The following is a 43,878-nucleotide window of genomic DNA, read 5'->3' as shown; positions in this document are numbered from 1 at the left end:
GCTTCGCCGGAGTGATGTCCGGACCGCTCGTGCGCTCCAGCTACCGCGCCGGCCGCCTCTACCAGCAGGCCATCACCGCCCGCCAGGCCGACTAGGGCCGAACGTCGTTCCAAGAGAAACGCCCCGGCACCGGGCCGGGGCGTTCCCCTCTTCCGGGTTCCGGGGGGACAGAAGTCTCAGGGGCGCGAGGTCACCAGTTCTTGTCGAGTCCGGGGACGTTCGGCGGGAGACGGTGGCCGGGCGGGTACATGATGTAGGCGATGCCTCCGCTGGAGGAGCTGCGCAGCCAGACGTTCTCGAAGTTGGCGCGCGGGTAGACGTGGCGCACGGCCGCGTCCGAGGGTGACGCCGGGTCGTTGATGATCGGGTCCCCGCTCTTGGTGAACCCGACGACCACGAACAGGTGGCCGTTCGTGCTGTACCCGGCGCCCGGCATCTCGGAGGCCTTGAACGACTGCGAGGTCGCGACGGGGATGCCCGCCTTGATGAACTGCTCGAGTTCGGCGACCGTGCGCAGCCGTGTCACGAAGCCGTTGAGGCCGAACCGTCCGGCGTACGCGGGGTTGAACGGCCAGTTTCCGGCGCCCTGGTAGTTGTAGTCGTAGGTGTTGCGGGCGGCGTGGTCGACCTGAGGGTCGGCGTACGACGGGTCGACCCAGGACAGGTCGCGCTTCGACGGCCCGCGCTTCCAGTACGCGACGATCATGGACGTCGAGGTCGGGCTGCACCACGCCTCGCCGCCGTTGTCGTACTCGGGGTACTGCCCCTTGTGGATCTCCTGGGAGTAGGCCGGGACCTTCAGCTCGATGCCCTCCGCGCCGCCGAGCGGGCTGACCGGCACCGTCGTACGGGCCGGCAGCAGCGAGGCCATCGCGCCGACCGAGCGCAGCACGGGCCGTACGTGCTTTCCGGGCAGCCGGTAGAGCGTCACGCGCAGCTGGTAGGACGTCAGGGAGTTCTTGGCGACGAAGGTGTCGATGTCGACGTTGCCGTCGTCGTCCTTCTGCCCCGGCACCGACGTGCGGTGGATGTCACCGCCCGCCTTCGGGTCGTCGGCGCCCCAGCGGCCCATGACGTACCACTTGGTCTCGGTGCCCGTGCCGGTGTGCCCGCGCATCTCTACCTGCAGCCAGCTGCCGTGCGGAGTGCTCGCGGTCCACGATGCGACCAGTTGGCTCGCGCCGAAGCCGACCGGCACGGTCGGGGAGGTCCAGCGGGCGTAGTCCCAGGTCCTGGTGCCGCCGCCGAACGGGTCGGCGTAGGTGGTGCTGCCGACCGGGTGCGCGATCGTCAGGGCGCCGGCCCCGTACGGGCGGACGCCTTCCGAGGAGCCGGCCGCGAAGTCACGGGCCGACGTCCACTGGTGGTAGGCGACGCGCGGCTGATCAGCGGCGCTCACCGCGGCCGAACCGGTCGCCGGGGTCGCCGCCACCGTGGCGAGACCGACGGACACGAGGAGCGGAACCTTCCATGCCGAGGCACGGACATCGGACCAGGCCATGACGACTCCAAGGTCAGCGGAAACCTGCATCGGGACGCTAGGACGGCGCACTCGATCATGTCAACGCTTTACGGGGCCTGTGGCTGGATCGAAATTTGTTAACGGCCGGCATGGCCCGCTTTCGACTCGGTACCCGAACCCTCGTATCCTTCCATCCATGGCAAAGAAGCCCCAGGACGGCGCGCAGGACGAGCGCCCCGGTCGCCTCAAGCAGATCCGCATGGTCGCCTCGTTGGTCCACCAAGCCAACCCGAAGGCGATGCCGATCGTCTTCGCGGCGGCGATCGGCACCCTCGTCCTCTTCGTGGTCCTCGGGCTGGCCCTCGGCCAGGCGCTCTTCATGATCCCGCTGGGCGTCCTGGTCGCGATCGCCGTCGGCATGATCATCTTCGGTCAGATGGCGCAGCGCACCCAGTACTCCATGATCGAGGGGCAGCCGGGCGCCGCCGCGTCCCTCGTGGAGAACATGCGCGGCCGCTGGGTCGTCACCCCGGCCGTCCAGGCCAACCGCAACATGGACGTCGTGCACCGCGTCATTGGGCAGCCGGGTGTGATCCTGCTCGCCGAGGGACCGCCCTCGCGCGTCGGCAAGCTCATCGGCGCCGAGAAGAAGCGCATCTCCCGGGCCGCCTCCGAGGTGCCGATCTACGACATCCAGGTCGGCTCGGAAGAGGGCCAGATCCCGATCAGCAAGCTGCAGCGTCACCTGACCAGGCTCCCGCGCAACCTCAAGAAGGATCAGGTCAGCGAGCTGATCGACCGGCTCAACGCGCTGCCGCAGGCGATGCAGATGCCCAAGGGCCCCATCCCGAAGGGCGCCCGCATGCCGAAGGGCCCCAAGCCCCGCACCCGCTAGAGCGCCGGTCCAGGGCCTGTCTCGAAGCCCCGCTGTCCTACTGCGCGACGGGCCCTAGGTCAGCGGCGCACGACGACACCGCCGGCCGCACGGTCGTGCAGGCCGCGGTAGTCCCGGTCCCAGATCAGCGCGGGCACGACCAGCACCAGCAGCAGCGCGCGCACGAACGCCCAGAGCGGGCCCAGCGGGCGGCCGTCCGTACGGACCACGCGCAGCCCGCACAGCGCCTTGCCCGCCGTCGTGCCGATGAGGCCGGTGAGCAGCCACGTCAGCACGCCGAACACCCCGAGCGTGAGGAGACTGCGGGCCTGCGCGCTCCAGTGCAACGCGCCCGACAGGACGGCGGCGACGAGCAGCGCGATCAGCCAGTCGATCACCAGGGCCCCCAGCCGGCGGCCGTACCCCGCGACGGAGCCCGCCCCCTCCCGGGGAAGGCCGAGGCGCTCGCCCGGGTACCCGAGGTCCACGCCCGCCGCGCGGGCCCCTTCGATCCATGATCCGGCCGAGCGCCGACGTTCACTCATACCCTCAAAGTTATCCGGGCAACCCCGGCGGGCCGGTTCCAGGTCCGCCGTAACACACGTGAAACACATGGGACACGGCTCGGAAACGGCGAGCACCTAGCGTTCTAAACGCAAAAAAGCGCCCCAAGGAGGTTGGATGTTCAACAGCGCCGAAGAGGTCCTGTCCTACATCAGGAACGAAGGGGTGCAGTTCGTCGATGTCAGGTTCACGGACCTGCCCGGCACGACCCAGCACTTCACGTTCCCGGTGGAGAACTTCGGAGAGAACGTCTTCACCGACGGGCTGATGTTCGACGGTTCCTCCATCCGTGGGTTCCAGGAGATCCACGAGTCGGACATGCTGCTGTTGCCGGACCCGTCGACGGCTGTGGTCGACCCGTTCCGCCAGCACAAGACGCTGAACATCACGTTCTTCGTCCACGACCCGCTGACCGGCGAGGCGTACACCCGTGACCCGCGCAACGTCGCTCGCAAGGCCCAGGACTACCTGCGCGGCACCGGCATCGCGGACACGGCGTTCTTCGGCCCGGAGGCGGAGTTCTACATCTTCGACGACGTGCGCTTCGAGACGAAGCAGCACGAGTCGTACTTCCACATCGACTCCATCGAGGGCGCGTGGAACACCGGCCGCAAGGAAGAGGGCGGCAACCTCGGCTACAAGCCGCGGTACAAGGGCGGCTACTTCCCGGTGCCGCCGATGGACCACTTCACCGACCTGCGCTCGGAGATGGTCCGCCAGCTGATCGAGTGCGGCATCGAGACCGAGATGCAGCACCACGAGGTCGGCACGGCCGGTCAGGCGGAGATCGACATCCGCTTCGACACGCTGCTGACCATGGCCGACAAGATGATGCTCTACAAGTACATCGTGAAGAGCGTCGCCCGTTCGGCCGGCAAGACGGTCACCTTCATGCCCAAGCCGATCTTCGGTGACAACGGCTCCGGCATGCACTGCCACCAGTCTCTGTGGAAGGACGGCTCGCCGCTCTTCTACGACGAGGTCGGCTACGCGGGCCTGTCGGACATCGGCCGCTACTACATCGGCGGCCTGCTCAAGCACGCCCCGTCGCTGCTGGCCTTCACCAACCCGACGGTGAACTCCTACCACCGCCTGGTCCCGGGCTACGAGGCGCCGGTCAACCTCGTCTACTCCCAGCGCAACCGCTCGGCCTGCGTCCGCATCCCGATCACCGGGTCGAACCCGAAGGCCAAGCGCCTGGAGTTCCGGGTGCCGGACCCGTCCGCCAACCCGTACCTCGCGTTCTCGGCCATGCTGATGGCCGGCCTCGACGGAATCAAGAACAAGGTCGAGCCGCCGGAGCCGGTGGACAAGGACCTGTACGAGCTGCCGCCGGAGGAGGCGCGCAACATCCCGCAGGTGCCGGGCTCGCTCGAGGCCGTCCTGAACGCGCTCGAGGCCGACCACGACTACCTCCTCGAGGGCGGCGTGTTCACGCCCGACCTCATCGAGACGTGGATCGCCTACAAGCGCGAGAACGAGCTGGACCCGATCCGGCTCCGCCCGCACCCGCACGAGTTCGAGCTCTACTACGACGTCTGATCGGCCCTCAGGCGATCGCCTAGGGCACTGACGTCCGCGCGAGGCCGTCGACCGTCCGTCCGTTCAGGACGCGGTCGGCGGCCTTTCGCCGTCCGGTGGGTAGGGGCTCGGGCGGTTCTCCCTCACCCAGTGCCGCTCGGCCTCGCTCCCCGACGGGGGCGGCGCGATTCCGTCCGTCATCCAGAGGTCCCGCGGCGTTTCGTCGACGTGGAACTCGTAGTACAGGCCGCGGTCCTTGGTGTGGGGGGCGAGCAGCCGGGCGAGGGCTTCGCCGGTCCGCTTGCGCCCGGCCGGGTCTTTGGCGTGCCGGGCGATGTGCTCGATCACGAAGCGCACGGCGTTCTGCGAGGGCTCGCCGCCGACGTAGAAGGAGGACGCGTCGATCTCGTGGAAGAGCGTGACGACGTAGAACTTCGGCAGTCCGCGGTCGGTGTAGAACCCGGTGATGTCGTCGGCGAGTCGCTGCTTCTGTTGCGGGCTGTAGGTGCCGGGCGGGTGGTAGACGTGCCAGAGCGGCATGGTTTTCTCCCAGGTCGGGTCGGGTGGAGCGCCGAGGGCGCTGCGGGTCAGCGGCCGATGCCGAGGGCGAGGCCCTCCACGGGGCCGGAGAGCGCGGACTTGATCTTGCGGGTGACGTCGTCGACGAGCACTTCTCTGTCGCCGCGTTCGACGCCGTCCAGGACGATGCGGGCGACGTCGGCGGCGGAGATCTTCTCGACGGGGATGGCCGAGACCATATCGGTGTCCGCGAAGCCCAGGTGGACGCCGACGACCTGCGTGTTCTGCGCGGCGAGCTCGATGCGCAGGGAGTTCGTCAAGGACCACAGGGCGGCCTTGGAGGCTCCGTAGCCGCCGCCTCCGGCCGACCAGGACAGCAGCGAGTGCATGTCGACCAGGACGCCGCCGCCGTTGTTCGCCAGCACCGGGGCGAACGCCTGGGCGATGCGCAGCGGGCCGAAGACGTTGGTGTCGAACATCTCCTTGACCTGTGTGATGTCCGACGTGAGCAGGGGGGCGCGGTACAGGACACCGGCGTTGTTGAAGACCGTGTCGACATCCCGGGCGCGTTCGGCCAGGGCGGCGACCGAGGCGTCGTCGGTGACGTCCAGGGCGAGGACCTCTACCCGCTCATCGTGGCTTGGGCCGGGCTTGCGCGCGGTGGCGTAGACCTTCTTCGCCTTCCGGGCCAGCAGCTCTTCGACGAACGCCTTGCCGATGCCGCGCTGACCTCCGGTGACCAGGGCGACAGAACCTTCGATCGCAGTCATGTGCGTTCTCCTCGACATGTTCGGGCGGCCCGCACGGCCACCTGGCTAATGCATACGAAAGCCAGCTACTACGCTACAACTCTGGCTTATATCCACACAAGTCAGGTTAAGATCAAGACATGAGTGACCTGTTGGAGGACCGCGACGCCTGGTCCATGGCCAACTGCTCGATCGCCCGTACGCTGGCGGTCGTCGGCACCAAGTCGGCGCTGCTGATCATGCGGGAGGCGTTCTTCGGCACGCGCAGATTCGACGACTTCGCGCGACGGGTGGGCATCGGCGAGCCCGCCACCGCGGCCCGCCTGAAGGAACTGACCGCCGCGGGACTGCTGGAGCGCTTCCCCTACCGCGAGCCCGGCCAGCGAACCCGCTCCGCCTACCGGCTGACCGCGAAGGGCCGCGACCTGTATCCCGTGATCATGGCGCTGCGGCAATGGGGCGACACCTGGGCCACCGACGAGCAGGGACCGCCAGTGATCGTCCGCCACCGGGACTGCGGCGCCCCCGTACACGCCGTTCTACGCTGCGAGAACGGCCACGACATCGCCCCCGGGGACTCGGTCGTCGACGCGGGCCCAGGCCTGATCCGCACCGACGCCGAGAGCGCCTGACCACGCAGCGATCAGACCGCGGCATCCCGCCCCGCACCCTGCGGCCGGAGTCGTGAGAGCGCAGACCCGGGGCTGCCGACCATCGTCCGGCAGCGCATTCCCGCGAGCTTTGGCCGAGGATCTTCGTGGCTCCAGCAACGGTGATCCACGGCGCAACGACGCCGCCCGCTCCGCGAGGCGCTCCAGGTATGACCCTGCTCACACCGGCTTGCCGCCCCTGGCCGAAGAGGCACGGTAGGTATCGCCAGTGAGCCATCTGGCGAAAACCTCAAACGAGAGGGGTAACCCGAATGCCCTGCGGGCAGTGTGGAGAGCCGATGGAGAAGCGCGGAGACTCGTGGATCTGCACGAGCGGCAAGCACGCCTAGCCAACAGCTAGAAATGGCCGGCCTGTCGCCCTCTGGGCGGCGGGTCGGTTTCTTATGGATCCGTTGGTCCTGACCCCAGTGATCGGCGTGGGCGTACGCGGCACACCAGGCCGTGAACACCAGGCCGGCGCGGGCGCAACGCCCCGGGACGATGAGGAGGTGGTGCTGGTCGACTCGGACGTCAAGAGGTGGGCAGAGGTCTTCGCCGATGTCGATCCCGCGGTCACCACGATCGTGTGCGGCCACACCCACATGCCGTTCACCCGGCTCGCCGCGGGTCGGCTCGTGGTGAACCCGGGAAGCGTCGGCATGCCGTACGGCAGGGCCGGCGCGCACTGGGCGCTGCTCGGGCCGGGCGTCGAGTTGCGCCGTACCCTGCTGGACGTGGAGGCGGCCGCCGCTCGCATCGCCACGGACTCGACCTTCGAGCAGGCCGCGGCGTGGGCCGACTACTGCCTCAACGCACGCTGCACCGAGGAGGACGCCTTCGCGATCTTCGTGCCGCACGAGGGCCGCGATAAGCCCGCACGACCCGCGCGAGGCGGTGGAACCGCTCGATGAGGAAGGGCCTGCCTTACCGGCGCCCGGCCTCGCGGGGGAATTGATCAATTGTTCTTTCGGCGGGCACTGGTCCAGACCGGGGGGACTGGCATAGCGTCCGAAGTCATGGACACGCCGCTGGTGCTTCTCGACGTGGACGGTGTTCTCAACCCTCTACAACGCTCCCCCGGTTATCAGCGGTACCGTGCATCGCCCAACGGCGCCGTCTACCGGCTGCTGCTCAACCCCGCGCACGGGCCGCTGCTCACCGGGCTCGCGACGGACACGGGCGCGGAGATCGTGTGGGCGAGCTACTGGACGGATGCGGCCAACGACTGGATCGGCCCGCGGGTCGGGCTTCCCCAACTGCGGTGGGTTCCGATCCCGCCACATGACCCGGAGTTCTCGCTCGGGGCGTGGAAGGCCCGGCACGTGGCCTCCTGGGTCGGCGAGCGGCCGTTCGTGTGGCTGGAGGACGAGCCCGACGTCCCCGAGGTGCTCGCCAAGGACTCCGGGCTGGGGCCGTACCTCATCGTCCCGGTGGATCCGCTCCACGGTCTCACCGAGACGCACATCGCCCAGGCGCGTACGTGGCTGGAACAACTGACCGGGGACCATGGTTAGTGACCAGCGACTGCAGAGGAGGGGCCATGGCTTCGGTTCGGGTGGAGCGCACGGATGACGGGGGCTTCGTAGCCCGCAACGACCGCGGCGCGGAGGTCGCCTTCGGCGACGCAGGTCAGGACGGCGTCTTCACTCCGGTGGAGCTGCTGCTCGCCGCGCTCGGCGGCTGCGAGATCGTGACGGTGGAGCCCCTGACCGCCAAGCGTGGTCACCGGCTGGTCAGGCTCGCCGCGACCGTGGCGGCGGAGAAGGTCGCGCCCACCAAGCTCGGCACGATCACCGTCACGTACGACGTGGAGCTCCCGGAGGGGGACGAGAAGGCCGCGCAGGTCTTCGCCGACGTGGCGCACCGCGTGCACGAGAACCACTGCACGGTCGGCCGCGCGCTGCGCGAGGAGACCCCCTCCGTGCAGGTGCTGCCCGACCCGTCCTGAGCCGGTCCCCGAGACGCTGGGGGCGCGCGCCCCTGCCGGGCACGACGAAGCGGCCCCGGCGCGCCGTGCGGGCCATGGCGCCGTGCGGGCCGAGGCATCGTGCTGGTCACGACGCGGCGGCCCCGGCTCGGTCATGGCGCCGTCCTGACCCACCAGGGCCGTATCGTGTGGGCGTGGACGGCCTCGAGCGGTGGCGGCGCGCCGTCGTCGCGTGGAACGCCTCCGGCGGACCGCGCGTGCGCCGGGAGGCGCGGCCGGCGGCCGCGGAGACCACCGTGCCGTCAGGCAGCCGGTCGTTCGCCCGGGAGCGCGAGGCGCTGCCCGATCACGGCACCGTGCTGGACGTCGGCTGTGGCTCCGGCGGCGCCTCTCTTCCGCTCGCCGGGCGCGCCGGTCTGATCGTCGGCGTCGACCACGAGGAGCACCTGCTGGCCGCGTTGCGCCGCAACGCCGAGAGCGTGGGGGTGCCGGTCCGGACCGTACGCGGCTCGTGGCCGGAGGTCGAGGCGCCACCGGCGGACGTGGTCGTCTGCCACCACGTGCTGTACGGAGCGGCGGACCTGGCGCCGTTCGCCGCGGCGCTCACCGGGCACGCCCGCCGCCGGGTCGTCATCGAGATCCCCGAGCGGCATCCGCAGCACGCGCTGAGCCCGCTGTGGGAGAGGTTCCACGGCGTCGCGCGGCCCGCGCCGCCGACGGCGGACGACGCGGTGGAGGCGCTCCGCGCCGCCGGTGTGCGCCCCGCGCGCGAGATGTGGGTGGACGAACAGGGATGGGGCGGCTACCCCGACCTGGCCGCCCTCGCGGAGCGCGTACGCCGTCGCCTCGGCCTGCCGCCCGAGCGGACGGACGACGTGACGGCCGCGTTGCTCGAGCTCGGCGTGGATCCGTGCCCGCCGGGCGGGCGCGTGGCGTTTCCCGGCACGATCGGCCGTACCCTGGTCACGATCTGGTGGGACCGATAGCGGCCGGTATCCCCCCTGAGGACTAGGCCCGTACTCTCCTGGGCCGAGTCACAGACCATTCCTGGAGATGATCACAGAATGGTGTGGCTCGTCCAAGATTGACATCATGGCCCAGCTCGCCGCCCCCCACCCTCATCCCACGCGCCGACCGCCGAGCGCCCCGTCCTCGGCGCCGTCGGCGCTGCGGCTGTGGCGGGAGATCGCTCTGGCCGCCGCGTTCTACTGCGCGTACACGCTCGTCCGGCTGCTGATCCCGCACGACGAGCCGGCGGCGTACGCGCACGCGGGGCAGATCCTGCGGCTGGAGCACGCGCTGGGCATCGACGTCGAGCTGAACCTCAACCACACACTGATGCGGGAGCCGTCGCTGGCCCGGCTCGCGAACTACTTCTACGCCACCGCGCACTTCGCGGTCACGCTCACGGTGCTCGTGTGGCTCTACCGGCGACGGCCGCAGCACTTCCGCCGGCTGCGCACCTCCCTCATGGTGGCCACGGGGATCGCGCTGATCGGCTTCTGGGTGTACCCGCTGGCGCCGCCGCGCTTCCTCAGCGATCGCGGTTTCACCGACCCGGTGACGGCGCTGCACACGTTCGGCCTGTATTCGTCGCCGCAGGCGGGTTCGCTGACCAATCAGTTCGCGGCAATGCCCTCAATGCACGCGGGCTGGGCATTGTGGTGCGCGGTCGCGGTGGTGACGCTTTCGCGCCGTCCATGGGTACGAGCGATCGCAACCCTTTACCCAATCGTGACAATTTTGGTGATCTTCTCGACCGCCAATCATTACCTCCTGGACGCAGCGGTCGGCATCGTGATCACGGCCGGTGCGCTGGCCACCTGCATGTTCCCGCATCTCAAGATGACCGTGACCGCACGACTGAAAGATCACAAAGTGACAAACAAGACAATGAATAGTGACGGCTCACCCGATTCGATCTGAGACCATGGGGATCATGTCGAGGTCGGCCGTTGCGCCAGTCGCCACGGGCGACACGACGGGGGCGCGCGCGGAAGGGCAGACCGCGAAACGCCCCCGGTTCTACCGCGAGATTCTGCTCATCGCGCTGTGTTACAGCGCCTACTCCCTGGTCCGCAATCTCGTGCCGCCCAACCACACGGCGGCGCTCCAGCGCGGGCACGACATCCTCCACCTCGAGGGGCTGCTGCACCTCAACGTGGAGCTGTCGATCAACCGGCTCTTCACCGATGTGCGGTGGCTCGGGGTCAGCGCCAACTACTACTACGCCAGCCTGCACTTCGTCCTCACCATCGGCGTGCTCGTCTGGCTCTATATACGCCACCCGGAACGCTATGTGTTCTACCGGCGACTGATCTTCGCGGCGACGGTGCTGGCCCTCATCGGATTCTGGCTGTATCCGCTCGCGCCGCCGCGCATGGTGCCCGGCTTCGTCGACACGGTGCTGACGTTCCACACCGGCGGCCTGTACGAGTCCGGCGCCTCGCCGATCGCCTCGGTGTCGAACCAGTACGCCGCCATGCCGTCGCTGCACACGGGGTGGTCGCTGTGGTGCGCGATCGCCATCGCCGACGTCACGCGGCCGAACAGGTTCCGGTGGCTGGCCTACTGCTACCCGGTCGCGACCGTCCTCGTGATCCTGGGCACCGCGAACCACTACATGCTCGACGCCATCGGCGGTGTCGTCACCCTCGGCGCCGGCTACGCGGCCACGCGCACGGTACGGATGATCATCCCCCGGCTCGGCCCGGCCGCCCGCATCTTCTCCACCGACACGGGCGGCACGTCGACGGCCGTCTGAAGACGCCCGGCTTCAGATCGTTCCTCAAAGCCGCACCGGACCGGCACCTTCAAGCCGTCCACCGGCGCCGTTGCACCGTGGCTAGAATCGGCGTGATCTTGACCCGCCCTCCGATACCGCACCGAAGGCTCTGACGACGTGTCGCTGACCAGCGCTACCGACCACACGTTCCAGGTAGACCTGCGAGGCCTCGTCGAGGTGCTCTCGCAACATCTGTACGCCAGCCCCGACGTTTACGTGCGGGAACTGCTCCAGAACGCCGTCGACGCCATTTCCGCTCGCCGCCTTCTGGAGCCCGCGCACGCCGGCACGGTCGAGCTGGAGGTGCGCGAGTCCCACCGCGAACCACCGACACTCATCGTCACCGACAACGGTATCGGGCTCACCGAGGCCGAGCTGCACAGCCTGCTCGCCACCATCGGCCGCAGCTCCAAACGCGTCGGACCCGATGGCCTGGAACCACCGGCCGACTTCATCGGCCGCTTCGGCATCGGCCTGCTCGCCTGTTTCCTCGTCGCCGACGAGATCACCGTGATCACCCGCTCGGCGGCAACTCCGGACTCCCCGGTGTTGCGCTGGCGAGGACGGGCGGACGGCACCTACGACACCTCCGTCCTCGACGCCGACCTCACTCCAGGCACCCGTGTGCACGTGCGTGCCCGGCCGGGCTGTGAGCATCAGGTCGCGCGCGACCACGTGCTCGGCCTTGCCCGGCACTATGGCGAGCTGCTGCCGGTGCCCGTTCGCCTCCACGACGGCACCGGCCACGTGCACGAGATCGCCGGGGAGGAAACGCCGCCGTGGGAGCCCGAGGGAGCTTCCCTGGAGCAGCAGCGCACCATCGCACGCGGCTATGCCCGGCGGGTCTTCGAGCTCGACCCGCTCGAGGTGATCCACCTGCACGCCGACGGCGTGCGGGGAGTGGCCTTCGTACTGCCGTACACCGCCATCCCGGCGCACCGGCAGACCCACCGCGTGTACCTCAGGCGCATGCTGCTGACCGAGTCCGCCGATCGGCTCCTCCCCGATTGGGCGTTCTTCGTGCGCTGCGTGGTCGATGCCGACGACCTGCAACCCACTGCCGCCCGTGACGGCTTTCGCGACGACGAACGGCTCGATGCCGTACGCGAGCAGTTGGGGCGTTGCGTGCGCGACCATCTCGTCGAGCTGGCTCGCATCCGGCCCGATCGGCTGGAAGCCATCCTGAGGACGCACCACGAGAGCATCGCGGCACTCGCCGTGCACGACACCGAATGCCTCCGCCTGTTCGCTGACTGGCTGCCGCTGGAGACGTCGCTCGGGCAGATGACCGTTGGCGAACACGCTCGCCGGTTCGGCGAACTGCGCTTCCTCCGCCGGGTCGACGACTTCCGGCAGATCGCCCCGATCGCGGCTGCTCAGGGGCGCTGCGTGGTCAACGCCGGCTACGTCCACCTCGCCGACCTCCTGGAGCGCCTCGCGTCGGTGCGGCCCGAACTCGGCATCGCCGAGCTCGACCCGACCGACGTCGCCGACACGTTCGCCGGCCTCACCCTTGAGGAGCGCGCGCAGGTACACGACCTGGTGCGCACCGCGGACCTGACTCTGCAACCGCTCGGCTGTGCCGTGGAAGCGCGTGCGTTCGCGCCGGACAACCTTCCCGCCATGTACATCACCACGAGCGATGGTCGCTTCCACCGGGAGCTCGACCTCACCCGGGAGATGTTCACACCGGGCGAAAGCCCCTGGGGCGGTGTGCTCGACGCGATGTCCGGCGGGCTTCCCCGCGTTCCCGCGACGCGGCTGCTCCTCAACCTGAACAACCCGGTCGTGCGTACCCTCGCCGCCCAGGCCCAGACCGCCGCCGAGCCGAAGGTCGGCGCGGCCGGCGGCGCACGTGTCCGCCGCGCGGTTCAGCTGTTGTACCTGCAGGCACTGCTGCTGGGGCACCACACACTGCGGGAGCTCGAGCTCGGGCTACTCAACGACGTCGTCATCGGGCTCGTGGAACAACCCGAGGAGCCGAGGCCGTGACCGCGCAGGAGCGGATCCAGAACCTGTGGCAGGCGCATCGCGACCTGCCATGGAACGGGCAATCATTGCCGCGCCATGTTCCACTGCTGGAGGAAGGCATATCCCTGGCCGACAGCATCGGCGACCTGCGGCACAGCTTCCGTTTCCGGATCCAGCTCGCCGCGGTGTTGGGCAATCTGCATCTCGTCGAGCGGGCGTTGGTACCACTCTCCTGGTGCTTGGCCACCTTCGACAGCAAGGGGTCGGAGCTGCCCGCCCATTACGGAGACCGTCTGCTGGAGGTCGCCATGACCATTCTCCAGAAGATGCCTCACCTTCCTGAGATCTCCCGGATCGACATCGACCGGCTCCTCGACGATCTGACGCAGCGCCATCGCCGCGCCGGGTATCCGCCCCGCGGCATGCTGGAACGGGGCCAGTACGTTCTCATGTGCGTCGGCGACCTCGACCGGGCGGCGGGCATGTTCGCCGCCTGGCGGTCACTGCCCCGCGACAAGGAGGTGATGAACTCCAACAGGTCTTGCCTGTACGACTGCGACACCTGCGAAGCCGCAGGCGTCATGGAATGGCTCCTGGCCATCGGCAACGACGAGGAGGCGCTCGCCGCGGCCCAACCGGTGCTCGATGGCACCGCGTCGGCATTCGACAGCAGCTGCGACGGGATGAAGGAGTGGATACTCGCCCACGCGCTGGCCCCACTGCTCCGGCAGGGAAGGGCGGAAGAGGCCGGCGTTCAGCACCGACGTGGTCTTCGCCTGGTCACCGGAGATCCCAGTGCACTTGACGAGCTCGCGCCCCACCTGACCTTCCTGGCCGCCACCGGTCAAGCCGTTCAGGCGCTGCCGCTGCTCGAACGGCATCTGGCACTGGCCGGTGAACGCACCGATCACCTCCGGTACGAGCTGGACACCGCGGTGTGGCTGGTGGTGGAGGCGCTCGCCGGACAGGGGACGGCGAAGATCACGCTACGGCTGCCTGAGTGGCATCACGCGCACGAGCCGTCGGGCCGGTACGAGGCCATCGCACTGGCCGATCGGTTGGCGGTACCGCTGCGAACGCTGGCCGCTCGATACGACACTCGCAACGGCAACACCTTCGTTTCCGCGCAGCTCGAACGCCAGCGAGCGCTGCTGGACCTGGATCGCGCCTAATCGAGATCCGCGCCCTGAGCCGTTCCGGTCCCGGCCGGCTTGATCTTTTTGACGTTGTCCCGTGCCGGATGGGCCCGGCCGGCGGGGCCGGCGGCGAAGGCGCGCAGGACGTTCTCGGTGACCTTGGAGACGAAGGTCGCCGCCTTCCCGGTGACGCCGTGGCCGCAGGCGCTGCCGCGCATCGAGCAGACCCAGCGCATCGTTCCCGTGGCGAACACCCCGGCCCCGCTCTTGGCGGTGTAGTACGTCGCGTCGGAGGTCGTCGTGGACGTGCCGCACCCGACGGTGGAGTGGGCCAGCACCTCGATCGGCCGCGGCGTCGGACCGCCCCTCGTGACCGCGTCGGACTCCGGGCCGATCACGCCGGGGAACTCCTCGCCCTCGCGCGCGCCGGTGCCCGCGAACACCCAGTTGTCCGGCTGGTACACCTTCCACGCCCCGTCGGCGGGGAAGCAGGTGTACATGATGCCGATCAGGGCGCTCTCGGGGCGGGGCTTCGGCGACAGGCGCCAGTCCTGGGTCTTCTCGGCCGGGTCCTTGATCGGATCCTCGTCGGCGCTCTTGTAGCAGACGACGAGGCGGTCGGCGCCGAGGGAGGTCGCCTCGAAGCGGATGTGCCGGTTCACGGCGTTGGCGCCCAGGAACGCGATGTTCATCCCGGCGTCGCGGGCCTTCGTCGCCTCGTCGCGCATCGCGGTCGACCAGTACTCGTCGTGGCCCAGGGTCACCAGCGCCCGGGCGCCGTCGAGCAGCCGCGGGTCGTGGTGGAGGTCGTTGTCGGTCTCGTACGCGAGGGGCAGCCCGGTCTTCTCGGCGAGCGCGATGGCGGGCTGTTCGAAGGCGAGGAACTTGACCGCGCCGTTCCCGTCGTAGGGGCGGTCGAAGCTGACCGCCCGGGACCGGCCGTCGAAGCCGCCCGGCCCCTTGTACAGGTCCCGGCCGCCCCACATGTTGTACGCCTGCCAGGTGGTCGTGCCGTTGAGGATGACGACCTTGCCGGCGGTGGCGGCCGACCGCACCGTGACCGGCACGAACCGCTGGGCTCCGGAGTCGGCGTCCAGCCGCAGCAGGTAGGAGCCCTCCGGCCAGTCCCGGGTCGAGACCGTGAGGGAGGGCTGCCACGGCGCGGTGACGGTGTGGGTGCCGCCGGCCGTCTTCGCGCCCGCCTGCTTCTGCCCGGCCTGGTGCGGCGAGGCCCACACCTTCCGCGCCTGGGCGCCGGCGTACCAGCCCATGCGGAAGGCGCTGACGGTGTAGCCCTTGGCGGTCGTCGACACGAACAGCCGGAAGGACTCGCCCGGAAGCACGCTCACGCGGTCCGCGAAGCCCTCGATGGCGTGTTCGGCGCCGGCCTTGCCGACCTTCCAGTCCTTGGTGCCCGGCCGGGCGTTCTCCGCGACGGCGGGCGTGGGCGCGGTCGTGGCGGCCCGGTGGCGGGTCGGCGCCTTCCCGCCTCCCCCGCCGCATCCGGTCAGCAGCGCGAGAACGGCGAGTACGGCGACGGCCCGGTTAACGATCACGCGCCGGATTCTCCCGCATGACAGGCTCCGCGCGGCCTGGGATTGACCGGGCGTTAACTCTTCATGAACCTCCGCTGTCCCCGTAGAAGACGCGCTCGACGACGGACCGGGCGTGGCGGGCGTGGCGCCGGTAGTCCTCCAGCATGTCGCCGGAGGCGGGGTAGCCGAGGATGCCGGCCACGGCGGAGCGCGCGCGGTGGTGCTCGGTCGGCAGCGTGTCCGAGGCCCGCCCGCGTACGAGCATGACGGCGTTGCGGATGCGCGTGGCCAGCCGCCAGGCGTCGCAGAGCCGGACGGCGTCCTCGCGGTCCAGCAGACCGGCCGCCGCCGCCGCGTCGAGCGCTTTGAGGGTGCGCGTAGTGCGCAGCTGCGGGATCTCGTGCGCGTGCTGGAGCTGGAGCAGCTGCGCGACCCATTCGACGTCGGACAGGCCACCGGGCCCCAGCTTGGTGTGCAGGCGGCGGTCGACGCCGCGGGGCAGCCGCTCGGCCTCCATGCGGGCCTTCAGCCGACGGATCTCCCGCAGCGCGCGGTCGTCGATGCCGCCCTGCGGCCACCGGAGCGGGTCGATCAGCTCCCGGAAGCGCGCGCCGAGCTCCTCGTCGCCGATGACCGGGGCCGCGCGCAGCAGCGCCTGGCTCTCCCAGGGCGAGGACCAGCGCCGGTAGTAGGAGGCGTAGGAGTCGAAGGTGCGCACGAGCGGGCCCTGCCGCCCCTCCGGCCGCAGTCCCGGGTCGATCACCAGCGGTGGGTCCGGCGCGGGCAGTGCGAGCAGCCTGCGCAGCTCCTCCGCGACCGCGTGCGCGGCGGCCGGCGCCTCCTGCTCGGCGCCGGGCAGCGGGTCGTGAACGAACATGACGTCCGCGTCGCTGCCGTAGCCGAGCTCGTACCCGCCGAGGCGGCCCATCGCGACGACCGCGAACCGCGTCGGCAGCGGCGAGCGCCGCTCCATCTCGATCTTGGCGATGGCGGCCGACAGCGCCGCCTCGAGCGTGACCATCGCGATGGCGGTCAGCGCCTCGCCGGTCGCGCGGACGTCGAGGCGGCCGAGCAGGTCCGCCACCGCCACGCGCAACAGCTCGCGGCGGCGGATGCCGCGCACCGCGGTGACCGCGTCCGCCGCCGGATCGAGTTGCAGGCGGGTGGCGGCCGCGCCCATGTGCCGGCCCACCGCGGCCAGCGCCTCGGTGCGCAGCGCCTCCTGCGACCGTGGCGTCAGCTCGGCGTCGCCGGCCAGCAGGGTGACGGCCTCGGGCGCGCGGAGCAGCAGGTCGGTGGCGTAGCGGCTGGAGGACAGCACGTGCGCCATCCGCTCGGCCACGGTGACGTCGTCGCGCAGCAGCCGCAGGTACCACGGGGTGGTGCCGAGCGCGTCGCTGACCTGCCGGAAGCCGAGCAGCCCGGCGTCGGGGTCCGGGCCGTCGGCGAACCAGCCCAGCATGACGGGCAGCAGCGTCCGCTGGATCGCCGCGCGCCGGGAGACCCCGGACGTCAGGGACTCCAGGTGCCGCAGCGCGCCGTCCGGGTCGGCGTAGCCGAGCGCCTCCAGCCGCGTACGGGCCGCCTGCCGGGTCAGACGCGCCTCGTCGCCCGGCAGCCGGGCCACGGCCAGCAGCAGTGGCCGGTAGAAGAGCTTCTCGTGCAGGCGCCGGACCTCGCGGGCGTGCCGCCGCCACTCGGCCGTGAACTCCCCCACCGGGTCGGTGCGGAAGCCCAGCGCCCGGCCCAGGCGCCGCAGGTCGGCCGGGTCCTCGGGCACCAGGTGGGTACGCCGCAGCCGGTGGAGCTGGATGAGGTGCTCGACGCGCCGCAGGAACCGGTAGGCGTTCGCGAGCGCGGCGGCGTCGGCCCGGCCGACGTACCCGCCCCAGGACAGCTTCTTGAGGGCGATCAGCGTGTTCGGCCCGCGCAGTCCCTCGTCCGTACGCCCGTGCACGAGCTGGAGCAACTGGACCGCGAACTCCACGTCCCGCAGCCCGCCGGGGCCGAGCTTGAGCTGGCGTCCTGCCTTGTCCGGGTCGATGTGCTCCTCGACCCGGCGGCGCATCGCCTGGACGTCCTCGACGAAGTTCTCCCGTTCGGCGGCCCGCCAGACGAGCGGGGCGAGGGTCGCGGCGTATTCCTCGCCCAGCTCCCGGTCCCCCGCGACCGGCCGGGCCTTCAGCAGCGCCTGGAACTCCCAGGTCTTGGCCCAGCGTTCGTAGTAGGCGCGGTGGCTGGCGAGCGTCCGTACGAGCGGTCCCGCCTTGCCCTCCGGGCGCAGCGCGGCGTCGACCTCCCACAGCGCGCCCTCGGCGGTGCTCGCCGAGCAGGCCCGGATCATCCCGGAGGCCAGCCGTGTCGCGGCGCGCAGCGCGGCCGTCTCGTCCTGACCGGGCGCGGGCTCGGCGACGAAGATGACGTCGACGTCGCTGACGTAGTTCAGCTCGCGCCCGCCGCACTTGCCCATGCCGATCACGGCGAGCCGGCAGGTGTCGGCCTGCTCGCCGAGCTCAGCGCGGGCGATGGCCAGGCCGGCCTCGAGTGCGGCGGCCGCGAGGTCGGCGAGTTCGGCGGCGACCTCCTCGACGTCCGCGGCGCCGGTCAGGTCGCGGCCCGCCAGGTGCAGCAGTGCCCGCCGGTACGCGGCCCGGAGCGCGATCATCGCGTCCGGCCCTGCGGCGCGTGGCGCGGGGTCGGCCGGATCGGCGCCGATGGCGTCCAGCAGCGCGGTCCGCAGTTCGTCGGCGGTCGGGCGCTGGAGCGCCGCCGGGCCGGTGAGGACCCGCCAGTGGCCGGGATGCCGCACGAGGTGGTCGGCGAGCGCGGCGCTGACGCCGAGAACGGCGATCAGCCGGCCGAGGGCGTCCGGGTCGGCGGTCAGCTCGTCCCGGATGTCGGTGCGTTCCAGCAGCCGGAGCAGGCCTGCGAGGGCCAGGTCCGGGTCGGCGGCGGCACCGAGGGCGTCGAGGAGGCCGTCGCCGAGCCCGTGGCCCGTCAGGCGGCGCTCGGCCTCGGCGACGTCGGTGATCCCGAGCCGGGCCAGCCGGGCGGTGGTGGTCTCCGTACGGCGTTCGCTCACCAAGTTCTCCGAAGGATGCCTCGGCCTTCAGGCCGAGGAGAAATTAGGGCTCCGCCAGGAACGGCCCGGCGTAGCCGTGACGTTCCAAGAACGAAGTCCGCCGACATTCGGCCATTCGACTTACATATCCGCGTGACAGTTGTAAGGTGTCGGTCATGCGGACGGCGTACAAGTGCCGGGCCTACCCGGACCCCGAGCAAGCGGCGGTGTTCAGCCGCACGTTCGGGTGTGTGCGCCTGGTGTGGAACATGACCCTCGCCGAACGCCACGCGGCGTATCACGAGCGGGGCGAGAAGACCTCTTACAGGCAGACCGATGCGGCGTTGACCGGGTGGAAGAAGACCGAGGATCTGGCGTTCTTGTCCGAGGTGTCCTCGGTTCCGTTGCAGCAGACGCTGCGGCATCAGCACGCGGCGTTCGCGAACTTCTTCGCCGGCCGCGCCAAGTATCCGCGTTTTAAGAACCGCAACTCCCGGCAGTCCGCGCATTACACACGCTCGGCGTTCCGCATGAAGAACGGCGAGCTGTACATGGCCAAGACCACCACGCCGCTGAGGTTCGTGTGGTCCTTCGACGAAGTTGAGGCGTCCACGCTCAACCCCACCATGGTCGTCATCTCGCGTGAGGCGGATGGCCGCTGGTACGTGACGTTCGCCATCGACACCGATGCGCCCGACCCCATAGACCAGGCCGAGCACGCCATCGGCGTCGATCTCGGGGTGAAGGACTTCGCGGTCACCTCGGACGGGGAGCGCATCGCCAATCCCCGGCATCTGGAGCGTAAGGCCCGCAATCTCGCCCGCTATCAGCGGCGGATGGCCCGCTGCGAGCGCGGGAGCATGAACCGGCGTAAGGCCAAGGCGAAGGTCGCCCGCGCCCACCGCAAGGTCCGTAACGCCCGCGCCGACTTCCTGCACCGCGTTAGTACCAGCCTTGTCCGCAGGGCGGACACCATCGTGATCGAAGACCTCGCGGTCACCAACATGGTCAAGAACCATGCGCTGGCGCGCGTCATCAGCGACGCGGGCTGGGGTGAGTTCCGCAGGCAACTGGAGTACAAGGCCGAACGCGCCGGGCGCACCCTCGTGGTCATCGACCGCTGGTACCCCTCCACCAAGACCTGCTCGGCTTGCGGACACCTGCTCGCGGAGCTGAGTCTTTCCACCCGGCGCTGGACGTGTCCGGGCTGCCGTACCCGGCACGACCGGGACATCAACGCGGCCAAGAACATCCTTGCGGCTGGTCGAGCCGTAGCCAGGGGTGACCCTGGTGATGCCTGTGGAGCTGGTGTCAGACGGCAAGGGCCCTCCCTTCCGCAGCCGGCGCTGAAACAGGAAACCCACGCCGCGAGGCGCCCGGCCTAGCCGGATCGGCCACAAGGCCGACGGGATCCCCCTCCTTCAGGAGGGGCAGCAGTCAAGAAGAAAGGTAATCATTTTCCGCAGGCAGTGCGTCCCCGGCCCCGGCCGTGACGCCCGGCACCGGCACCGGCACCGGCACCGGAACGAAGCTGATCAAGGCGAGCGTCTTCGGCCTCGGCGCCAAATCGCGTTTCGGCACGCTCCCCCGCTGACGGGGTCCCGAAGTAGCGAAAGGGGGCTCCCGGCGGGAACCCCCTTTTGTCGTGGACGAGATCAGATCGCCGGTTCGGCGATGGTCTCGGCGGCCTGCTCCTTCGAGCCCTTGGGCGCGGAGCCGCGCAGCGGCACCTCGCGGACGAACCAGGCGACGATGAACGCGGCGAAGGCGACGACCGCTCCGCCGATGACCGTCCCGTGCAGGCCGCTGGTGACACCGGCCTCGAACGCCTCCCGTACCGGCGCGGGCAGCGTGTGCAGCATCGCCGGCGTCAGGTGGGCGCCGCCAGAGGAGATCTTGTGGGCGGCCTCGGCGCCGAGCCGGTCACCGACGGTGTGCTCGAGGCGGTTGGTGTAGATCGACCCGAACAGGGCCACGCCGAGCGAGCCCCCGACCGTACGGAACAGGGTGACCGAGCCGCTCGCCGCGCCCATGTCCCGCAGCTCGGCGCTGTTCTGGGTGATGAGCGTGGTGTTCTGCATGATGAAGCCCATGCCGAGACCGACGCCGAGCGTCAGCGCGGAGCTCATCGCCGTGCTGGTGTCCACCTTGAGCATGAGCAGGACGAGCATGCCCACGGTCATGATCGCGCCGCCTATGATCGGGTACAGCTTGTAGCGGCCGTTGCGGGCGATGAGCTGGCCGGTGGTCAGCATGACGACGAGCATGCCGAACATCAGCGGCAGGAGCAGCAGGCCGCTCGTCGTCGCCGAGGCGCCCTGGACGTCCTGCATGTAGTACGGGAGGAAGTTGACCGCGCCGAACATCGCCGCGCCCACGAAGAAGCTGAGGATCTGCGCGACCGTGAAGTTGCGGTTGCGGAACAGGCGCGGCGGCAGGATCGGCTCGGCGGCGCGTGCCTCGGCGAAGACGAACAGGACCAGGGCGACGACCGATGTGACCGCCAGGCCGATGATCTGCGCGGACCCCCAGTCGTACTGGGTGCCGCCCCAGCTCGCGACGAGGGTGAGGGCGACGACGCCGACCGTCAGCAGGAACGCGCCGATGAAGTCGATCTTCGCCTTGATGTGCGGCGTGTGCAGGCGCATGCCCAGGCCGGTGACGAGCAGGGCGACCGCGCCGATCGGCACGTTGACGTAGAAGGTCCAGCGCCAGCTGAGGTGGTCGGTGAGGAACCCGCCGATCAGCGGGCCGCCGACGAACGCGATCGGCATCATTCCGCCGATGATCGCCTGGAAGCGGCCGCGCTCGCGGGGCGGAACCAGGTCACCGATGATCGCGAACGCGCCGACCATCAGGCCGCCGGCGCCCAGGCCCTGCAGCGCCCGGAACCCGATGAGCTGGTTCATGCTCTGCGACAGCCCGGACAGCATCGATCCCGCGAGGAAGATGACGATGGACGCCATGAACATGCCCTTGCGGCCGTACAGGTCGCCGAGCTTCCCCCAGATCGGCGTCGCGGCCGCCGTGGCGAGGGTGTAAGCGGTGACGACCCAGGCCAGATGGCTGAGGCCGCCCAGATCACCGACGATCGTCGGCAGCGCGGTGCCGACGATCAGGTTGTCGAGCATCGCGAGGAACATGCCGAGCATCAGGCCGATGATCGCGATGTAGATCGATCGCGTGCTTCTCGACTCCGCCGCGCCCGGTGGCGCTGAGTCCGCAGTCGTCGTCCCCGACATGGGTAGCCTCTTCTCTGATGGCCTTGGTTCTTACTTGCCGACCGGCTAGTGAAACTTACTTGCCGTACGGTAAGCTAAAAACTAGCCGGTCGTCAAGTTAGTTTGAGTGGAGATTGATCATGGGCGAACACCGCGGCGACACCCGGGCGAGGATCCAGGCGGTCGCGCTCGAGCTGTTCGCTGAACAGGGTTACGAGAAGACGTCGCTACGGGAGATCGCCGAGCGGCTCAACGTGACCAAGGCGGCGCTGTACTACCACTTCAAGACCAAGGAAGACATCATCGTCAGCCTGTTCGACGATCACCTGGGCAGGCTCGACGAGCTCATCGCCTGGGGCCGGGAACAGCCGGCGACCCGGGAGATGCGGCAGGAGCTGGTCCGCCGATACGCCGACCATCTGTACGGCAGCGGGCCTGGGATCATGCGCTTCGCGCACGAGAACCAGGGCACCATGCGCGACCTCGCCGTCGGCGAGAAGCTCAAGTCCCGGATGAAGGGCCTGCGGGAGCTGCTCATCGACCCGAAGGCCCCGCTGACCGACCAGCTCAAGTCGGCCATGGCGCCCTTCACGCTGAACGTCGCGCACTTCGCCTTCGAGGAAAACGACATCACGGACGAGGAGCGGCGGGCCACCGGGGTCGCCGTCGCGCTGGAACTGGTCTCCGGGTCGGGCGAAGGCTGACCCGCTCGGCCTTACAGCACCGAGAGGTAGCGGCGGCGCTCGTACGGCGTGACCTGGCGGCGGTAGTCCTCCCACTCCGCGCGCTTGTTGCGGAGGAAGAAGTCGAAGACGTGCTCGCCGAGGACCTCGGCGAGCAGCTCGCTGCGCTCCATCGCCGCGATGGCCTCGTCGAGGCTCTGCGGCAGCGGCTCGATGCCCATCGCGCGGCGCTCGGCCGCGGTCAGCGCCCACACGTCGTCCTCGGCGCCCGGCGGCAGCTCGTAGCCCTGCTCGATGCCCTTCAGGCCCGCGCCCAGGATCGCGGCGAAGGCGAGGTAGGGGTTGCAGGCGGTGTCGGGCGCGCGGAACTCGATGCGCGTCGCGTGGCCCTTCTGCGGCTTGTACATCGGGACACGGACCAGCGCCGAGCGGTTGTTGTGGCCCCAGCAGATGTACGGCGGCGCCTCACCGCCGGCTCCGGCGGACGCGCCGACGCCGCCCCACAGACGCTTGTAGGAGTTGACCCACTGGTTGGTGACCGCGGTGATCTCGGCCGCGTGCCGGAGCAGCCCGGCGATGAACGCCCGCCCGATCTTGGAGAGCTGGAACTCCGCGCCGGGCTCGTAGAAGGCGTTGCGGTCGCCCTCGAACAGCGACATGTGCGTGTGCATGCCGGAGCCGGGCTGGTCGGTGAACGGCTTGGGCATGAAGGAGGCGTGCACGCCTTGCTCGAGCGCGACCTCCTTCATCACCAGGCGGAACGTCATGATGTTGTCGGCCGTGGTGAGCGCGTCGGCGTAGCGCAGGTCGATCTCCTGCTGGCCGGGACCGCCCTCGTGGTGGCTGAACTCGACGGAGATGCCCATCGACTCCAGCATCATGATCGCGTTGCGCCGGAAGTCGTGCGCGGCCCGGTGCGGCGTGTGGTCGAAGTAGCCGCCCGAGTCGACGGTCGACGGCTCGCTGCCGTCGTCGGGGCGGTCGCCCAGGAGGTAGAACTCCAGCTCGGGGTGCGTGTAGAAGGTGAACCCGAGGTCGGCGGCGCGGCCGAGGGTGCGCTTGAGGACATAGCGCGGGTCGGCGAAGCTCGGCGAGCCGTCCGGCATGAGGATGTCGCAGAACATCCGGGCCGTGCCCGGCGACTCCGCGCGCCACGGCAGCACCTGGAACGTAGAGGGGTCCGGCTTGGCGAGCATGTCGGCCTCATAGACGCGGGCGAACCCCTCGATGGCCGATCCGTCGAAACCGATGCCCTCGGCGAATGCCTGCTCCAGCTCGGCGGGCGCGACCGCGACGGACTTGAGGAATCCGAGCACGTCGGTGAACCACAGCCGGATGAAGCGGATGTCGCGCTCCTCAAGCGTGCGGAGCACGAACTCCTGCTGACGGTCCAAAACTAGATCCCCTTATGCAACCTGCGGCGACAACTCTGACCTCGTATCAGTGTGCCGCGTCCATGTTTCGGTCACGTTACAACGTTCCGGGGCCTGACCGGCCGTGAGGAGGAGCGTCCAGACCTCCTGCCTCGGAGGATGTCTCCCCCGTCCCCGATTTGCCGTTTCTTGACCGGCCGTACGCCTTTGTTCCGGACCGCGTTCAACCGCCGGACCCGTGCCGCACGCCGGATGTCCGTCCCCGGTCGGTACACGTAGGCGTTGCCGATCTCCGGCCCGCACCGAGGGAGCCTCCATGCGAAAACGTCTCATCGCCGGCACGGCCGCCGGACTCGCCGCCGCGGCACTCGTCGCGCCGACGACCGCGCAGGCCGGCCCGACCACACGGCACGTTCTGCTGCTGAGCGTCGACGGCCTGCACGAGTCGGACCTCGTCCGTTACGCCGCCGCGCATCCGAAGTCCGCCCTCGCCGGGCTGCTGCGGCGCGGGACGTCGTACCCGCACGCCAGGACGACGACCCCGTCGGACTCCTTCCCCGGACTGTTGTCGATGGTGACCGGCGGCACCCCGCGCAGCACCGGCGTCTACTACGACGACAGCTACGACCGGTCGCTGTCCGCCCCCGGATCGGCCTGCACGAGCAAGGGCACCGAGGTCGTCTATGACGAGTCCGTCGATCGCGATTCGACCAAGGTCGACGGCGGAGGCGGGCTCGACCCCGCCAAGTTCCCCCGCGACCCGGCGAAAAACTGCGCGCCGGTCGCCCCGCACGCGTACCTGCGGGTCGACACCGTCTTCGAGGTGGTCAAGAAGGCCGGTCTCCGCACCGCGTGGAGCGACAAGCACCTCGCCTACGACATCGTCAACGGGCCGTCCGGCAAGGGCGTCGACGACCTGTACACGCCCGAGATCGCGTCGGTGCCGGCGTCCGGCACCGCGGGCAATGACGACCTGAAGGTGGCCGGGATCCTGCACGAGGTGGACGGCTACGACCACACCGGCACCCACCGCGCCGACGTGCCCGCGGTCTTCGGCATGAACTTCCAGGCCGTGAGCGTGGCCCAGAAGGATCCGGCCGGCGGCTACCAGACCGGCGGCGCGCCCGGCCCCGAGCTGGCCGCGGCCCTCGACCACACCGACGCCTCGATCGGCCGCATCGTCGCCGAGCTCGGACGCAGGAACCTGCTCGGCTCGACCGACGTCATCGTGACCGCCAAGCACGGCCAGTCGCCGATCGACAAGAGCAAGCTCAAGATCATCGGCACGGACGTCGTGCCGGGCATCGTCAACGCGGTCAAGCCGGGGCTCGTCGCCCAGGCGACGCAGGACGACGTCGGGCTGATCTGGCTGACCGACCAGTCGAAGACGGCCGCGGCGGCGGCCGCGCTGCGCGAGCACGCGGCCGATGCCGGGATCGCCAGAGTGCTGGCCGGCGAGGACATCGTCAGGCGGTTCGGCGACCCGCGCCGTGACCCCCGGGTGCCGGACCTGGTCGTGATCACCAAGCCCGGCGTGATCTACACCAAGCCGGGCAAGAAGATCGCCGAGCACGGCGGCTTCAGCGCGGACGACACCCACGTCGCCCTGGTCGCCGCGGGTCCGGGCTTCCGGCACACGACGATCGGCCGGCACGTACGGACGACACAGATCGCACCGAGCATCCTGACGTTGCTGGGCCTCCGGCCCGACGCTCTGCAGGCGGTACGGATCGAGGGCACCCGACCACTGCCCCGGTGACGCGCGCCTGAGGTGCTCACCGGACCGGGTGAGCCGTTCGCCTGAGCGACTCACCCGGTGACAGGCCTCTCAGTCCTCGACGTCGGCGGCGGCCGGGTCGAGGACGCGTGACAGGAACCGGCGGGTCCGCGCGTGCTCCGGGTCGCCGACGACCTTCGACGGCGGCCCCTCCTCGACGATGACGCCGCCGTCCATGAACACGACCCGGTCGGCGACCTCGCGGGCGAAGCTCATCTCGTGGGTGACGACCAGCATGGTCATCCCTTCGAGGGCGAGCTTGCGCATGACGGCGAGCACGTCACCGACGAGCTCGGGGTCGAGGGCGGAGGTGGGCTCGTCGAACAGCATGACCTCCGGGCCCATGGCCAGCGCGCGGGCGATCGCCACGCGCTGCTGCTGGCCGCCGGACAGCTGCGCCGGGTAGGCGTCCACCTTGTCGGCCAGGCCCACGCGGGCGAGGTTGTCCCGCGCGACCCGGTCGGCCTCCTCCGCTGAGCGCCGCAGCACCTTGCGCTGGGCGATGGTGACGTTGCCGAGCACGGACAGGTGCGGGAACAGGTTGAACTGCTGGAACACCATGCCGATGCGGCGGCGCGACGCGTCGATGTCGACGTCCGGGTCGGTCAGCTGCACGCCCCCGACGTACACCTCTCCGGCGGTGGGCTCCTCCAGGAGGTTCACGCAGCGCAGCAGCGTGGACTTGCCGGAGCCGGACGGCCCGATGATGCACACGACCTCGCCGCGCCGGACCTCGAAGTCGATGCCGCGCAGCACCTCCAGGTCGCCGAACGCCTTGTACAGCTCGACGACCTGGACCGCAGCGCCGTCGTTCACGATGGTCACCGCTGCCCCCTCTTCTGCCGGGCCTCCAGCCGCCGGGCCAGGTGGCCGAGCGGAATCGTGATGATCAGGTAGCAGAGGGCGGCGACGATGATCGGCGTGGTGTTGCCCTGCTGGCCGGTCACGTCCTGGGCGAGCTTGGACAGCTCCCGCTGCTGCAGCGTGACGCCCAGATACAGCGCCAGGGAAGAGTCCTTGAACAGCAGGACCAGTTCGTTGGTGAGCGGCGGGATCACGATCCGCAGCGCCTGCGGAATGACGATCGAGCGCATGGCCCGCCCGTGCGACATGCCGAGCGTGCGCGCCGCCTCCATCTGGCCGCGCGGCACGGCCTCGATGCCGGCCCGGATCGTCTCGGCCATGTACGCCGCCGAGACCACTCCCAGGGCGAGGGCGGCCTGGCCGTACACGCCGCCGGGGATGTTGACCCCCGGGAAGGCGAGCGGGACGCCTGTGCCCACGAAGATGAAGATGAGCAGCGCGGGCAGCCCGCGGAACACCTCGATGTAGGCGATGGCGAACCAGCGGTACGGCGGAACCGACGACAGCCGCATCAGCGCCAGCACCAGGCCGGTCACCAGGCCGAGCACGAACCCGCTGACCGTGAACAGCAGGGTGTTGCGCAGCGCGACCGTGATGACGTCGGGGAACATCGTCTTGGCGACGCGCCACTCGGCGAAGTTGGTCTTCAGCGAACCCCAGTCCGCCAGGGTCGCGGCCAGCACGATAGCGATGACGAAGATGCCGTACTCGCCGCCCAGGATGAACCGGCGGCGCTGCCTCCGGGTCAGCCGCGGCGCCGCCTCCGCGTGTTGAGTCATCTGCGGCCTTTCGGATCGTTCAGCGGCGCGCTCAGGCGTTCGCCGGCATCGGGCCGATCCACTTTTCGTAGATCTTCTTGTACTCGCCGTTCTGCCGCGCGTCGTCGATCGCCTGGTTGATCAGCGCGAGCAGCTTGGGGTTCTTGCCCTTGCGGACGGCGAAGCCGTACTGCTCACCGGTGTTGAGGCTGGCGGCCACGGCGTACTTGACGTTCGCCGGGTCCTTCAGCCAGCCCTGCACGACCGGGTAGTCCTCGATGATCACGTCGACCTGGCCGCTGCGCAGCCCGTTGAGCAGACTCGCGGAGTCCTTGAAGGACTTCGAGTCGATGCCCTTGGAGTGAACGAAGTCCTCACCCGTGGTGCTCGCCTGGGAGCCGACCTTCAGCTTCTGGGCCTTCACCTCGTCCAGCGACGTGAAGCTCAGGCCCTTCTTGGTCATGAGGGCCTGGGTCGCGTTGAAGTACGGCTTGGTGAAGTCGATGAACCGCGCCCGCTCCGGCTTGATCGTCATACCGGCGGCGGCGACGTCGCACTTCCCGGCGTTCAGCGCCGCCCCGCCCTTGATGGTCTCGAACGGCGTGTCGACGACCTGCTGGGTCACGCCGAGCTTCTTGGCGACCAGGTCGATCATGTCCACGTCGAAGCCGACGACCTTGCCGCCCTGGGCCGACTGGAACGGCGGGTACGGCAGGTGGGTGCAGGTGGTGAGCTTGCCCTTCTTCACCAGCTTGGCGCCCTGCACCGTCGCCCCGTCTCCCCCGCTGCTACAGGCGGTCAGGGCGAGAGCGGCCGCACAGAGCCCTGCGGTGGCGGCGGCAAGCCGGCGACGAATAGCCACAATTCCTCCATAAGCCATGAAAACAACTGTCCGACTATGTCATATCAGTCACCACCTGCGAATACTCCAGTGGGTCACGACTTGATCACAGTCAGGAAGCGGGCCGCCACCGGCGCGGCCGCCTGCCCGCCGTCGCCGCCATGCAGGACGAACACCGCGAAGGCCAGATCACCCCGGTAGCCGATGAACCACGCGTGGGTACGGCCCTGGGCATCATATTCGGCGGTCCCGGTCTTGCCCGCCGTGCCTACCGGAAGCCCGGCGTGCGCCGCGGTCCCCCGCGTGACGACCGCGCGCATCATCGACCGCAGGCCCGCCACCGCCGCCGACGGCAGCGGCCGGACCGTCCCCTTCGCCGCGAGGCGCTCTGGCACCAGGCGCGGAGAGCGGTACGAGCCGTCGGCCACGGCCGCGGCGGCGACGGCCATCGCGAGCGGGCTCGCCTGGACCTTCCCCTGGCCGATGGACGCCTCGGCCAGGGCGTTGTCGCCGTCGGGGGCGGGGAAGTCACCGGCGTACGCGTCCGTCCCCGGGGCGAAGTGGGCGCCGAACCCGAAGGCGGCGGCGCTCGCGCCGAGCCGCCCGGCACCGGCGCTCACCCCGAGCGTCGCGAAGGTCGTGTTGCAGGATTCCGCGAACGCGTCGGCGAGCGGCACGCGCCCCAGGGCGAGATCGCCGTGGTTGTGGATGGTGCGCTGCCCCGCCACCGTGACCGCCGGGCAGTCCACCGGGCTGGAGGGGGTCATGCCGCCGTTTAGGAGGGCCGCCGCCGTCACCACCTTGAAGGTCGACCCCGGCGGATACAGGCCCAGGAACGCGCCTTTGGCCTCCGGCAGCCGGTCGGCGACCGCCAGGATCTCGCCCGTCGATGGACGGATCGCGACCAGCGCGGCCGACGCCGACCCGACGGCCGCGTCGGCGGCGGCCTGCGCGCGCCGGTCGATGGTCGTGCGGAGGGGATGGGCGTCCTTCCCGCCGAAGGTCTTGAGCCGCACGGCCACCTGCCCGGGATTCCGGATCTGCACCGCCCACCCGGGACTGCCTTCCTCGGAGCCGTCGCCGAGACCGGCGAGGTACGGCTGCACGCTGCTGTCGCCGGGAAGCGGTCGGCCGTCCACGGCGACCGGGGCGGCCGACGCGGACTCGATCCGCGTCAGGAACCACTGGCCGCCGTCGGCCAGGGCGGGATGCAGGGTGGCGGGCGACCACACCACCCGCCAGGCGCCGTTCCGCCGGGCGAGCCGAAGGGTCGCGTGGAAGCTCCAGTCTCCGACGTCGCCCAGTTCGCGGGTGACGGCGTAGTCGACGGACGCCTCGTCCCCGTGCCGCACCGGCCGGCCCGGGGTGAACTCCACCGAGTCCACATGCAGCGACCGCGACAGGTCCCGGTGCCGGTCGGCGAAGTCCCCGGGCGGGTCGTCGACCAGCCGCCGCATCGCGGCGAAGTCGCCGTTCCCCCAGGCGCGGAAGTAGGCACTCGCGGCCTGCTCCGGCGTCGCCGGCCCGCTCGGCCGCCGTAACGCGGCGCAGGAGAACGCGGCCGCCGCCACCAGCACGATCACCCCGGCCACGAGCACGACGACCTTACGCATGCGGACTCCCCCGTCGACGGCGTCTGAGTCGATCATTAAGTCGATCATTCGCCGCCGAGCGAGGGCGATGGTCTGACCGATTCCGGTCGGCTCACCCGGGCAGCCCAGCACCCCGGCGGTGCCGGGCGGCGTCGACCTGCGGGTCCGGCCGCATCAGAACTCAGGGTCCGGCCGCGTCAGCCTGCCGCGTCGGGTGGCATCGGGCCCATCCAGCGCTCGTACGTCCGCCGGTAGGTGCCGTCTCGCCGGATCTGCGTGATGACCTGGTCGATCAGTCGGACGAGGGCTGGGTTGTGCCCCTTGCGCACGGCGAAGCCGTACTGCTCGTGGGTGCGCAGCCCGGGGACGAGGACGAAGTCGGCGTTGGCCTCGTCGGTGAGCCAGTAGCGCACGACCGGGTCGTCCTGGACGAGCACGTCGATCTGGCCGGTGCGCAGCGCGTCGAGCTCGGTCGTGGCGTTCTCGTACGCCTTCGGCTGCCATCCCTGGCCGCGTGCGTACGCCTGCCCGGTCGTGCCGGCGACCACGCCCACCCGCAGCCCACTCGGACCGAAGGCGCCGGGCGTGACGCGCTCGCCGCGGCGGGCCATCAGCACCTGCCCGGAGTCGAAGTACGGCCGGGAGAAGTCGACGACCGCCGCCCGCCGCGGGTCGATGGTCATCCCGGCGGCCGCCACGTCGCAGGCGGCGACCGCGAACACCTGGCCGGAGGTGATCGCGGTGAACCGGGTGTCGACGATCTTCTGCCGGACGCCCAGCCGCCGGGCGACCATGTCGATCAGGTCGACGTCGAAGCCGACGGTCGCCTTGTCCCGCTGGAACTGGAACGGGGCGTACGGCAGGTGGGTGCAGGTGGTCAGCGTGCTCCGGGCCACCAGGTGGACGCCCCGCAGGGTCTGGCCGGCCGGCGCGCAGGCGGCCAGCAGGCAGGCCGCCGCCGTCGCGGGCAGGGCGGACGCCCGGGAGAGAGTGATCAGGTGCACGGTGCCTCCGAGAGGGTCGCGACGTTCCATCCGTCCCGCTCACGCAGCAGAGTCAATCAGTCGCGCTCGGTCACGTCCATGTCGATCGCGCCGCCCGCCTCCGCGAGCGCGTCACCCGAGGCCGTGCGCGCGTACAGCACGCGCCGGCCGACCCGGCGGCCCGTCACCAGGCCGCAGGCGCGCAGAACGCCGAGGTGCTGGCTGATCGCCCCCGGCGTCACCGCGAGCCGCCGGGCGAGCTCCGTCGTCGACGCCGGGCCCGCGAGCGCGAGGAGCAGTCCCGCCCGGCGCCGGCCGATCAACGCGGCGAGGGCGTCCGGGGGCGCCGCCGGAGCCGTCTCCCACAGTGTCGCGACGCCGTTCACCGGATAACTCAGCATCGGCCGGTACGGCGGGGTCATCACCGAGACCGAAGGCCAGACGAACACGCTCGGCACCAGGATCAGCCCGTGCCCGGCCAGCGCACCCCGGTATTGCCACGTGCGCTGCACGGCGAGCCGGTCGCCGTGCCAGCGGACCGCCTCGTGGAGCCCGGCGAAGAGCCCCTCGGCCCCTCGCTCGGTGAGGGCCCGGGACCGCCGAAGCACGTCGGTCTCCAGCAGCGACTGGATCCTCGGCCAATACTCCTCGAGCGCCGCCTCCCAGTAGGCGCCGAGCAGGTCCGTGACGTGCGCGAGCGTACGCTCGGGCTCCTCGATCATCGCCTGGCGCCGCTCGTCGAGCGGGGCGGTGCCCTTGCTGCGCAGCCCGACGTGCCGGATCTCCTCGACGACCGAGTGGGCGGGCGTGGCCCGGACCAGGGCGAGCTCCGTGGCGAAGTCGGGCACCGGGGACTCCGGCGGCGGCGTGAGGAAGTCGGGGATGTACCCGTCGGCGGGGACGAGCGCGTGCAGCGGCGTCAGGTCGAGCCGGCGCAGCCGGGGCCGTACCGCGCGCACCCACGGCATGTGCAGCGCGCGCCGCGAGGGATCGGCCAGCACGCGCAGGCTGTGCGCGAGCTCCCAGAGCGGAGAGAACGCGAACCGGACGCGCGCGACGTCGTCCGGGGTGAAGAGAAACTCGATCATTTAGGCACCGCTAAAAGATTTTCACGCGAGGCCCCGGGTTGTCGACCATTCCCCCATGACCCCCGTCGAGGAGATCCCCGTTCCCCCGCCCACCCGCCTCCCCGCCTTCCTGTACACGCGTGTGGGCGGCCTGCCGCGCGCCTTCTGGGTGCTGTGGACCGGCAGCTTCGTGAACCGGCTCGGCACGATGGTCGAGCCGTTCCTCGCCTTCTACCTCACGGGGGTGCGCGGCCTGTCGGTCGCCGCGACCGGGCTCGTGCTCGCGCTGTTCGGTCTCGGCTCGATCGTGTCGCAGGTCGTCGGCGGGGTGCTCGCCGACCGGGTCGGTCGGCGAGCCACCCTGACCGGCGGGATGCTGGCGACCGCGGCGGCGATGCTCGCGCTCGGGTACGCCACCACGACGCCGGTGCTGATCGCGCTGGTGTTCGTGCTCGGCCTGACCATCGACGTGTACCGTCCCGCCTCGCAGGCGCTGCTGGCCGACCTGATCGGCCCCGCCGAGCGGACCCGCGCGTTCGGGCTGCTGTTCTGGGCGATCAACCTCGGCTTCGCGGTGGCGATGGTCCTCGGCGGGACGCTGGCGCGCGCGGGGTTCACCTGGCTGTTCTGGGTGGACGCGGCCACCTCCGTGGTGTGCGGCGTCCTGGTCTGGCGGGCGGTGCCCGAGACCCGGGCCCGACGGGCGGAACGCGAACCCGGCGGCTTCGCCGACGTGCTGCGGGACCGCGTCGCGGTCGGCTCGGTGCTGGTCGTGCTGTGCTACGGGTTCGTCTACCTGCAGGCGTACTCGACGCTGCCGCTCGCGATGCGGCACGCGGGCCTGCCCCCGTCGGCGTACGGCTTCGCGATGGCCGTCAACGGCATCGGGATCGTCATCGTGCAGCCGCTGATCGGCGCCTGGCTCGGCCGCCGCGACCACAGCCGGGTCCTGGCCGGGGGCGTGGCCGTGGTGGGCGCCGGGTTCGGGCTGACCGCGTTCGCCTCGTCGGCGTGGGCCTTCGCGGCGGTGGTCCTGGTGTGGACGCTGGGCGAGGTGCTGTTCGCGTCGGTGTCCAGCGCGATCATCGCGGACCTCGCGCCGCCGCACCTGCGCGGCCGGTACAGCGGGCTGTACGGCACGGCGTTCTCGCTCGCGTCGTTGCTCGGCCCGCCGGCGGGCGGCTGGCTGCTCGGCGTGGCCTCCTGGTCGCCGTGGCTCGTCTGCGCGCTCCTGTGCGGGACGGCCGCCGCCGGCGCCCTCGCGCTCGGCCCGGCCGTACGGCGACGGCGGCAGGCCCTCACCTCTTAGAGCCCGCGCGGACTGGGCCGCCGGGCTCGCGGCGCCCTCGCGGCGCCCTCGCGGCGCCCTCGCGGCGCCCTCGCGGCGCCCTCGCGGCGCCCTCGCGGCGCCCTCGCGGCGCTGTCGCCGGTCGACGGCCAAGCCCGGGCCGCCTCCCTGATACGGCGCCCATTCCGCGCGGGCTCTCGGTGACTCGGATGAGCGCGGGCGCGGAGCGGGCGGGGCGGGATCCGAGTCTCGCGCCCCGCGCCCGCACGTCTCAGTGGCCGAAGTCGAACCAGTTGACGTTGACGAAGTCGGCGGGCTGGCCGCTGGTGAAAGTCAGGTACACGTCGTGCACGCCGGTGACCCCGGCGATGTTGGCTGGGACCGTGCGCCAGCTCTGCCAGCCGCCGGTGTTCGCGATGGCGAAGCTTCCGATCGGTGCGTTCGATCGGCTGTCGAGGCGCACCTCGACCAGACCGCTCACCCCGTCGGCGGCGCCGCTGGCGACCCGCGCGTAGAACTGCGTGGCGGCGGTGGAGCCGAAGTCGACGCCCTTGTACAGCGCCCAGTCGCCGTTGGCGATCGAGCCGACGTCCTGCCCGGCGCCGCTGTCGGTCGTCGTCTCGGTGTTCAGGCCGGACTGCTGGTCGTACGACTCGGCCTGGATGGGGGCGTAGGCGTCGTGGCTCCCCGACGGGGGCGGGGTGGTGCCTCCGCCGTCGGTCTGCCAGGCCGCGACATAGTCGACCAGCATCGGGTGGCCGGGGACGGTGCCGGAGTCCGGGCCGCCGCCGTACGCCGCCGGAAAGCCGCCGCCCATCGCGACGTTGAGGATGATGAAGTATCCGTGGTTCGTCGCGTTGGCCCAGGTGGTGGCGTCGACCTGGTCGGCGCGGACGGTGTGGAAGTTCACGCCGTCGAGGTAGAAGCGCATCTGCTCGGGGCTCGTGCTCCGGTCCCACTCGAGGGCGTACGTGTGGAAGTCGGCCTGGCAGGCCGTCGGTGAGCAGGCCCGCTGGCCGCCGATCCCGGTGGTCTCATTGCACGGACCGCCGGGACTGGTGCCGCAGTGCATCGTGGCCCACTCATTGTTGATGCCTTGAACGTTCTCCATGATGTCGAGCTCGCCGATTCCCGGCCAGTTCCACCAGTTCCCGCGATAGGGGGCGCCCAGCATCCAGAACGCGGGCCAGTAGCCGTGCGCCGCCGCACTGGTGACGTCCGGCATCTGGATCCGCGCCTCGACCCGGAGCTTCCCGCCGGCGGGCGGCTGGAAGTCCGTGCGACGGGTCTCGATGCGGCCGGATGTCCAGTTGCCGGCGCCGTCGCGCTGCGGCGTGATCCGCAGATTCCCTGAGCCGTCCAGGGAGACGTTGGACGTCGAAGAGGTCATCGTCTCCACCTCCCCGGTGCCGAAATTCGCGGGGCCGCCGGGATAGCTCGTCCCGGTGGTGTACTGCCAGTTCGAGGTGTCGACGCCCGAGCCGGCGGGGCCGTTGAAATCGTCGGTGAAAACCGTCGTCCAGCCGGGTGGGGCACCGGGCGCGGACGCGTGCACCGGCCGGGAGACGGCCGTCGCCGCGACGCCGGCGACGGCCAGGGCGGATAGCAGGGCAAGGAGGGCACGGGGCACGCGCCGGCCGTGCCTGACGGGGGACGCACTCATCGGGACCTCTCTTCGAGAGCGGGGCGGGGGCCATGAGCGCGCAGTCAGGAGGCTGCGGCCTCACTGTCCCTCTTCCGACAAATGAGGTCAAGGCATGAACACATGCTGGTTCAACCCGAATTTCCGCGTTCAATAAGTAAACGACCCTGATCCCCGGGGAGGGGTTGACCATACCGGTCCGGAATGTCTAACTTCAGGTGGTTAATCCCCTCTGAGGCGGCGTACGAGCTGAATGGTGCAGGCTCAAGGCTCCTGTGTCCTGGCGCGCGGACTGTCCGTTCTCCGGGAGCGTGACTTCCGCTGGTTCTTCCTCGGCCAGTGCACCTCGATGCTGGGCGACGGGATGGTCGCGCCGGCGCTCGCCTTCGCCGTCCTCGGCCTCACCGGGCGCGCCTTCGACCTCGGCGTCGTCCTCGCCGCCGGGTCGGCGGCCCAGGTCCTGTTCACGCTGGCCGGCGGGGTCATCGCCGACCGGCTGCCCCGGCACGCGCTGATCCTCGGCACCGACCTCGTCCGCGCCGTCGTCCAGGGCGTCTCGGCGACCCTTCTGATCACCGGATCCGCCCGGATCTGGCAACTGCTGGTCTTCCAGACGGTGCACGGGATCGCCGCCGCGCTGTCCGGGCCGGCCGTGCCCGGGATCGTGCAGGCGACGACCAAGCCGGAACAGCGGCAGTCCGCCAACGCCCTGCGCGTCCTAGCCCTCTCGACGTCACTGCTCACCGGGCCCGCCGTCGCCGGCGCCCTCGTCGTCGGCGTCGGTCCCGGATGGGCGATCGCCGCCGACTCCGCGACCTTCGCCGTCAGCGCCGCCTGCCTGTCCCGGCTCCGCCTGCGGCCGGCCGGTCACGAACGGGCGCGACGGTTCACCCGCGACCTGGCCGACGGCTGGCGGGAGTTCCGGTCCCGGCGCTGGGTGTGGAGCGTCATCGTCGCCGCCTCCCTCGTCAACCTGCTCTACGGCGCGTTCTCCGTGCTCGGCCCGACGATGAGCGCCCGGTCGTTCGGCGGGGCGGGGGCGTGGGCGCTGATCTCGGCGACGTTCGGCGCCGGCTGCCTCGGCGGCGGCGTGATCGCCCTGTGCGTACGGCCGCGGTTCCCGCTGCGCTCCGGCGTGGCGATGATGGCGATGTTCGCCTTCCCCACCCTCGCCCTCGCCGCCGGTCTCACGGTGATCGGCATCGCCGTGGCGGCGTTCTGCGGCGGCGTGGTCCTCATGGTCTTCAACACGCTGTGGGAGACCGCCCTGCAGCAGCACATCCCGGCGGCCGCGCTGTCGCGCGTCAGCGCCTACGAATGGGCGGGCGCGATCGCCTGCCAGCCACTGGGCCTCGCGCTGGTGGCGCCCGTGGCCGGCCAGGTCGGCCTGCACACCACCCTCTGGACGGCGGGGACGCTCCAGATCCTCGTCGTCCTCACCCCGCTGCTCTTCTCCGAGGTGCGGACGCTGGGGTCCCGGCCCGGCTGACCGCGCTTGGAACGCGGATCACCGTGTGCCCGCCCGCGTCCGGCGCTTCACCTCCGCCGCGCCAAGGACCTGCCAGAACGCGGTATCGGGACGAACCGTTGACCGATAGATTCACGGTGCACGCCATGATCGAGAGATTGTTAATCTACAGATTCACGATCCGGAGGGGACGGATGGAACTTCGGGATATCGAGATCTTCTTGACCCTCACCGAGGAACTGCACTTCGGCCGGACCGCCGAGCGGCTCCACATCACCCCGTCCCGCGTCAGCCAGGCGATCAAGAAACAAGAGCGCGGCATCGGCGCCCCCCTGTTCGACCGCACCTCCCGCGTGGTCCGTCTCACCCCACTCGGCGAGCAGCTGCGCGATGAACTGGGCTCGGGGTACCGGCAGATCATGAAAGGCATCGAGGCCGCGAAGGACGCCGTCCACGGCACGACGGGAAGCCTCACCCTGGGCACCATGGGCCCGATGACCCTGATGATCGGCGACCTCCTCGACCTGTTCCGGACCCGCCACCCGGCGGCACGGCTACAGCATCGCGAGATCCAGCCGCCCTCCCCGCTGGACCTGCTCCGCTCGGGCGAGGTCGACGTGGCGGTGCTGTGGCTGCCGGTCCGCGAGCCCGACCTGACCGTCGGCCCGGTGATACGTACCTCGCGGGTGCTGCTGATGGTCGGCGCCGACCATCCCTACGCCGGACGCGATTCCGTCGGCCTGGAGGACCTCGGCGACTGCGCTCTGGTCGGGGGCCGGTCGATCCCCGCGTACATGGAAGAGACCCTCGCGCCTTACCGCACCCCCTCGGGCCGTCCCATCCGGCACGCCCCCAAGGTCGCCACCTGGCAGGAGGCGCTCACCGCCGTCTCCTCCGGTCAGGCGGCCGCCGGGGTCGCCGCCGAGGCCGCCCGCTTCTACCCCTGGCCCAGCCTGGCCTTCGTGCCCATCCACGACGCCTCGCCGTGCCAGTGGGCCCTCGTCTGGCGCACCGCCGACGAGAGCCCGCTCATCCGCGCCTTGGCCCAGGCCGCCACCGACCTCGGGAGCGCCACCGAATCCGACGCCCCAGACACCGCCGAGCACGTCCGGCAACGCCCCGCTTAGTCTCGGAGACGTGGCCGTCGTCCACCGGCGGGATGCGGACGGTCGCGGCTGCCCGCCACGTGACGAAAGAGCGGGCAGCCGTCTGGGGGTCAGCCGCCGAACCGGGTCCCGCCGGCGAAGTCGGAGCGGAATGCCGTCTCGATACCGCGCAGCACACCGGAGGCGTTGACGATCAGCCCCAGTTCGCGGTTGTGGTTGAGCGAGTTGTCGGAGAAGTTCTCCGAGCCCTCGAAGACCTTCGCGGTCGCGGTGCCGTAGTCCACGACTATGGCCTTCGCGTGGATGTACCGGCCGGTCTTCCCGTTGTAGGTCACCACCTTCCCGCCGGCGTCGACGACGCTCCGGAACCGGCCCCGGTAGTTGCTCCGGTTCATCCCGACCACGCGGACGGCCACACCGCGCTTCGCGGCCGCCACGATCGCGTCGACGAGGGCGGCGTCGTCGAACTCCCATTCCTCGACGTCAAGCGAGTGCCGTGCGCCCTTGATGAGGGGGAGCAGACGTTTCTGGGCGTCGGTCGGGGACCAGACCAGGTGGTGGCCGTCGGACGGGGTGACGGAGGTCTTGGCGTAGTCGGCGTTGAAGACCCGTTCGATGGCCGAGACGTCGGCGGTGTCCGTGTCGAAGACCGCGTAGTCGCGATAGTGGGCGTAGTCCTTGGAGTTGAGGTTGCCGGTCATGATGAGGGACCTGGCACGGTCAACGGTGATCGTCTTCTGGTGGGTGTAGACGAAGGCCGAGGACGAGTAGGTCACACCGACACCGCCCGCCTTGAGCGTCTTGTAGGCGGACGCGTTGACAGAGGTGCGCCGGCGGTCGAGGATGACTCGGACCTTGATGCCCGCCTTCCGGCGTTTGACGAGATCTGTCACCACAGCCTTGTCGTGCAATTCGTACATCGTCAGGTCGATCGAGCGGGCGGCCGATTTGATGAAGCCGTAGACGGCGGAGTGGCTCTGGTTCGGAAACACCAGCAGGCGGAAGGTGCCCGAGGCGTTGGCGGTGCCGGAGACGGTCGCGGTGACGACCGTCGTGGCACAGGCCGCGAGCGCGACGCGCCGAATGAGGGCACGAGGCATGAGGGGGCTCCCGGGGGGATTCGGGTCCGACGGAACGGTGCGGTTCTGGGGACCGCGGTCCGAGCGGACCGGCGAAGGTAGATCGAGAGAATCCCTAGCAGGAACAAGAGCCCGCCTAACGGGCATTTGCCTCAAATCTAGTGTTTCGAAAAATCTCCGTTAACGAAATAGGTTAGAACGGCCTAAATTTCCGCGAAGTGCTCGGGTCGCGGTCGCCTCGGGCCTTCGATAGGCCGCGCTTGTCATCGGGTCGCGGTCGCCTCGGGCCTTCGATAGGCCGCGCTCGTCATGCGGCGGCCGGACCGGTCGGTCGGCTCATCGACGGGGGATCCGTGGAAACGCGGTGGGGCATGCCTCGTTTAGTCTCGGAAACGTGGCACGGCTTCGTATCGCACTCGCCCAGGTCAACGCGACCGTCGGCGACCTCACGGGCAACGCCGGCCGCACCGTCGAGTGGGCCCGGCGCGCCGCCGACCGCGGCGCGCACCTCGTCGTCTTCCCCGAGATGTTCCTCACCGGCTACCCGGTGGAGGACCTCGCGCTGCGCAAGTCGTTCGTGGACGCGTCGATCGCCGCGCTGGAGGAGACCGCCCGGCGGCTCGCCGACGAGGGGCTCGGCGGGCTGCCGGTCGTCCTCGGCCACCTCGACCGGCGCGCCGACGTCGTCGACCGCGTCGGCCAGCCCGCCGGCGCGCCGCTCGACGCGGCGGCAGTGCTCCACCAGGGCCGGGTCGTCATCCGTAGCGCAAAGCACCACCTGCCCAATTACGGCGTCTTCGACGAATACCGCTACTTCGTCCGCGGCGACCGGCTGCCGGTGTTCCGGCTGCACGGCGTCGACGTCGCCGTGGCGATCTGCGAGGACCTGTGGCAGGAGGGCGGCCCGGTCACCGTGACCCGCGAGGCCGACGCGCAGCTGCTGGTCGTCCCGAACGCCTCGCCGTACGAGCGGAACAAGGACGACGTCCGGCTGGCGCTGTGCGCGCGCCGGTCGCGCGAGGCGGGCTGCGCCCTCGCGTACGTCAACCTGGTCGGCGGGCAGGACGAACTCGTCTTCGACGGCGACTCCGTCATCGTCACCGGTGAGGGCGAGCTGATCGCCCGCGGTCCGCAGTTCGAGGAGGACCTGCTCGTCGCCGACCTCGAGCTGCCGCCCGCGCCGGCGGAGTTCACGCCGGGCGAGACGCCCGCCGACGGCCACGACGGGACGACCATCACGATCGAACGCGTGCTGCTGTCCGCCGAACCCGTCGAGCCGTACTCCCCCGAAGAGCCGCCCTGCGCCGAACCGCTCGGCGACCTCGGCGAGGTGTACGGCGCGCTGGTCCTCGGCGTCCGCGACTACGTCCGCAAGAACGGCTTCCGCTCGGTGATCCTCGGGCTGTCCGGCGGCATCGACTCGGCGCTGGTCGCCACGATCGCCGCCGACGCGATCGGCCCCGGGAACGTCCACGCCGTCCTCATGCCGAGCCGCTACTCCAGCGACCACTCGATAACCGACGCCGAGGACCTCGTCAAGCGGCAGGGCCTCCACGCGCGCACCGTGCCGATCCGCGGCATCGTCGACTCCTACGAGGCCGAGTTGGAGCTGCACGGGCTCGCCGCCGAGAACCTCCAGGCGCGCGTCCGCGGCAACATCCTCATGGGCCTGTCCAACGAGCACGGCCACCTGGTGCTCACCACCGGCAACAAGAGTGAGCTGGCCACCGGCTACTCCACGCTGTACGGCGACTCCGCCGGCGGGTACGGGCCGATCAAGGACGTCCCGAAGACCACGGTGTTCGCGCTGTCCCGCTGGCGCAACGAGCGGACCGACGGCGGGCACCCCTTCGCGCGCCCCTCCGAGGCCCCGCCGATCCCGCGGAACATCATCGACAAGCCGCCGTCCGCCGAGCTGCGCCCCGGCCAACTCGACACCGACTCCCTCCCGCCGTACGACGTCCTCGACGCGCTCCTGGACGACTACGTCGAGAGGGACCTGGGCCGCGACGAGCTGATCGCGGCGGGCCACGATCCAGGGCTGGTCGAGCGGGTGATCCGGCTGGTCGACGCGGCGGAGTACAAGCGCCGCCAGTACCCGCCCGGGCCGAAGATCACCCCGAAGAACTTCGGCCGCGACCGCCGGCTCCCCATCACCAGCAAGTGGCGCGAGATCGTCGCCCCGCACACCACCGACCCCGCCCGCGTGGCGAAGGAGCAGACCGCGAAGGACGCCTGAGCCGGACTCAGAAGAACGCCTGAGCGGGGGCTCAGGAGGGCGCCGACGCGGTCAGTTCCTTGGAGACGCGTTCCAACATGAAGGCGGAGGACTCGCGGGCGCGTTCCTCCCAGGCGAACACGCAGACCGTGGCGACGCCGTCGAACTCCAGCTCGCGGAGCGTGCCGAAGAAGACGCCCCAGTCCAACTCGCCCTGGCCGATGTCCAGATGCTGGTGGACGCGAGCCGGCGTGCCGGGCGGGTTGAGGATGTAGCGCAGGCCGGAGGAGCCCTTGTGGTCGAAGGAGTCGGCGATGTGCACGTGGGCGAGCTTGTCCCCGGCGTAGCGCATCATCGAGGCGATGTCGGCTCCCGGGTCCTCGCCGGACAGGTGGAAGGTGTGCGGCGCGCAGTACAGGTAGTTGACCCACGGCTTGTTGATGGCCCTGACCAGGTCCACGGCCTGGTCGTTGACCTCGCAGAAGTCGTCGGGATGCGCTTCGAGGTTGAGCGCGATGCCCTCCCGTTCGAGGATCGGCAGGAGCTCCTCCAGCGACCGCCAGAACGCCGCCTCGCTCTCGGCGGCACGCTCGGGACGGCCGTTGAACTCGGAGTTCATCAGCGTGCACTCCAGCTCGACGGCGACCTCGATCATGCGCTTCCAGTAGCGCACAGCGGCCTGCCGCTCGGTCTCGTCGGTGCTGGACCACTTGTACAGCGGGAGGATGGAGGCCAGTTCCACACCGGTCTCGCGCAGGGCCGTCCTGAGCTCCGCGACCTTGGCGTCGTCGGCCCTGGGGTGCAGGAAGAACGGCATGAAGTCGGGCCGGGGCGACAGCTCGATGTGGGAGTAGCCGAGGTCGGCGGCCGTACGCACCACCTCGGTGAGCGGCAGGGCCCGGAACATGTACGGGTCGAGGGCGATCTTCACTGCTGGGCTCCCGGGTAGAAGGCGGGGCGGGCTTCCAGGTCGACGGCGACGATCTCCTGTGTCTTCAGCGCCTCCACGGTGGCGTCGCCGACCGCGGTCGCCGCGTATCCGTCCCAGGCGGTGGGACCGGTGGCGGTACCGGCCGCCGCGGCGTCGACCCAGGCCTGGATCTCGGTGTCGAAGGCGTCGCCGAACCGATCGCGCCAGTCCGAGACGATCGCGGTGCTCTCGCGCCCGTCGTGGCGTACGGCGGGCCGGGCGGGGTCGGGCAGCCGGGCGGCGCCGGTCTCGCCGACGATCTCGCAGCGGATGTCGTAGCCGTACTGGCAGTTGACGAAGACCTCCACGTCGATGCGGACGCCGCCGGAGGTCGCGAACAGCATGATCTGCGGGTCCTGGAGGTGCTCGAACCGCCGGCCGGTCGGGCGGGGCGTGAGCACCTGCGCCGAGACGATCTCCTCCCCCAGCAGCCAGCGCAGGACGTCGACCTCGTGGATGGCGGTGTCCAGCATGGCCATCTCGGATGTGTAGGAGACCGGCACCGTGGGGTTGCGGTGGGCGCAGTGCACCATCAGCGGTGTGCCGATCCCGTCGGCGTCGACGAGTTCCTTGAGCCGCCGGTAGCCGGCGTCGTAGCGGCGCATGAAGCCGATTTGGACGAGCCGCCCGCCGTGCGCGATCTCGGCCTCGAGGATGCGCAGGCAGTCGGCCGCGGCGGTCGCGAGGGGCTTCTCGCAGAAGACCGGCTTGCCGGCCGCGATGGCGGCCAGCACGTACTCGGCGTGGGTCGGCCCCCATGAGGTCACCAGCACGGCGTCCACGTCGGGACCGGCGATCACCTCGGCGCCCGAGGCGTACGCCCGGGCGCCGGTCTCGGCGGCGATCCGCTCGGCCCGGTCGGCGGTGAGATCGGTGATCGCGACCACCTCGGCGCCGGTGACGACGGTCGTCAGCCGGCGGGTGTGTTCCTGGCCGATCATTCCGGCCCCGATCACTCCGACGCGCAAGGTCATCGCGTCCTCCTCTTCGGTCATTTGGTCTGGGTGCGTATGGGTGGGAATCGACTGTCGGGACGGCGAGCTCACGACCTGTACGGGTGAAGGCGACCGGTCGTGCTACCGGATCGCGGGTCGGCGGCTTCCGGACAGGCCCTGGCGGCCCAGGTAGTCGCGGGTGCGCACGGCGATGGGAAGCGGGACGTCCGGCGCGCACGGGTAGAGGTCCTGCTCCACGATCACGAAGAGTCCGGCGTCCAGCTTCGACAGCTCGGCGATGACGTCGGCGGGGTCGGGAACACCGGCCGGGGGCGAGACGCACACGCCGCGCCGAACGGCCTCGCCGAAGCCGAGGTTCTCCGCGTGGACCTGGGCGAGCACCTCCGGGTCCATCTGCTTGATGTGCACGTAACCGACGCGGTCGCCGTACCGGCGGATCAGGTCGACGGTGTCGCCGCCGCCGTAGGCGACGTGGCCGGTGTCCAGGCACAGGTTGACGTAGCGGGAGTCGGTGCCGTCCAGGAGGCGTTCGATCTCGGCCTGGGTCTGGATGTGGCTGTCGGCATGCGGGTGGACGACGAGCCGGACGTTGTACCGTTCCAAGAGGATCTTGCCGAGTTCGTCGGCGGCCGCCGTGAGGGCGCCCCACTGGCCGGGCGCGAGGGTGGGCTCCTCGGTGAACTCACCGGTCTTCTCGTCGCGGAACATCGGCGGGATGAAGACCAGGTGGTGGGCGCCGGCGGCGGCGGTCAGCTCGGCGACGCGGCCGACCTCGGCGAGCATCGTGTCCCACTCGTGCGGGCGGTGCAGGGCGCCGAAGGTGGTGCCGCCGGAGACGCTCAGGCCACGCGAGCCGACCTCCTCGGCCAGCCGCTCCGGGTCGGTCGGCAGATAGCCGTACGGGCCGAGTTCCAGCCACTGGTATCCGGCCTGCGCGAGTTCGTCCAGGAAGCGGGTGAAGTGGACCTGGCGTTCGTCCTCGGGGAACCAGACGCCCCAGGAGTCGGGTGCCGAGCCGAGACACAGGTTGCCCACGACGGGGCCGGAGATCGTCGTCATCGCGTGAGTCCTAATCAGTTCTGGGAGCCTGCCATCCGGCAGACTCCTGGGTTGGTTGGTAGCCGCCGGCAAGTGAGCACTCATGTGTCCTAATCAGTTCTGGGAGCCTGCCATCCGGCAGACTCCTGGGTTGGTTGGTAGCCGCCGGCAAGTGAGCACTCATGTGTCCTGGACATCGA

The 43,878-nt window shown here is 70.4% G+C and carries 37 protein-coding genes; 18 read left to right on the top strand and 19 right to left on the bottom strand.

Annotation, left to right across the window (positions count from 1 at the left end; translation table 11 throughout):
• Positions 1-190: 190 nt before the first annotated feature.
• On the bottom strand, positions 191-1,501 hold the full coding sequence (locus AB0I04_RS51175) for a C39 family peptidase (protein ID WP_360902881.1): 1,311 nt from the start codon (positions 1,499-1,501) through the stop codon (positions 191-193).
• Positions 1,502-1,658: 157 nt separating this feature from the next.
• Here AB0I04_RS51175 and AB0I04_RS51170 point away from each other — a divergent pair, with 157 nt between their 5' ends.
• Positions 1,659-2,357, top strand: a complete 699-nt coding sequence (locus AB0I04_RS51170) for a DUF4191 domain-containing protein (RefSeq protein WP_360902878.1) — start codon at positions 1,659-1,661, stop codon at positions 2,355-2,357.
• A gap of 59 nt (positions 2,358-2,416) precedes the next feature.
• On the opposite strand, the gene AB0I04_RS51165 is transcribed toward AB0I04_RS51170, so the two are convergent.
• The gene (locus tag AB0I04_RS51165; RefSeq protein WP_360902875.1) at positions 2,417-2,881 is read right to left on the bottom strand and encodes an RDD family protein; all 465 of its coding nucleotides are present in this window, start codon (positions 2,879-2,881) and stop codon (positions 2,417-2,419) included.
• Between the two features lie 136 nt (positions 2,882-3,017).
• Between AB0I04_RS51165 and glnA (AB0I04_RS51160) the strand changes: the two genes are divergently transcribed.
• Positions 3,018-4,442, top strand: coding sequence for a type I glutamate--ammonia ligase (glnA, locus tag AB0I04_RS51160; RefSeq protein ID WP_360902872.1), 1,425 nt, complete (start codon positions 3,018-3,020; stop codon positions 4,440-4,442).
• A gap of 63 nt (positions 4,443-4,505) precedes the next feature.
• Here glnA (AB0I04_RS51160) and AB0I04_RS51155 read toward each other — a convergent pair whose 3' ends face one another.
• Positions 4,506-4,961 (bottom strand): tautomerase family protein, encoded by a 456-nt coding sequence (locus tag AB0I04_RS51155; RefSeq protein WP_360902869.1) that lies wholly within the window; start codon positions 4,959-4,961, stop codon positions 4,506-4,508.
• A gap of 47 nt (positions 4,962-5,008) precedes the next feature.
• Positions 5,009-5,710 (bottom strand): SDR family oxidoreductase, encoded by a 702-nt coding sequence (locus AB0I04_RS51150; protein WP_360902866.1) that lies wholly within the window; start codon positions 5,708-5,710, stop codon positions 5,009-5,011.
• A 119-nt stretch (positions 5,711-5,829) separates the two neighbouring features.
• On the opposite strand from AB0I04_RS51150, the gene AB0I04_RS51145 reads away from it, so the two are divergent.
• From AB0I04_RS51145 to AB0I04_RS51105, 9 genes are all read left to right on the top strand, one after another.
• Positions 5,830-6,321 (top strand): helix-turn-helix domain-containing protein, encoded by a 492-nt coding sequence (locus AB0I04_RS51145; protein WP_360902863.1) that lies wholly within the window; start codon positions 5,830-5,832, stop codon positions 6,319-6,321.
• A 431-nt stretch (positions 6,322-6,752) separates the two neighbouring features.
• Positions 6,753-7,250: a metallophosphoesterase family protein gene (locus tag AB0I04_RS51140; RefSeq protein WP_360902860.1), complete on the top strand. Its 498-nt coding sequence runs from the start codon at positions 6,753-6,755 to the stop codon at positions 7,248-7,250.
• A gap of 105 nt (positions 7,251-7,355) precedes the next feature.
• Positions 7,356-7,853: an HAD domain-containing protein gene (locus tag AB0I04_RS51135; RefSeq protein WP_360902857.1), complete on the top strand. Its 498-nt coding sequence runs from the start codon at positions 7,356-7,358 to the stop codon at positions 7,851-7,853.
• A gap of 26 nt (positions 7,854-7,879) precedes the next feature.
• Positions 7,880-8,287 carry an OsmC family protein gene (locus AB0I04_RS51130; RefSeq protein WP_360902854.1) on the top strand — a complete coding sequence of 136 codons (408 nt, stop codon included), beginning with the start codon at positions 7,880-7,882 and terminating at the stop codon, positions 8,285-8,287.
• Positions 8,288-8,460: 173 nt separating this feature from the next.
• Positions 8,461-9,252, top strand: a complete 792-nt coding sequence (locus AB0I04_RS51125) for a class I SAM-dependent methyltransferase (protein WP_360902851.1) — start codon at positions 8,461-8,463, stop codon at positions 9,250-9,252.
• A 106-nt stretch (positions 9,253-9,358) separates the two neighbouring features.
• The gene (locus tag AB0I04_RS51120; RefSeq protein WP_360902848.1) at positions 9,359-10,192 is read left to right on the top strand and encodes a phosphatase PAP2 family protein; all 834 of its coding nucleotides are present in this window, start codon (positions 9,359-9,361) and stop codon (positions 10,190-10,192) included.
• 13 nt (positions 10,193-10,205) lie between these two features.
• Positions 10,206-11,030 carry a phosphatase PAP2 family protein gene (locus AB0I04_RS51115; protein ID WP_360902845.1) on the top strand — a complete coding sequence of 275 codons (825 nt, stop codon included), beginning with the start codon at positions 10,206-10,208 and terminating at the stop codon, positions 11,028-11,030.
• Between the two features lie 138 nt (positions 11,031-11,168).
• On the top strand, positions 11,169-13,043 hold the full coding sequence (locus AB0I04_RS51110; RefSeq protein ID WP_360902842.1) for an HSP90 family protein: 1,875 nt from the start codon (positions 11,169-11,171) through the stop codon (positions 13,041-13,043).
• Positions 13,040-14,194: a hypothetical protein gene (locus tag AB0I04_RS51105; RefSeq protein WP_360902839.1), complete on the top strand. Its 1,155-nt coding sequence runs from the start codon at positions 13,040-13,042 to the stop codon at positions 14,192-14,194. Before AB0I04_RS51110 ends, AB0I04_RS51105 begins: the two co-directional genes overlap by 4 nt.
• On the opposite strand, the gene AB0I04_RS51100 is transcribed toward AB0I04_RS51105, so the two are convergent.
• On the bottom strand, positions 14,191-15,714 hold the full coding sequence (locus tag AB0I04_RS51100; RefSeq protein ID WP_360902836.1) for a N,N-dimethylformamidase beta subunit family domain-containing protein: 1,524 nt from the start codon (positions 15,712-15,714) through the stop codon (positions 14,191-14,193). The two genes, AB0I04_RS51105 and AB0I04_RS51100, sit on opposite strands and share 4 nt — an antisense overlap.
• A 61-nt stretch (positions 15,715-15,775) precedes the next feature.
• Complete coding sequence (locus AB0I04_RS51095; RefSeq protein ID WP_360902833.1) at positions 15,776-18,778, bottom strand: bifunctional [glutamine synthetase] adenylyltransferase/[glutamine synthetase]-adenylyl-L-tyrosine phosphorylase; 3,003 nt, start codon at positions 18,776-18,778, stop codon at positions 15,776-15,778.
• 152 nt (positions 18,779-18,930) lie between these two features.
• Between AB0I04_RS51095 and AB0I04_RS51090 the strand changes: the two genes are divergently transcribed.
• A complete protein-coding gene (locus tag AB0I04_RS51090) occupies positions 18,931-20,139 on the top strand; it encodes an RNA-guided endonuclease TnpB family protein (RefSeq protein ID WP_360902830.1) in 1,209 nt (402 codons plus the stop codon).
• 270 nt (positions 20,140-20,409) lie between these two features.
• On the opposite strand, the gene AB0I04_RS51085 is transcribed toward AB0I04_RS51090, so the two are convergent.
• Positions 20,410-21,996, bottom strand: a complete 1,587-nt coding sequence (locus AB0I04_RS51085) for an MDR family MFS transporter (protein WP_360902827.1) — start codon at positions 21,994-21,996, stop codon at positions 20,410-20,412.
• Positions 21,997-22,115: 119 nt separating this feature from the next.
• Here AB0I04_RS51085 and AB0I04_RS51080 point away from each other — a divergent pair, with 119 nt between their 5' ends.
• The gene (locus AB0I04_RS51080; protein WP_360902824.1) at positions 22,116-22,679 is read left to right on the top strand and encodes a helix-turn-helix domain-containing protein; all 564 of its coding nucleotides are present in this window, start codon (positions 22,116-22,118) and stop codon (positions 22,677-22,679) included.
• Between the two features lie 11 nt (positions 22,680-22,690).
• Here the strand turns inward: AB0I04_RS51080 and glnA (AB0I04_RS51075) are convergent, their stop codons facing one another.
• Positions 22,691-24,052 (bottom strand): type I glutamate--ammonia ligase, encoded by a 1,362-nt coding sequence (gene glnA / locus AB0I04_RS51075; RefSeq protein WP_360902821.1) that lies wholly within the window; start codon positions 24,050-24,052, stop codon positions 22,691-22,693.
• Positions 24,053-24,347: 295 nt separating this feature from the next.
• On the opposite strand from glnA (AB0I04_RS51075), the gene AB0I04_RS51070 reads away from it, so the two are divergent.
• Entirely contained in the window at positions 24,348-25,790 is a 1,443-nt protein-coding gene (locus AB0I04_RS51070; RefSeq protein WP_360902818.1) for an alkaline phosphatase family protein, read from the top strand.
• Positions 25,791-25,859: 69 nt separating this feature from the next.
• Here AB0I04_RS51070 and AB0I04_RS51065 read toward each other — a convergent pair whose 3' ends face one another.
• From AB0I04_RS51065 to AB0I04_RS51040, 6 genes are all read right to left on the bottom strand, one after another.
• Positions 25,860-26,633, bottom strand: a complete 774-nt coding sequence (locus tag AB0I04_RS51065; protein ID WP_360902815.1) for an amino acid ABC transporter ATP-binding protein — start codon at positions 26,631-26,633, stop codon at positions 25,860-25,862.
• Positions 26,630-27,451: an amino acid ABC transporter permease gene (locus AB0I04_RS51060; protein ID WP_360902812.1), complete on the bottom strand. Its 822-nt coding sequence runs from the start codon at positions 27,449-27,451 to the stop codon at positions 26,630-26,632. Before AB0I04_RS51060 ends, AB0I04_RS51065 begins: the two co-directional genes overlap by 4 nt.
• A gap of 31 nt (positions 27,452-27,482) precedes the next feature.
• Positions 27,483-28,292 (bottom strand): ABC transporter substrate-binding protein, encoded by an 810-nt coding sequence (locus tag AB0I04_RS51055; RefSeq protein WP_360902809.1) that lies wholly within the window; start codon positions 28,290-28,292, stop codon positions 27,483-27,485.
• A gap of 74 nt (positions 28,293-28,366) precedes the next feature.
• On the bottom strand, positions 28,367-29,920 hold the full coding sequence (locus tag AB0I04_RS51050) for a penicillin-binding transpeptidase domain-containing protein (protein ID WP_360902806.1): 1,554 nt from the start codon (positions 29,918-29,920) through the stop codon (positions 28,367-28,369).
• A 140-nt stretch (positions 29,921-30,060) separates the two neighbouring features.
• The gene (locus tag AB0I04_RS51045) at positions 30,061-30,867 is read right to left on the bottom strand and encodes an ABC transporter substrate-binding protein (RefSeq protein WP_360902803.1); all 807 of its coding nucleotides are present in this window, start codon (positions 30,865-30,867) and stop codon (positions 30,061-30,063) included.
• A 56-nt stretch (positions 30,868-30,923) separates the two neighbouring features.
• Positions 30,924-31,934 carry a DUF5937 family protein gene (locus AB0I04_RS51040; RefSeq protein WP_360902800.1) on the bottom strand — a complete coding sequence of 337 codons (1,011 nt, stop codon included), beginning with the start codon at positions 31,932-31,934 and terminating at the stop codon, positions 30,924-30,926.
• Between the two features lie 55 nt (positions 31,935-31,989).
• Between AB0I04_RS51040 and AB0I04_RS51035 the strand changes: the two genes are divergently transcribed.
• Positions 31,990-33,222, top strand: coding sequence for an MFS transporter (locus AB0I04_RS51035; protein WP_360902797.1), 1,233 nt, complete (start codon positions 31,990-31,992; stop codon positions 33,220-33,222).
• Between the two features lie 250 nt (positions 33,223-33,472).
• Here the strand turns inward: AB0I04_RS51035 and AB0I04_RS51030 are convergent, their stop codons facing one another.
• Complete coding sequence (locus AB0I04_RS51030; RefSeq protein ID WP_360902794.1) at positions 33,473-34,864, bottom strand: glycoside hydrolase family 16 protein; 1,392 nt, start codon at positions 34,862-34,864, stop codon at positions 33,473-33,475.
• Positions 34,865-35,096: 232 nt separating this feature from the next.
• On the opposite strand from AB0I04_RS51030, the gene AB0I04_RS51025 reads away from it, so the two are divergent.
• The gene (locus tag AB0I04_RS51025) at positions 35,097-36,332 is read left to right on the top strand and encodes an MFS transporter (RefSeq protein ID WP_360902791.1); all 1,236 of its coding nucleotides are present in this window, start codon (positions 35,097-35,099) and stop codon (positions 36,330-36,332) included.
• A 173-nt stretch (positions 36,333-36,505) separates the two neighbouring features.
• Positions 36,506-37,438, top strand: coding sequence for a LysR family transcriptional regulator (locus AB0I04_RS51020; protein ID WP_360902789.1), 933 nt, complete (start codon positions 36,506-36,508; stop codon positions 37,436-37,438).
• 89 nt (positions 37,439-37,527) lie between these two features.
• On the opposite strand, the gene AB0I04_RS51015 is transcribed toward AB0I04_RS51020, so the two are convergent.
• Positions 37,528-38,517, bottom strand: coding sequence for a phospholipase D-like domain-containing protein (locus AB0I04_RS51015; RefSeq protein ID WP_360902786.1), 990 nt, complete (start codon positions 38,515-38,517; stop codon positions 37,528-37,530).
• A gap of 373 nt (positions 38,518-38,890) precedes the next feature.
• Between AB0I04_RS51015 and AB0I04_RS51010 the strand changes: the two genes are divergently transcribed.
• Positions 38,891-40,735, top strand: coding sequence for an NAD+ synthase (locus AB0I04_RS51010; RefSeq protein WP_360902783.1), 1,845 nt, complete (start codon positions 38,891-38,893; stop codon positions 40,733-40,735).
• A 31-nt stretch (positions 40,736-40,766) separates the two neighbouring features.
• Here AB0I04_RS51010 and AB0I04_RS51005 read toward each other — a convergent pair whose 3' ends face one another.
• The 3 genes from AB0I04_RS51005 to AB0I04_RS50995 all read right to left on the bottom strand — a co-directional run bounded on the left by AB0I04_RS51005 (position 40,767) and on the right by AB0I04_RS50995 (position 43,699).
• On the bottom strand, positions 40,767-41,645 hold the full coding sequence (locus AB0I04_RS51005) for a sugar phosphate isomerase/epimerase (RefSeq protein WP_360902780.1): 879 nt from the start codon (positions 41,643-41,645) through the stop codon (positions 40,767-40,769).
• Positions 41,642-42,658, bottom strand: coding sequence for a Gfo/Idh/MocA family oxidoreductase (locus AB0I04_RS51000; RefSeq protein WP_360902777.1), 1,017 nt, complete (start codon positions 42,656-42,658; stop codon positions 41,642-41,644). Before AB0I04_RS51000 ends, AB0I04_RS51005 begins: the two co-directional genes overlap by 4 nt.
• Positions 42,659-42,760: 102 nt before the next feature.
• The gene (locus tag AB0I04_RS50995; protein ID WP_360902774.1) at positions 42,761-43,699 is read right to left on the bottom strand and encodes a TIM barrel protein; all 939 of its coding nucleotides are present in this window, start codon (positions 43,697-43,699) and stop codon (positions 42,761-42,763) included.
• Positions 43,700-43,878 lie beyond the last annotated feature (179 nt).

The organism is Actinoallomurus sp. NPDC050550, from assembly GCF_040655075.1.
Lineage (GTDB): Bacteria > Actinomycetota > Actinomycetes > Streptosporangiales > Streptosporangiaceae > Actinoallomurus.
Note: the sequence above shows the minus strand (reverse complement) of the source record. Positions and strands in the feature narration are given on the sequence as shown.

What these genes read in the sequence shown, in the direction of transcription:
- AB0I04_RS51175 (WP_360902881.1), bottom strand. Translation starts at nt 1,501, where the DNA reads ATGGCCTGGTCCGATGTCCGTGCCTCGGCATGGAAGGTTCCGCTCCTC.
- AB0I04_RS51170 (WP_360902878.1), top strand. Translation starts at nt 1,659, where the DNA reads ATGGCAAAGAAGCCCCAGGACGGCGCGCAGGACGAGCGCCCCGGTCGC.
- AB0I04_RS51165 (WP_360902875.1), bottom strand. Translation starts at nt 2,881, where the DNA reads ATGAGTGAACGTCGGCGCTCGGCCGGATCATGGATCGAAGGGGCCCGC.
- glnA (WP_360902872.1), top strand. Translation starts at nt 3,018, where the DNA reads ATGTTCAACAGCGCCGAAGAGGTCCTGTCCTACATCAGGAACGAAGGG.
- AB0I04_RS51155 (WP_360902869.1), bottom strand. Translation starts at nt 4,961, where the DNA reads ATGCCGCTCTGGCACGTCTACCACCCGCCCGGCACCTACAGCCCGCAA.
- AB0I04_RS51150 (WP_360902866.1), bottom strand. Translation starts at nt 5,710, where the DNA reads ATGACTGCGATCGAAGGTTCTGTCGCCCTGGTCACCGGAGGTCAGCGC.
- AB0I04_RS51145 (WP_360902863.1), top strand. Translation starts at nt 5,830, where the DNA reads ATGAGTGACCTGTTGGAGGACCGCGACGCCTGGTCCATGGCCAACTGC.
- AB0I04_RS51135 (WP_360902857.1), top strand. Translation starts at nt 7,356, where the DNA reads ATGGACACGCCGCTGGTGCTTCTCGACGTGGACGGTGTTCTCAACCCT.
- AB0I04_RS51130 (WP_360902854.1), top strand. Translation starts at nt 7,880, where the DNA reads ATGGCTTCGGTTCGGGTGGAGCGCACGGATGACGGGGGCTTCGTAGCC.
- AB0I04_RS51120 (WP_360902848.1), top strand. Translation starts at nt 9,359, where the DNA reads ATGGCCCAGCTCGCCGCCCCCCACCCTCATCCCACGCGCCGACCGCCG.
- AB0I04_RS51115 (WP_360902845.1), top strand. Translation starts at nt 10,206, where the DNA reads ATGTCGAGGTCGGCCGTTGCGCCAGTCGCCACGGGCGACACGACGGGG.
- AB0I04_RS51090 (WP_360902830.1), top strand. Translation starts at nt 18,931, where the DNA reads ATGCGGACGGCGTACAAGTGCCGGGCCTACCCGGACCCCGAGCAAGCG.
- AB0I04_RS51085 (WP_360902827.1), bottom strand. Translation starts at nt 21,996, where the DNA reads ATGTCGGGGACGACGACTGCGGACTCAGCGCCACCGGGCGCGGCGGAG.
- AB0I04_RS51080 (WP_360902824.1), top strand. Translation starts at nt 22,116, where the DNA reads ATGGGCGAACACCGCGGCGACACCCGGGCGAGGATCCAGGCGGTCGCG.
- AB0I04_RS51070 (WP_360902818.1), top strand. Translation starts at nt 24,348, where the DNA reads ATGCGAAAACGTCTCATCGCCGGCACGGCCGCCGGACTCGCCGCCGCG.
- AB0I04_RS51060 (WP_360902812.1), bottom strand. Translation starts at nt 27,451, where the DNA reads ATGACTCAACACGCGGAGGCGGCGCCGCGGCTGACCCGGAGGCAGCGC.
- AB0I04_RS51050 (WP_360902806.1), bottom strand. Translation starts at nt 29,920, where the DNA reads ATGATCGACTCAGACGCCGTCGACGGGGGAGTCCGCATGCGTAAGGTC.
- AB0I04_RS51040 (WP_360902800.1), bottom strand. Translation starts at nt 31,934, where the DNA reads ATGATCGAGTTTCTCTTCACCCCGGACGACGTCGCGCGCGTCCGGTTC.
- AB0I04_RS51035 (WP_360902797.1), top strand. Translation starts at nt 31,990, where the DNA reads ATGACCCCCGTCGAGGAGATCCCCGTTCCCCCGCCCACCCGCCTCCCC.
- AB0I04_RS51030 (WP_360902794.1), bottom strand. Translation starts at nt 34,864, where the DNA reads ATGAGTGCGTCCCCCGTCAGGCACGGCCGGCGCGTGCCCCGTGCCCTC.
- AB0I04_RS51025 (WP_360902791.1), top strand. Translation starts at nt 35,097, where the DNA reads ATGGTGCAGGCTCAAGGCTCCTGTGTCCTGGCGCGCGGACTGTCCGTT.
- AB0I04_RS51020 (WP_360902789.1), top strand. Translation starts at nt 36,506, where the DNA reads ATGGAACTTCGGGATATCGAGATCTTCTTGACCCTCACCGAGGAACTG.
- AB0I04_RS51015 (WP_360902786.1), bottom strand. Translation starts at nt 38,517, where the DNA reads ATGCCTCGTGCCCTCATTCGGCGCGTCGCGCTCGCGGCCTGTGCCACG.
- AB0I04_RS51000 (WP_360902777.1), bottom strand. Translation starts at nt 42,658, where the DNA reads ATGACCTTGCGCGTCGGAGTGATCGGGGCCGGAATGATCGGCCAGGAA.
- AB0I04_RS50995 (WP_360902774.1), bottom strand. Translation starts at nt 43,699, where the DNA reads ATGACGACGATCTCCGGCCCCGTCGTGGGCAACCTGTGTCTCGGCTCG.